Here is a 57,495-nt window from a genome sequence, read left to right as displayed (position 1 = left end):
GTCGTTCTCGGCTCGATCCTGGTGGGCTCGAATGTAATGAATTGCTAGAGCGAGCAGGGCTCGCCCTTCTCGGCTGAATGTTCCTGAACTTCCTCTCCTATCGCGGCGACATGGCGCAGGCTGACGATGGAGACCACCGCCAGCGCCAGGATGGCGATGCCACCCACCGTGGCGGTCACGTTCAACCCCGCGGTGAAGGCCTGCTGGGCTTCCAGCAATACGCCTGCAGGCAGGCTCTCGCCGGCCGAAACGGTGGCCCAAAGGCTCTCCTCCACGATGTCCGCCGCCTCGGCAATTTCACCCTCGGCTATCGTCGCGCTGACCTGAGCGCGATAGACGAAAGTGGCCAGGCTGCCCAGCAAGGCCACACCCAGCGCAACGCCCAGCTCTTGCACCATCTCCGACATGGCCGAGGCCGAACCGACCTTCTCCGACGGCGCCGCGCCTACCACCAGGTCCGTTCCCAACGCAGCGATGGTGCCCAGGCCGAGATAGACCAGCGAGAATCCGGCGATCGCCATGCCCACGCCGCTGGAATTCACGTCGACACTGGCCAGCAGCCAGTACCCAAGCGTCGAGAGCGTGAGCGCGGCGCCCACTACATAGCCAGGACGAATACGTCGCGCGATCAGCGGCGCAACGATGCCCGCCAGCACCATCATCAACGCCGGCGGCCCCATCCAGAGCCCAGCCGCCAACGGCGTGAGCCCTGCCACCAGCTGCAGATACTGGGTCACCAGCAGCATCACACCGGAAACGCCCACCAGACCAACCAGCAATACGATCAGAGCGGCACTGAACGTGCGGCTACCGAAAAGACGCATGTCGAGCAATGGATCGGCCAAGCGCTTTTGACGACGCACGAAGGCAAGCGCCATTACGCCTCCCAGCAGCAGCACCAGAAGCGAAACGGGCTCGAGCCCCGCCTTGGCGATCTCCTTCACGCCATACACGGCCGGCAGGGTAGCCGCCAGCGAGAGCAGCACGCTGGTGAAGTCCAGCGGGCCACTGCGCTTCGCACGATACTCCGGCAGCAGAATCGGTGCCGCAATCAGCAGCACGGTCACCACGGGCACCGCCACCAGAAAGGCGGAGCCCCACCAGAAGCGCTCCAATAACACGCCGCCCACCACTGGTCCCAGCGCCATGCCCAGAGCGAACATGGTGGCCCACACGCCGATGGCCAGGGCGCGCTGACGCACATCGCCGAACATGTTGCTGATCAGCGCCAGGGTCGACGGCATCAGAGTCGCACCGGCAACGCCAAGCAGCGCACGTGCGGCAATCAGCATCGCCGCGTTAGTGGAATAGGCCGCGATCACCGAGGTAATGCCGAAGCCCACGGCACCGATCATCAGCAGCCGGCGTCGGCCGATACGGTCGCCCAAGGTACCCATGGTGATCAAAAAGCCGGCGATCATGAAGCCGTAGGCATCCATGATCCACAGCGCCTGGGTGCTGCTCGGCTGCAGATCCGCCGCCAGGGCGGGCAAGGCCAGATAGAGAATCGTGACGTCGAGGCCGAGCAGTACCGTGGGCAGCGCCAGCACCGCCAGGCCGGCCCACTCCTTGATACCCGCCCGCTGCCGGGCGAGACGCGAGCCTGATACTTCATTGAGGGAAACCATGCCGTGCCTCCTTTCCATAGGGTTGGCATGGTAGTCTTGGCCTATCTTAATAGGGGTACAATATAGCCACTTATCCTATTACCAGCAGTAATTACATAGGTTAATGACATGGGCGGACGCAGCCTCGACCGACCCCGCAGCGAACTCACCGACTTCCTGGTTCATCATCGCAACAAGCTGACGCCGGCCGACGTCGGCCTGCCCAGCACCGGACGACGGCGCACCCCAGGGCTGCGTCGCGAAGAGGTGGCGACCCTCGCTGGCGTGGGACTGACCTGGTACACCTGGTTCGAACAGGGGCGCGACATCAACGTCTCGGAGAGCTTCCTGCTCAGCGTTTCAAAAGCCCTCAAGCTCGACGACGCCGAGTGTTGTCATCTGTTCCTGCTCGCCCACCGCCGGCCGCCGCCGGTGGAGGCCTACCAGTGGCAGGAAATTCCGCCCCTGGTGCAGTCACTGATGGACGATATTGCAAGGCCTGCCTATGTGATGAACCTGCGCTGGGACATCATCGCCTGGAATGCCGCCGCCGATGCCCTGCTCGGCTTCGGCGACAAGGAGCCCGGCGAGCGCAACATGATGCGCCTGCTGTTCGCCGACCCGGCGCTACGCAGGCGCCTTCCCGACTGGCGTCAGGACGCCCCTCGCCTGCTGGCCCAGTTCCGCTGCGACCTGGCGGCCGCCCCCGAGGACCCGGTCATGCAGGCGCTGATCGACACGCTCGCCAAGCTCTCGCCGGACTTTCGCCGCTGGTGGGAGCAACCCAATCATGTGGCGTACCGCTACGGCATCGGCACGCTTCTCGACGTCGACTCCAATCCGAGGGAGTACCAGCACGCCACGCTATTGGTCGATGAGCACCGGCATCTCAGAATGGTGGTTTATTTCTCTTCCTCATCCGGATAAACGACAAAGGCCAGTTTGTTGCCATCGCCATCGCGCACATAGGCCGCGTAGAAACCTTCAGCGTATTGCGGCCGATAACCTGGAGCGCCTTCATCACTGCCTCCATTGCTGATGGCTATCTCATAAAGCTTGTCGACCTTTTCAGGGGCCGCGAACTGGAACGCTGTCATGGTGCCATTGCCTACACTGGCTGCCTGGCCATCGAAGGGATATCCGACGAAGAAGCGAGGAAAGTCGAGATCGGTCTCCTTTCCGTAGGAAACGCAGGAATCGTCTTTCCAGCAGACATCCCAGCCCATTTCAGCGAAAAGTGGATCGTAGAATGTCAGCGCTTTCTCCAGGTCCCGGGTTCCGACCATGGTGTAAGCGATCATGCTGATATACCTCCTTTACCGACTCGTCATGTTTCTGAATGGCAGCGTAGCTCAGCCTGCTTTCTGCGCCACTGCCCCAGCGCCCAGCCTATGGCCGGCAGTACGAGCATCGCCGACGCCCAGGCACAGGCGGCAAAGCCGAAGTGGGTGAATATCGGCCGATAAAGCAGCGCACCGACGAAGACGCACAGATAGGAAATGGCGCTATACAGCCCCATGATGGCACCCCGCTGCGCAGGGTCGATCTCGGCAAGCTGGCGCATGAGCAGGTTCAAGCCGAGATGATTGGCCACGCCCCAGACAAGACAGAGCGCCAGCAGCATCAGCGGAAGCATGGCGGCACCCATCAGCCCCAGGTAGACGAGCATCAAGCCGGCAAAGGTCACACAGCCGGCCGTGCACGAAAGGGTGAAGCGGCTACGATCCTCGGGGCGCATTCGCGCCACGGTGGCGGTGCTGGACGGCCCCGCCACCGGCAAGCCTTTTCTGGCCTTCGTGCATGTCGACACCACCGGTGGCAGCAAGAGCCGTACCTTCAGGGCACTGTCCGAACTGCCCGAACTGGAGGAGATTCATTCGGTGGCCGGCGACACCTGCACCCTGCTCAAGGTGCGCTGCGCCAGCAGCCGGGCGCTAGAGGGTCTGCTCGCTCGGCTCTACGCCATGCCGGGCGTCAAGGCCACACGCAGCTACATGGTGCTCTCCACATACCTTGAGCGCACGCCCCAAGCGGGTATCACCGAGGCTCTGGAAGAGCCGCACATGGAAGTAGCTCAGCGATGAAACCCTTTCATTCATGCTGCAGCATGGCAGCATCCGCCAGTGCCGCCTCACGCTCGAGCAGCGTGCGCTTTCTCTCCACGCCCCAACGGTAGCCTGAAAGTGCCCCGTCACTGCGCACGACCCGGTGGCAGGGAATGGCAAGCGCAATGGTGTTGGAGGCACAGGCCCTGGCCACGGCGCGCACCGACTTGGGAGAGCCGATCCGCTGTGCCAACTCCGCATAGCTGATGGTAGTGCCGACGGGAATCTCGGTCAGTGCCTGCCAGACCCGCTGCTGGAAGGCGGTACCGCGAATATCCAGCGGCAGCGACAGTCCAATGCCAGGCGCCTCGACGAAGCCCACCACCTGAGCCACCCAAGCGTCGAAATCCTTTCCCCCCGGGACCAGGTTGGCATTGGCGAAACGACCCTGGAACTCCTGCAATAGCTGTTCCGGATCGCTCCCCAGAGAAATAGCGCAAATGCCCTTTTCGCTGGTCGCGACTAGAATGTTGCCCAGCGAAGACTCTCCCAGGGCGAAGTGAATTTCCATGCCCTTCCCTCCCGAACGGTAACGTTTCGGCGTCATGCCGAGCATGAGATTGGAACCCGCATAGAAGCGCCCGCTGGAATTGAAGCCCGCCTCATAGATCGCCTCGGTGACGGTTTCCCGCTGCGCCAGCGCCTGGCGAGCACGTTCCGCCCGGCAGGCGACCGCATATGCCTTGGGCGTCAGCCCCGTGACTGACTTGAAGACACGATGAAAATGGAAGCGGCTCAGCCCCGCGTCTTGCGCCAATATGTCGAGCGTGGGGAGTTCGTCGGATGCCTCGATCAGACGGCAGGCCCTGGCGACACTCTGGGCGTGTCGCTGGGCCAACGGTAGCTCCTGGGGGCGGCAGCGCTGGCACGGCCGGTAGCCGGCTCGCTCGGCTGTCGCCGCATCAGCATGGAACTCGGCGTTCTCGCGGCGAGGTCGGCGCGATGGGCAGGTGGGACGACAATAGATCCCGGTAGTACGCACCGCATAGACGAAAGCGTCGTCCGCCGCGGCATCGCGAGCCACTACCGCCGCCCATTTCGCCTCATCGGAATCGAAGGTGTCAAATGAATGGGTGGATGTCTCGTTCATGGCGGGCCTCCGCTGTGGGTTCGGCGTTCTCCGTGAGTTCAGGATGAGCCCTGAGCCCGCATGGCACACTCCGTCCCTTGCTTTCAAAGTGGACCCGCCTCGTCGCGGCATTTCGCAACATCCGCAGCATAGCATCGCACATAAGCCTAAATGGCTACCCCGTGAGACTGCTACTCTTTCCAAACGACTGGGGCAAGCTTGCGATGATGGCCGCTCCCTTCGACCACGGGTTCTGCTTCGTGATGTTCCTGAATCGGGGTTACGATGAGATCGCTAACTGAAGCACACAACGACAACACGGAATCCTTATGATCGTCGTCATCTTCGAAGTCATTCCCAAGTCCGGCCGTCGCGAGCAGTACCTGGACATAGCCGCAAGCCTGCGTCCATTGCTCGACGAGATCGATGGTTTCATCTCCATCGAGCGCTTCGAGAGCCTCACCCAGCCGGGCAAGATTCTCTCGCTCTCCTTCTGGCGCGATGAGGAGGCCGTCGCCCAATGGCGCCAGCTCGAACGCCACCGCAGCGCCCAGGCCCAGGGTCGTGAAGTAGTGTTCGACGACTATCGCCTGCGCGTGGCCACGGTGATGCGCGACTACGGGATGCACGAACGCGAGCAGGCGCCCGCCGATAGCCGCGAGCGTCATGATCAAGCTTTATAAGATGATGCGCTGGCGCCCCGGTAAGCCCTTACTTACCGGGATGCTCCTGTAGTCCAGACTTATGCCTCAGAAATACGGGCCATCGCCCGCCTCCGGCGTCTAGCCGTCCAAACTGGCCGTTAGAAAATGAGCATGCATGTTGAAATCGACTAGGGTGAATCGATGAAAAGAAGTAGCACCAACAACAATCCCTGGAGACCCACCATGCAGCTTTCCACCTACCTGATCTTCGACGGCAACTGCCGAGAAGCCTTCGAATTCTACCAGTGCTGCTTCGACGCCAAGCTCGAGGCCGTATCCACCTACGCGGAGATGCCCGCCAGCGAGGGTATGGAAATTCCCGAGGAAGCCAGCAACCTGGTCATGCATGCCCGACTGCGCATCGGTGACCAGCTGTTGATGGCCTCCGACAATGCCCCCTTCTGCCCGGCGCCCTATGAAGGCATCAAGGGTGCGAGCATTTCGGTTGGTGTCGACTCGGTACACGACGCCGAACGGCTCTTCAATGCCCTGGCCGACAACGGCACCGTGCAGATGCCGCTCGAAGAGACCTTCTGGGCGCATCGCTTCGGCATGCTGGTGGACCGATTCGGCGTCGCCTGGATGATCAACTACGACAAGGAGGAGCAGACCGCCGCCTAGCGCAGTACCGCTTCCCTCCTGAGCCGCTCGGCGAGCAGGTCGATGAAGACACGGGCCTTGGCAGCCGAGTGGCGCCCCTCCCGGTGCACGGCCACTCGACTGCCCTGACTTTTCCTCAAAGTGCCCATTTACTGTCCGTAGCACATAACACCGCGCTTCACCGCAGCGAAAGTAGCCAAGCGCCTTTGACGGCAATAAACGGAGTGTGACCTCTCACCTGGCGCGGGAAAGTGGCAGAAAGACAGCGCTTTTGGAGGGAATGAGCATGTTTCTGTACAGACTCGCGTCATGGCTGAAGCGAGGCCGCCGTGATGCTGCCAGCCATCGGGACTATTCCGCATTGAAAGAGTGCGATCCTCGCATGCTGCGCGACATCGGGCTATACCGCGAACATGGCCGCTTGCTGCCGCTTCATCCCGAGACAAGCTGGCACGACTGACGTTATGAGTGGCGCTCGATGATAGAACGGCAGGCGCTCTCTCGACGGAGAGTCCAACAACCCAATGATCCAGTCGCGCACGGCAGCGATGGCCCGCTCCTCGAGCCGCTGTTCAGTCCTGACGCTGCCTTCGACGCCGCGATAGACAAAAGCCAATCAGCGCTCCTCCAAGAGTCGCGGCCATGACTGCCTTGCGGCGCTTATCGGTTGAGCGGAAGCCGCCGTCGATGCGCCGCTCGCCACTCGCCGGTGCATACAGGTTACCCGAGGAGTTAGCCATCGGCCGGGCTCGCTTCAAGGCGAGGTTGACCAGGCTGGCATTGAGCCACTTGTAGCCTGGCATGCCGTAAGCAAGGCGCGCCAGCACGGCGGGCAAGCCCACGTAGGCACTCGGCTGAGGGTACCGAGCCAGGTTGACGATGGTACGAGCCGCACGTCGGGGATTATAGACGGGAGGCACAGGCTTGACGGCACGACCGGTGTAATTGCTGCCATCACGAAAGCCCGGGGTATCCATCACTGCGGGATAGACATTACAGACATGGATATCCGGCCAGTGCTTCAGCTCACCCTGCAGGCTTTCGGCGAAGGCACGCAGGCCGAACTTTGCCGCACTGTAGGAAGCGGCATAGGGCTGGGGCGCCCAGCCGCCCAGCCGCCCAGGGAAACATTATTGATCAGAATACCGCGGCCTCGTTGCTTGAAATGAGGCAGTACGGCATAGGCGCCATTAATCTGGCCGATAAGGTCTGTCTGGATAACTCGCTCATGGTCCTCAAGGGGGATTTCCTCAAAGGCCCCGAGCGCACCGACCCCCGCGTTGTTGACCCATACATCGATCTTGCCCGCTGCCTCTATCGCGCTTTGCGCTAGTCGCTGCATATCCTCAGGCTTGGTGACGTCGGCGACGATGAAGCGGGCCTGCCCCCCGAAGCGATGGCACTCCTCCGCGACATCATGCAACGCCGTCTTGTCCCGGGCGGCCAGGAACAGGGCCGCCCCCTGTCGAGCAAATTCGTGGGCCGTAGCACGGCCGATGCCGCTGGAAGCGCCGGTCACGACAACAACGTTCTCAAGCATCGCCAGTGGATACATAGAAGCCTCCTTTCCAATGGTTTCACGGCATCCTGGCCGCTTTCACCCTTAAAGGTAGACAAGTCCTGATAACAAACCCGGCATAGCCTGGGTGCCGGGCTGGAAATCACCGTCGCAGGCGACTTTGACGTCCTCGGCGCGAAGCCACTTCGTTCACTGCGCTTCGTGCATAGCTTGGGTAACCGCAGAGCGATCCGTCACCGGGTCAGCCTTGGCACCGGCCGCTTCGCGTCGCTCCGAGTAGCGATCCACCAGCGTCTCACTATGGGGTCGCATCAGCAGGGTGAAACGCACCAGCTCCTCCATCACATCGGCGATGCGGTCATAGAGCGGCGAGGGCCGCATACGGCCGGCCTCGTCGAACTCCTGATACGCCTTGGGCACGCTGGACTGGTTGGGGATGGTGAACATGCGCATCCAGCGCCCCAGCAGGCGCAGGGTATTCACCGCATTGAACGACTGCGAGCCGCCGCTGACCTGCATCACCGCCAGGGTACGCCCCTGGGTGGGTCGCACCGCCCCCATGCTCAGCGGCAGGTGGTCGATCTGGGTTTTCATCACGCCGGTGATCTGGCCGTGGCGCTCGGGGCTGCACCACACCTGCCCTTCCGACCAGATGGCCAGCTCGCGAAGTTCGCGCACGGCAGGGTGATCGTCGCCAGCCACCTGATCCGGCAGCGGCAGGTCGGAAGGATCGAAGATACGCGTCTCGGCGCCGAAGTGGCGCAGCAGCCGTGCCGCTTCCTCTACTGCCAGGCGCGAGAAGGAGCGCTCGCGCAGGGAACCGTAGAGCAGCAGGATACGCGGTGGATGGCCGAGCGGATCGGGCAGGCCCTGGCCGGGCCGCTGACGGGCGAAACGCTCATCGAGCGCCGGCAGGTAGTCGGGGTCAGACAGTGTGCGAAGCCTCATGTCGCCTCCTTCATGGCGTGGGTTTGCAGAACGAACAGCGCCACCAGGGCCGCGAGCCCCAGGGAGGATGAGAACAGCAGCGCCTGGGTCCCGAAGCGCTCGATCAGCAAGGCAAAGGCCAGCGGCGCCAGCGCCTGGCCGAAGCGTGCCGGCACCATCAACACGCCCTGGCGCAGGCCATAGCCGTGCGGGCCGAAGATCGCCAGCGGCAGCGTGCCCTTGGCAATGGTGAGAATGCCGTTGCCGGCGCCGTGCAGCAGCACAAACAGCGTGGCAAAGGGCGCTCCAAGCGTTATCACGCCGAGCGCCCCGAGCGGATGGGCGACCACGGCCAGCTTGGCCGAAAGCAGCGGATGGAAACGCTGCAGCAGCGAGAACTCGAGCAGCCTCGCCGCCACCTGGGCCGGCCCCACCAGTGCCGCGGCGGCGATGGCACCAGCAGGCGACAGGCCTGCGATCTGCAGCAGCCATGGCAGGTGCGCCGCCATGCTGGTGCTGACGAACCAGGTCACGGCGAAGACGAAGGCCAGCAGCGCCATGGGTAACCAGGTCGTCTCTCCTTCGGCCGCTGACGCCTCAGCGCGTGGAGCGGGCGGCTGGATGCCGAAGGGAACCAGCAGGCGGTTGAGCGGCAGGCCCAGCAGCAGGTGCACCGCCGCCCAGGTAAAGCAGGCGTTCTGCCAGCCGAACTCGGCGTTGAGCCAGCCGGTGATCGGCCAGCACACGGTGCTGGCGAAGCCCGCCAGCAGGGTAATACCGGTGATGGGGCCACGCGCCTCGCGACCATAGAGCCCCGCCAGGGTCGAGAAGGCCGATTCGTACAGCCCCATGCCCATGCCGACGCCGATCACCAGCCACCCCGCCCACAGCATCATGGGCCCGGCGGCCAGCCCCAACAGCACCAGACCCAGGGCGAAAACCAGGCTGGAAACCGTCAGTACGTCGCGCCCACCGAAACCGTCGATGCGCCGCCCCACCGCCGGCCCCAGCACCGCCGAGACCACAAGCGCCGAGGAGAACGCCGCGAATACCGTACCGGTCGTCAGGCCGAGGTCCCGTGCCATGGGCACGGCGAGTATCGCCGGCAGGTAGTAGGTAGAGCCCCAGGCCAGGGTCTGGGAGACACCCAGGGCGACGACCACCCGGGTGCGGCTGTTCACCTTATACCTCGATCAACGAGGTATTGAGGCCTGAAAAAACGCTCTGCGCTCATTCTTCCCTCACCCCTAATCCTCTCAACCAGACATCGCCCCACCGGCCATGCGGCGGCTCTCGAGGATGCAGTCCGTGGCCTCCAGCCAGGCCTCCACCGCCACCTGGAAGGCGTCCCGCCCTTTCTCCGTCAGCGCATAGACCTTGCGCGAGCGCCCCTGCACCACCTCGGCGGACGAACTCAGGTAGCCGCCCGCCTCGAACTCGTTGAGCATCGGGTAGACCGTGCCCTCCGATGGACTGCAGCAGCCCTTGGTGCTCTTCTCCACCGCCTGAACCACCTCGTAGCCGTGCATCGGCTTTCGGTGCAGCACGCTGAGCACGAAGAACTTCGACAGCGACATCTTGATCGTGCCGCGCCAGTACGAAGGCTCGCTGTAGTCGGGTATCCTGCGGCCGGTGGCCGGTTCGGTCTTTGCCTGGGTCATGGCTGCAATTTATACCTCGATGATCGAGGCGTCAATATTCTCGCATGACGCCGAACTCTCTGCTGTCGAATCCGCCCCCACCAGGACGACTATCTCGTGCAAAGACAGCAACAGGAGAACTCCTCATGTCAGCGCACGATGCAATATCCCGACCTGTTGTCTCCCACGACGATTGGCTCGCCGCCCGCAAGGAGCTACTGAGAAGGGAAAAGGAGCTCACCCGCCTGCGCGATGACCTGAGCGCCAAGCGCCGCGACTTGCCGTGGGTGAAAGTCGATAAGGAATATGTCTTCGATACGCCAGTAGGCCGCAAGACGCTCGCCGAACTGTTCGATGGACGCAGCCAGTTGATCGTCCACCATTTCATGTTCGGCCCCGGCTGGGGGGCGGGATGTATCGGCTGCTCCTTCACGGCCGACCACATCGAAGGTACGCGGGTGCATCTCGAGCATCATGACGTGAGCCTGGTTCGGGTCTCCCGCGCCCCGCTCGACGAGATCGAGGCTTACCGGCGGCGCATGGGCTGGCAGGTGACGTGGGTCTCCTCGCACGGCAGCGACTTCAACTACGACTACCAGGTCTCGTTCACTCCCGAAGCGATCACCCAAGGAAGGGTCACTTACAACTACGCCACGGCCAACGTCTCGATCGAGGACCTGTCGGGCCTCAGCATGTTCTACCGAAACACCGATGGAGAAATCTTCCACACTTATTCGACATACGGCCGCGGCGACGAACTCGTCGACAGCACCTACATGTTGCTCGACATGACGCCCAAGGGCCGCAACGAGACGGGGCCTCACCGCAACCTGACGGACTGGGTTAAACGCCATGACGAGTACGAATCGGCAAAATAGGATGGGCGATCCTCACCGACGCCTACGCCCTGCTCGGCAGGACACCCTACGTTCTCCAGAAGGATTTCGAGGACTCACCCAAGGGATGGCCGCAGCGTCCGATCTACGGTTGAGTACCGCGCAGGGAATCGCCGCTACCCATAGCGCCGCTGCGCGTAGTCGAGATAGCCGCCCGGGGTGAAGCCGGTAACGGCCTTGAAGTCGTGAATGAAATGCGACTGGTCGAAGTAGCCGGCAGCAAAGGCGGTATCGGTCAGCGAGGCGGCGACACCGCCCTGCTTGATCAGCTCACGGCTGCGGGCGACGCGCTGCAGCCGGGCGTAGCGCTTGGGCGAGAGCCCCACGTGGAGCTGGAACAGCCGCTCCAGGCGACGCTGGCCAAACGGCAGTTCGGTCACCAGCTCAGCGATGCTGCCCTGGCCATGACGGCGCTGAAGCCAACCAAGCGATGCCAACAGGGCCGGCACCTCCGGCGCCTCGTGCCGCCGTAGTCGCTCAAGCAGGTATCCCTCCAGCAGCGCGATGCGACTCGACAGGTCGGGCGTCTCATGCAGTTGCTCGTGCAGCGCTTCGAGTTCGAGCCGGCGCAAGGCGACGCCCGGCGTCAGCTCCCCATCGACCAGGGCTGAAAGCGCTTCGCCGACGAAGGGAAATACCATGCCTGGCAGGAATCGCACGCCGAGCAGGTCGAGTGTTTCCCTCACCGCCAGCCGCGCCGTGCGTTGCTTGGGGCCGTCGACCCAGCAGCCACCTCCCACCCGCTCGCCATCGCGCTCTAGCGCACTGCCGAAGTTGAACAGCAGTCCCGCAGCGCCATCCGGATGCAGCAGCTCCACTCCTGCCGGCTCGCCGCCCCTACCCCTGGCCTGCCAGTAACACTGCACGTAGGGACGCAGCGCTGCAACAGGCGCGAAATATTTCAGCGACAGCCCCGAGGCCGCCACCAGCGGAGCAGGGCGGAAATTTACAATACCGCCAAGGGCGGCCGGGTCAGGATGAGTGACGCGGTTCATGCAAGCCCCCTCATCTAGCTCTCCCCTAGGCCAGGGAGCGGACAATGGAGTAAAACGATTCTAGTTCTTCCCCTCTTCATTCACTTTACCGGAGTATTACGTGGACAAAACGCGAATGGTAGTCGTCGGCGGTGGCGCTGGCGGGCTGGAGCTGGTCACCCGCCTCGGTCGGCGCCTGGGACGACGCGGCAAGGCAGAGATCACGCTCATCGACCGCAATTCCACGCATATCTGGAAACCGCTGCTGCATGAGGTTGCCACCGGGGCGCTGGATTCCAGCATCGACGAGATCTCCTACCAGAGCCATGCCCAGCTCAATGGCTATCGCTTCCAGCGCGGCACGCTCGAGGGCGTGGATCGCGAGGCGCGTCACTTGCGCTTGGCCCCGGTGCTCGATGACCACGGCTAGGAAGTGCTGCCCTCGCGCACCCTGGAGTACGATCTGCTGTTATTGGCACTGGGCAGCGTGAGCAACGACTTCGGCACGCCCGGGGTCGCCGAGCACTGCCATTTTCTCGACAGTCCGGCCCAGGCCGAAGCCTTCCGCCACGACATGCTCAATACCTTCCTACGCTATAGCGACCCCGAACGTCGCCTGCACCCACGGCTCACCGTCGGCATCGTTGGCGCCGGTGCCACCGGCGTAGAGCTCTCGGCGGAACTCTACGATGCCTCACGCATGCTGCACAGCTATGGCTTCACCGAGATGAAGAGCAACTCCCTGGAGGTTCACCTGATCGAGGCGGCGCCGGACGTACTCCCGGCACTGCCCGAGCGAATTCGCAAGGCCGTGCGTACCGAGCTTGAACGCCTGGGCGTGCAGGTGCATACCGGCACCCGGGTGGTGTCCGTCGAGGAGGGTGCCATCGTTACCGCCGACGAGCAGCGCATCGAGACGGACCTCAACGTGTGGGCCGCGGGCATCAAGGCGCCCGAGGTGCTGCGCGACCTGGGCCTGACCCTGGACCGCAACCAGCGCATCAAGGTCGAGCCGACGCTGCAGAGCGTCGATGACCCCAATATCTTCGTCTTCGGCGACTGTGCCAGCTGCCCGCAGCCGGACGGCTCCATGGTGCCACCGCGGGCGCAGGCCGCCCACCAGCAGGCCCAGCGGCTCTACAAGAACCTGGTCGCCCGGCTCGAGAACGGCACGCTCAAGCCGTTCCGCTACCGCGACCGCGGCTCGCTCATCTCACTGGCCCACTTCGAGGCGATCGGCAGCCTGATGCGTGGCGCCTCGGCGCGCAGCCTGTTTATCGAGGGGCGACTGGCCAAGTTCTTCTACGCCTCGCTCTATCGCATGCACCAGCGCGCCATCCACGGCACGGCCAAGACCGCGCTAATTCTGCTCTCGGACGGGCTCAATCGCTTCATTCGCCCACGCATGAAGCTGCACTGATCCAGCAGGTCGAAAAACTACAATTCTGCCGCTAGCGGCCGGACTAGGGTGGGACTCCATTCATTTCTGGAGCCCCACCCATGCGCATGAATTATTTCTCCGCCAGTCCCGCCGGTCTCAAGGCCATGCTCGACCTGCAGAACCATGTTCACAAGACAGCGGAAGATGGCGAACTCGGCGATGGCCTGCTGGCGCTGGTCTATACCCGGGTTTCGCAGATCAACCGCTGCGCCCACTGCATCGACATGCACACCAAGGACGCACGCAAGGCCGGTGAAACCGAACAGCGGCTCTATGCCCTGAGCGCCTGGCGCGAAACGCCCTTCTACACCGAACGCGAGCGTATCGCCCTGGCCTGGGCCGAGGCCCATACCCTCATTGCCGGCCGCGGCATCGACGAGGCGCTGTTCAACGCTACCCGCGAGCACTTCTCGGAGAAGGGCCTGACCGACCTCACCCTCGCCATCTGCACCATCAATGCCTGGAACCGGCTGGCCATCGGCTTTGCCGCCGATGCCGGCAACTACCAACCCGCATGACGATTTGGTCACGAGTCACCCGACGCCATCGGCTCAGTACACCAGGCTCACAGCCTGCTCGCCATTCGGCTCGTCGGTAAACGTCCTCAATCGGCGCCATAACACTTAAAGGCACACCAAGCCAAGGCCGACCTCAGGTACCGAGTTGCTCGCCTTCAGATGACATCTCGGCGAGCGACTTGGCCCGCCGCAGCAACGCGGTCTCCTGCTCCGGTGCGAGCACCAGTCCGAACCGCTCGCGCAGTACCTGGGGCAGCGCGTCTGCATCGATCCGATGCAGTTCCGGCGCCTCACCCGGACGAAATACCTTCAACTCCAGGTCCGTTAACGCCAGGCGCATCTCTGCCCCGTTGTGCTGGGCCACGATGCGCCGCACGAACGGCGAGGCCGGATGATGGGAGACGAGATAGTTTTGCTCTTCAAAGTCGGCACGATAGTAAGGCTCGTCGCTGAACTGGTAGAGATTGAACCAGCCGTCATGGCGGCGGTGACGCAGCAGCCAGTACCCCAGCGGTGAGCGCTCCAAACGGTATTCCCAGCGGCCATGGCGTGCCTCGATACCCTCCTCGAGCGATATCGGCTCACGCGGCCCCACGTTGCCGACCCCGACATCGACCAGCCACTGCCCCCCCGCCACGGTCACGTTGAGGATCGTGTGCCCAAGGGGTGTCACCTTGTCCGCAGCATCGCCCATCAGTATTCGCGCACTGCGTCCCTCCACGACAAAGCCGAGTCGGTCTAGCACGGTGCCGAACAGGGTGTTCTGTTCGTGGCAGTAGCCACCGCGCCGCCGCCGCACCAGCTTGTCCTGCAGGCTCTCCAGGTCGAGGCGAATCTCGCCGCCGGTGGCGATCTCCAGATTTTCGAAGGGCACCGCCTCGAGATGCGCCCGCTGCAGATCGCGCAGCGCCTCCAACGTCGGCGCTAGCGAACCGCGATAGTCGATGCGCACCAGGTAGGCGTCGAGGTCGAGCGGCGATGTCTCCCACTGGGCCCTGTCGTGAAAATCGGATTGCAGAAGAGTAGTAGCTGTCATGTTCCAAGACTCCTTATGCCCGCGACACAACGTCGCTGATGGCGATGCCTGGCCAGCCCATTCAAGGCCGGCCGAATATCCGGAGCCTAATACCTCAAGTTAAGTTGATATCAATACCGCATAGACCTATCGCCCCCATAGCGGCCGTTAATGCCGCGCTCAATGACCGCCCAGGATCATCACTCCATTGCAGCACCGTTACCTGTGAGCGGCCCAATGCCATGTTTCGCTCGCGATAACTCACCCCACCAGGGCCTTGCGCAGTCCACCAAAGCGTCGCCGGTACTGGGCCGGCGTCAGGCCGACCTTGCGCCGGAATAGCCGGCCGAAGAAGGCACCATCTTCATAGCCCACCGCCTCTGCGATGGCATCCACGGGGGTCTTCTCTGCCTCCAGCATCTGCTTGGCCTCTTCCAGGCGCAGGGTATGCACGTATTCCATGGGCGTCAGGCCGGTGGCCTTCCTGAAGCGACGGTGGAAGCTGCGCTCGCTAAGCCCTGAAACCTCAATCAAGGACGCCACGGGCGAAGGTTCGTCGTAGTGTTCGGCGATCCACGTCAGTAGCCTAAGGCCGCACAGGCATAACGATGGACTGCCGCCGAATGTGGCAGAAAAGAACTATTGGAATGCTCAAAACTCAGTGGCCAAAAATACTTGACCACTACACTGCGACCCCCAGTCGCTGAGCACCGCATTCTCCAGCCCGCTGTCAGAGTTCCTTTGCCCAACTGGTCTTGCCCAGCTTGGCGATGCGGGTCACCTCGATTACCGGCACTGCCTGGGGGTCGCCCACCTCCAGGGGGGCGTAGTGAAGACAAAGATGCCCGCCGATTCGATGGTCGGTCCCCGGGCATAGAGGGGGGCCAGTCCACCGCGGAGCACCAGCACGGCCCTGGCCGTCTCCAGCACCTTGTCCTTGGCGGTTAGCGGCTGAGACAGTCGTGCCTGAGCGAGTCGTTCCAGCGCAGCGTCGAACTGCTCGGTTGCGGGATGTTCAAGGGCACTGAGCCAAGGGTGGACGGCCGCTGTAACGAGGAGGGGCCGTATGGCTTTCAGGTCGATTGGGGCCGGGCACTCCCCTTGCCGGTCGAGGCCAGCAGGGCTTCCTGCAATTGTATCCAGTGCTTGCTCAGGAGCAGGGCTGCTGCTAATCTGTGATAGATTTGTAGGACTTTTGTATAGCTATAGTATAATCTATTTCTGCCACACGGTAGTAACCATTGACAGGCGCAGGAGTTGTGGAAATGGCACTAGATAAAGTGACTTTCGGCAGTGATGATATTGAAAACTCGCTGGCAAAAATGGATGACAAGAAACTGGATTCCCTTGCATTTGGGGCCATCCAGCTCGATGCCTCCGGCAAGATCATGCAGTACAATGCCGCGGAAGGTAGCATCACCGGCCGTGATCCAAAAAGCGTCATCGGCAAGAACTTCTTTACCGATGTGGCACCTTGTACGCAGAGCAAGGAATTTCAGGGCCGCTTCAAGGAAGGGGTCAAGAATAATGATCTCAATACCATGTTTGAATATATTTTTGATTATAAAATGAAACCCACCAAGGTAAAGGTGCATATGAAAAAGGCGCTTACTGGCGATTCGTACTGGATATTTGTCAAGCGGCTATAACAAAATGAGGCTGACCTTGGTTGCTTTGTCATGACTAAGGTCGGCTGTTTGCGCTGTTAAAGTCTGCCTTTCTCAGGAATCCATCTATGACCCAATGGCTTACCCAGGCAGATTGCAAAGCGGTAATGCACTCCCTGTTTTGCGCTGAACTGGCCGCATATCGGGGCGAGGCAGTGCCTGGCTGGCAGGAGCTACAGGAGATAGATTCGCTCGAACGTTTGCATCTTGCTGCCTGCGTCAATGAGTTTTTCTGCTTGTATGAAACTGGTCTGGAAGACCGCCTGTTGATGACATACAGCTTTGATGACTGGGCGTCTTTCGTGGCGGAAACAATCACTGAAACGTCAGGGCTGACTTTCCGTACCTCAGGGAGTACCGGATCGCCCAGCGCTCATTTCCACCGCTGGGAACATATCGAGGCGGAGGCCAACGCACTGGCCCAGCATTTTGCATCGGTAATGTCGATGCAACGGGTCATCAGTTGGCTGCCGTTGCACCATCTTTACGGCTTCATGCTGGGCGTTGCGCTCCCCTGCGTGGCGGGAGTGCCGCGCAAGGCCGTGAGCGGTGTTGCCTTGCCAAGTTTATCATCTGGCGACGTCGTTGTTAGCGTTCCTCCACGCTGGGATTACCTGGCGCGATCAAACACGGGGTGGCCAGAACACGTCGCAGGCGTTTCATCCACGGCGCCGTTATCGCCAGAGACATCCGGCCGCTTGATCAAGCAAGGTCTGATGGGATTGCTCGATATATACGGCAGCACGGAAACCGGCGGTGTGGCGACCCGCTGGCAGCATGACATGCCCTATCAACTGCTGTGCCACTGGCAGCACCATGATAATCAGAGTATTAAACGAGTTGATGACAATATCATCATTCCGTTATTGGATAAGGCAGACTGGCACAGCGACACGACATTTACATTAAATGGTCGTCATGACGGCGTGGTTTCGATAGGCGGCGTGAATGTCAGCCTTTCCTATGTCAAACAGCGATTGCTGTCGTTGGCGAGCGTCGAGGAGTGCACCATTCGTACCACGGGCAATACCGCGCAGCAGCGCTTGAAGGCATTCATTGTGCCGGCTAGCGGTCAGGAGCCTGCAGCGGCGCAAGATATTGCGCAACTGATTGCCAGGTGGCCCGCTGCCGAGCGCCCCGTCAGCGTCACCTACGGTGATGCTTTGCCAACCAACACCATGGGCAAGCTCAGTGATTGGTAACAATCTATCGAGGAAGGTTCACCATGCATGACGGGCGGTTGACGCTGGATGAAATCGAGGCGATAGCGCTTGGAAACATGGCGCTTGCTTTGTCAGAGAGTGATAGACGTGCCGTCGAGAAGGCGCATGAATTTCTTTGCGACGCCATCGAGCGGCGCCAGCTCATCTATGGTGTCACGACGGGCTATGGTCCGTTGGCGACAACGCACGTCGACCCCATGCAGTCGGCGCTTTTGCAGAAGAACCTGGTTTACCACCTGTGCAGTGGTGTCGGCGAACCGCTGTCGCGACCTCATGTCCGTGCGATGATGGCTGCGCGAGCGATCAGCTTGGTGCGTGGTCATTCCGGCGCCAATCCGGCACTCGTCGAAAGGCTGCTCGCTTGGCTTCGAGCCGATTTGATTCCTGAGGTGCCGTCACGCGGCACCGTTGGTGCCAGCGGTGACTTGACCCCGCTGGCACATTTGGCCCGTGCTCTCAGCGGCGAGGGAAGAGTGAGCCTTAAGGGCGGGGAGTGGATGGAGAGTGCGATAGCACATCAGCAGTTGGGCTGGCAGCCACTTCTGTTGCAGGGCAAAGATGCCATTTCGCTGGTCAATGGCACGTCAACCACGGTGGGTATCGCCGCCTTGAATGCCACTGGCGCACAGCGGGCGATAAAGCTCAGTACGCTGCTGGTCTTGCTCTACACGGAGCTCCTCGAAGGGCACCGTGAGGCGTTTCACCCGGCGATCGGGGAGCTGCGTCCTCATCCGGGGCAACGGAAATTGCATCAGTGGTTATGGTCGCTTTCGGAAAGCAGTCAACTGCTTACCGCGTGGCAAGCAGCGTCAGTGCCGCTTCCTGAAATGGAAAATGGCATCGAACAGCACCGCCCGCTGCCCCAGGATGCCTACACGTTACGCTGCGCACCACAGGCCCTGGGGGCGGTGTGGGATGTGGTCGAGCAGCACGCACAGACGGTGCGGCTAGAGCTGAATGCGGTGACCGACAACCCGCTACTGTTTCCTGACAACGATACTGTCCTGCATGGCGGGAATTTTTTCGGCCAGCACCTGGCTTTTGCCAGTGACCATCTCAACAATGCGCTGATCCAGATGGCCCTGTATAGCGAACGACGCATCGCAAGGGTGACCGACCCGCTGAAAAGCAAGGGGCTTCCCGCCTTCATGCAGCCATGCGATACCGGTTTGCATAGTGGGTTCATGGGGGCCCAGGTGACTGCCACGGCGCTAGTGGCTGAGTTGCGTAGTCAGGCAATCCCGGCCTCGATCCAATCGATCCCGACCAATGCCGATAACCAGGATATTGTCCCGCTAGGTACGATCGCGGCAAGGCGCGCCAGTACCAGTATCGATTATCTCTATCAAATATTGGCGATTGAAGCGTTGGTGCTGGTACAGGGTGCCGAGCTGAAGGGGGCGCATTTGCTGAGTCAAGCGTCACAGGCTTTCTGTGCCTGGGTTCGCACCCATGCACCGACTCTTGAGCAGGATCGTCCGTTGGCAGAAGACATCGCCAGGCTTTCTCATGCGCTTTCCGACCCAGACGAGGTGGCTTCGTTGATGGCGTTGCTGGACCCTCAGGTCTGCTGACCCGCCCGGGCCGCTGCGCTACCCAACCTGGCAAAACGCTCCGGCTCCCGCTTATGCTGGGTGACAAGGACGGGCGAGGTATCGCCCCGTTGCTAAGAACAAGGTGGGAGCGTCATGCGGCTCAGGATACTTTCCGACCTGCATCTGGAACATTTCGACGAGGGGCGGGAGCTGCCGGAGGTGGCGTCCGACGCGGTTATCCTCGCCGGTGATATTCACCGCGAGGCAGAGGGCCTGGCATGGGCCGCGGCGCGCTTTGCCGACCAGCCGATTATCTATGTGCCGGGGAACCATGAGTTCTACGGCACCAGCATGCCCGTGCTGCGCCACACCCTCGCCCAGGAAGCCGAGCGACTGGGCATCCATCTGCTCGACAACCGTTCGCTGACGTTGAACGGGGTACGTTTCCACGGTACCACCCTATGGACGGACTTCGCTCTCTACGCCGATGAGCCGGACAACGATCCGGCGCTGACCGAGCAGAAAGCGCGTTGGCTGATGCCGGATTTCAGCATCATCGAACAGCCGGTTGGGGAGATCTTCAGTCCCCTGGAGAGCCAGCGGCTGCACGCCGAGGCCCTGGCCTGGCTCGAGGCGGAACTGGCCGTTCCCTTCGTCGGGCCGCGGGTGGTGATCAGCCATCATGCGCCACTGGCCGAATGCATCCCCCTGCGCTACCGGGGTGACGCCCTGTCGCCCGCCTTCGCCTCGCATCTACCGGGGTTGATGGGGTGCGCCGACCTGTGGATTCACGGCCATGTGCATGAGCCGGTGGACATGGCGCACGGCGGTACCCGGGTCGTTGCCAACCCCGGGGGCTACCCCGGTGAGTTCGAGCCGCCGCTGTTCGTGCCGGACCTGGTCATCGAGGTGTGAGCGGTGGCCAAATGTCTGGTCAAGTCCCGGGTGGGCAGCGTAGGCGAGGCCTATGCTGAGAGCATCACCGCTCGGGGTTTCGCCGAGGCTTCACTCCACACCATCTCGGCAGCTAGACTCACTTCGTCCTCAAGGAGTGTTCCATGAGCAATCTCGTCAATGAAGGCAGCCTCTCATCCTCCCTGGATTGCCCGCTGGTCGACGGAAAACGCCAGGTTCAGCATGTCTCGGCTCGCACCGCTGACGTAGGCGGTATTCCGGTCAATCGCGTGCTGCCCTCACGTCAGCGGCGCCTGGTGGGGGCCTGGTGCTTCCTCGATCATGCCGGGCCGGCGGTCTTCAAGAGCGACAGCGCTGGCCTGCGCGTCGGGCCGCACCCGCATATCGGCCTGCAGACCTTCACCTGGATGATCGAGGGAGAGGTGTTGCACCGCGACAGCCTGGGCAGCGAGCAGGTGATACGACCGGGGCAGGTCAACCTGATGACCGCGGGGCGCGGCATCAGCCATACCGAAGAGTCGGTGGCCGGCGCCAGCCACCTGCATGCTGCCCAGCTCTGGATTGCACTGCCCGAGGCGAGCCGTAATACCGAGCCTCGTTTCGATCACTATGCGGAGCTGCCCCGCTGGCAGGCGCACGGCGTCGAGCTGACCCTGCTTATCGGTGAATTCGACGGCCGCCGGGCGCCGCCCCTGACGTTCTCACCGCTGGTGGGGCTCGACCTCGAGGCTAGCCGGGCCGCAACGATCAGTCTGCCACTGCGAGATGACTTCGAGTACGCCGTACTGCCCCTGGACGGTGAGCTCGAGATCGGTGGAGAACGCTTTGTCGCCAATGAGCTGGCCTACCTGGGCCGCGGTCGCGATGAGGTGGAGTTGTCGATGAGCGCAGGCGGTCGTGCCATTCTGATCGGTGGTGAGCCGCTGGGGGAAGAAGTGCTGATCTGGTGGAATTTCGTCGGCCACAGCAAGGCGGAGATCGCCGAGGCCCAGCGCGACTGGGAGGCGGGCAGCGAGCGCTTTGGCAGCATTCCCCAATGGTCGGGTGAGCGGTTGATGCCGGCGCCATTGCCGTGGAAGGTCTAGTGGGAATGCCCGGCTAGAGCGCGATCGCGATCAACGGAAGGACTCCCATGCACAGCACCATCCTGACCATGAACCTTTCACTGCCCGGCTGTGCGTCCCTCAAGGAGAAGCGCCAGCGTATGGGCGGACTTCATGAGCGCTTTGGCCGCAACCCGGCTGTGGCGGTATGCGAGAGCGGCGAACGCGACCGGCTGGAAGCGAGCGAATGGACCTTCGTGGTGACCGGCATCTCGCAGCAGAAGGTGGATTCTCTATGCAGCGAGATCGAGGAGAAGCTGCAACGCACGGTTGATGGTCGCGTGCTCGACGTGTCCCGGCAGACCTTGTAACTGCCATCGCGTCGTCTTGCACTTGGATGAACCCCAGGCGGCAGACACGCCAGTGACAGGGCAACAAGGATCGGCATTGTGGCGATTGAAGCGGTAACTGCACGGAATTGAAGCAGGCTTGGGCGATAGTGAGTTCAAGTGGTGCGGAGAAGTTGCTGCAAAGCAGCGGGGCAAGGTATGGGTGGCTGTGCGATTCCAGTAAGCTGTTGTTTTTTATTTAATTATTCCAGTATTGGCATGTTTTTCGTATGTAAAAGAAAAGGCAGGCTGAGCACTTTGGGCCTGCAACCGGTTTCAACGTCGCCATCCGTGAAGGCGATATACAGAGTGAGCTGGCGTGCTCCACTTGGGCCCTCTCGGGGGCCTTTTTTTTGTCAGGACTATTTTCAAAAATGCTTGTTTCCGGACACCAGCTTCGATGTCGGTCAGTGGCAGGGCAATGAGACCTTAGTCGATGTGGCTGATAGGGAGGCTGCTAGCATCCATCATCTTTTTTTACTCACGATAGGAAACAATGGCAAACTAGCGCGAAGAAAGTGGGCTCTGGACTCCTCGGAAAGCCCCGATAATGTTGGCATCGCTTCTACGCTCCGTGGATGATTGGTGCCACGAAGCCTGGTACGCATGGACAAACCCGCTACGCCCGCCAGCCGTGCGGCACGAATAACGCTCTATTATGCACTCTTGGCCAGTGTATGGATTTTGGTGTCCGACTGGTGGCTCGGTGAGCGTGTGGCGGGAACATCTTGGCTCACTCAGGCCCAGTCCGCGAAAGGGTTGGGGTTTGTGGCCGTGACCAGCGTCGCACTGTTTTTCCTGTTGAGACGAGAATGGAAGGCCGACGCAGCGCTGTTGCAGCGCAATCAGCAGCAGCGAGCGGAGCTTCATGCGCTGAGCCAGTTTCGGGAAAGTGTTATCGAGAGTGCGCACGTCTGGATCAATGGTCTCGACCGTGAGGCACGGGTGACGTTGTGGAACGATGCCGCCGAACGTATCTCAGGATATCGCCGTGATGAGGTGTTGGGCAGTGACGGTATCTGGCAGTTGCTATATCCGGACCCTGACTATCGCAGCAGTATTGCCCGCGAAGTTCAGCAGATCCTCAGCGAGGGGGCTGAGGTCCAGGGCTTTGAGACCAGCATCCTCACCAAGAGTGGTGAGGAGAAAATCATCGCCTGGGACTCCAGGCAGCTTACCGATGAGCACGGCCATGTTTGTGGCTCGGTAGCCATCGGCCGTGATGTCACTGCCAGGCGTGCTGCCGAGCAGGCCCTGCAGAAGCGTGAACGGGAGCTGAGGACACTGATTGCCAACCTGCCGGGCATGGCCTATCGCTGCCTGAACGATGCCCAGTGGAGCATGCGGTTCGTATCCAGCGCCTGCCTGGAACTCACGGGATACCGGCCAGAGGAACTGGTGGCTAATCGGGGCGTTGCCTGGGCCAGCCTCATCCAGCCGGAATATCTTGCACGACTCCATGTCCAGGTCGATCAGGCCATTGAGCAGGGGGAGCCCTTCGCCGTTGAATATCAGCTTCGCAAGCGCAATGGCGACCTGGTGTGGTGCTGGGAGCAGGGGCGTGCGGTGACCATCGATGGTGAACAGTTTCTGGAAGGAATCATCATCGATATCACCGAACGCAAGCGGCTGGAGCAGGAGCTGGAGGAATTGGCGACGCAGGATGCCTTGACGGGATTGCCCAACCGGCGTGCGTTCAACCGCCGCCTGGAGGATGAACTCTCCCGTGCCACTCGCTATGACCGCTCGTTTAGTCTGCTATGGCTTGATTTGAACAATTTCAAAGATATCAATGACAACTATGGACACTTGGCTGGCGATGCGGTGCTGAGGCAGATCAGCCATCTCATAAAGGACAAGTTGCGCAAGATAGACTTTTTGGCTCGCTATGGTGGTGATGAGCTTACGGTGATTCTTCCCGAAATGTCGTTCGAGGCAGGCCAAGAGGCAGCGGAACGACTATGCGACCTAGTGGCATCGAGCCGGTTCGATGTGCTGAATGGTCATACCATTACTCTTACGCTCAGTATCGGAGTGGCGGCATTTCCCCAGCATGGCAAGAGCGCCATGGCGCTCTGCGACGCCGCTGACAGGGCGATGTATCAGACGAAGAAAAGAAATGCTGCAGCCAGGCGTCACAGCGGTGCCTAGCAAATCATAGGCACCTGGCAGGCAGCCATGTATTCAGCGTGTTAACCATCGTTCGTCTCATAAGTGTCAAGTGTATGTGGTGATAACGTTTTCCTGTTAAGTAGTAAGCGTGCCTGACAGGCAATCTCGTTATAGTCCTTCGACAGATTGTCAAAGAAATCCTGCGCCGACTTGTCCGACTTCAATCTCGCTTCAGACGCGTGACTCTGACTGCGCGCCTCGCCCTGAGCGGCGTGATACAGTGTCTTGACAAGATTACAGTTTCTGTCATTTTTCTGAATAGACATTCCCTTTTTCCTTTTTTGGCTTTCTCGGGACTGATTCAACGACGACGCAATTTTGGCGCTCCTGCTGCTGGTTTTTTGTACCTCGACAGCCACATGCCAGTAAGCGACCGGGCATCACCGCTTGTCAGTGATCAGGCAGTATGCTGCCAGTGGTGAGGCAGGAGTTCGTGGATCTGGCTGGCCTTCTGGGTCGGCAGCCGTTCCAGCACGTCTCGGAGATAGGCGTACGCTGAGTGGGGTGGTCGGCCAACAGCTGAGTCCCGATCCCGGTCTGGCCACGCTGCCCATCGCCATGATGATGCTGGGCACCGTGGTTTCGACCCTGCCAGCGTCCCTCTACATGAAGCGGGTGGGTCGTCGACATGGCTTCATCACCGGGGCCAGCCTGGGTGGCGTGGCCGGTGGCCTGCTGAGCTTCGGTGCCATTGCGCTGGGGTCCTTCTGGCTGTTTTGCGCCGGCAATCTCCTGTTGGGGCTCTACCAGGGCTTCGCCATGTACTACCGCTTCGCCGCTGCCGACGTGGCAAGTCCCGCCTTTCGCAGCCGGGCGATCTCCTTCGTCATGGCTGGCGGGGTTGCCGCCGCCTTCCTCGGCCCCTGGAACGCCAGCGCAGCCACCGGCCTGATCGCCAGCGTGCCCTCCGGTGGACCTTATCTGGTGATTGCCATCCTTGCGCTGCTGGCCATCGGCCTGCTGACTCAGCTGCGCGTACCGGCCAGCGGCGAGCCCCAGCCCGGCGAGAAATCTCGCCCCATGGCGGTCATCGCCACCCAGCCCAAATTCAGGGTAGCGGTACTGGCCGGCGCGGTGGGCTACGCCATCATGGTATTGGTGATGACTGCCACGCCGCTGGCGATGCGCGCCCGAGGTTTCGAGATGAGCCAGGTTGCCTTCATCATGCAGTGGCACGTGCTGGGCATGTTCGCGCCGTCCTTCGTGACCGGCAGCCTGATTGCCCGTTTCGGCGTGCAGCGTATCGTGCTCAGCGGGGCGACGCTGCTCATCGGCACGGTGCTGGTGGCTAACCTGGGTACCAGCCTGGCGCACTTCTGGGTGGCGCTGGTGCTGCTGGGGGTTGGCTGGAACTTTCTGTTCGTGGGTGGCAGCGCCATGCTCTCCACGGTTCATAGCGAGGCCGAGCGGGGCAAGGTACAGGGGGTCAACGACCTGATCATCTTCACGTTGGTGGCCATCGGCTCGCTGATGGCCGGGCAACTGCTGCACCACCTGGGGTGGGAAGCCCTGAATCTCGCCATGCTGCCGGCTATACTCCTGGTGGCCCTGGCCACCCTCTGGTTCGGCATGAAAGCCAAATCACAGCTGGCCAGCCAAGTCTCTGGGCCACCTGAGCCATAAGGAACCCTCCACCGTGCATGACGTCCTGTTGCATACCGATGGCTGCTGGCACCAGGCTACCATGACCTGGAGAAGCGGTGTCCAGGTCTCGAAAGGAACTTCACGTCATCCAGTTACCCAGTGAAAACAGGAAACAGCGTAGGCGATTATTGGTATTCCGCTTCCCTCCCTGGAAGCGGCTCGGCTCATTGGCTCTTGCTTCCAGCCGCCTTAAAAGGTCTCCCAATCCTCTTCCAGCTCGCGTGCGGGCTGCTGACGCTTGGACGCTGGCTTCACCGCCTGCTGCGAGGGGTTAGTGACCGCCGAGGGCAGGGCAAGCGCTGGCCGGTTCACCGCCGGGCCTGGACGCGCTTCGGTCAATTCGGCTTCTCCGAGAATGAATTCGGACATTAGCTCATCAAGGCGACGGGCATTGTCTCGCATGGTGGCGGCCAGGCCGGCGTTCTGATGCACCATGGAGGCATTCTGCTGCGTCATGGTATCCATCTCCGCCACAGCAGTGTTGACCTGCTCGATTCCCGACGTCTGCTCGCGGGCGCCGGCGGTGATTTCGCTGATCACGTCAGAGACCTGAATCACACTCTGGCGCAGCTCCTGCATGCGTTCTGCCGCACCCTTGACGATCTGGCTGCCTTCCTGGGTGTGTTTGACGGAAGTATCGATCAGTCCGCGAATGTCCTTGGCGGCGTCGGCTGAACGGCTGGCGAGGTTGCGGACTTCCTGGGCGACCACGGCAAAGCCCCTGCCGTGCTCGCCGGCACGAGCAGCTTCCACCGAGGCATTCAACGCCAGAATGTTGGTCTGGAAGGCGATCGAGTCGATCAGGCCGATGATGTCGCTGATCTTGTTGGCCGAGGCGTCGATGGATGCCATCTTGGCCTGCATCTCGGTCATGGCCTCATTGCCGCGCTCGGCAACCCCGGCGGCATTGGTGGCCAGCCCGTTGGCCTGCTCGGATGCCTGGGCGGTGTGCGAGACGGTGGAGTGAATCTCCTCCATGGATGCCGAGGTTTCCTGCAGGTTGGCGGCGGCCTGCTCGGTGCGCGAGGAGAGTTCCTGGGTGCCGTCGGCCATGTCGCTGGCACCGGCGAGGACGGTACGGGCGTTCCCGCGGACTTCCTGCAGGGTTCGCTGCATGCGCTCGACGAAGCCGTTGAACTGTACGGCGAGCTCGCCCACTTCATCCTGGCTGTGGGCCGTCAGCCGGCGGGTCAGGTCGCCCTTGCCCTGGGCGATATCGGCCATGGCCTGGGCGGTCTGCTTGATCGGCGCCAGTGCCTTGCGCGCCGAGAAACCGACGATGACAAGCAGCACCAGCAGGATCACTGCACCCACGATCAATAGGGAGAACAGCAGGTTCGTCGAGACAGCGGTGAAGACATTGCTGGGAATGGCCGCCGCAAGCGCCCAGCCACCAGTGCCTGGGATCGGGCTCCAGACCATGGTCACGTTGCCATCGAAGGGTGACACCACTTGGCCGATGCCGGCTTCACCGGAGAGCATGCGCTGGCCCAGTGCATTGACACCCTGGAAACCGGCCTGGTCGGCATCGGTGACGTTGAGGTTCATGCGCAGGTCTGGGTCGGGATGGGCCACGACCATGCCGCTGCTGTCGACCATGTAGCCGTAGCTACCTTCGCCCACGTCGATGGCGGAGGTGATCTCCGAGACGGCTTCCATGGACAGGGTGATGCCCAGCAGCCCGACGCGGCTTCCTGACTCGTCGAAGATCGTCTCGGCAATTATCGCGGTGGGCAGGCCGCTCACCAGGGAGAGCACCGGGTCGGCCAGCAGCCGGTCCGTGGTGCCATCGATAACCAGCTCCTGGAAGTAGCCGCGACCGGAAATGTCCGCCCTGGCGCCGCTATGGGTCACGGTATCGCCGCTGGCGTCGGCGAAGTAGAACGATTCGATGGTGGCATCGCCCGGATGACGGCTGGCCAGCCACTCCAGGTGCTCTTCCACGGGCACCGATTCGGCGAGTCGTTCGTCCTTGGCTAGCCCGGACAGCAGGGTCCGGTAACCCTCGATCCAGCGGCCGACTTCATTGGCCCGGGCTTCGACCTGTCGGGCACTGGTGTCTTCCAGCATCGGTGGAATGGCATTGTTCAACTGGGTGTTGACGATCAGGCCCAGCGCGATGAATGCCAGCAGTAACGGCAGGCCGATCGCGCCCAGCAGCTTCTGCGTGAGTGATAGACGAGTGAGTCGCTTCATTTTGTAGGGGCTCTCTATAGGACAGTGCTTTTATGCTGGTCTGCATGTGCATGGCAAAGCAGCGAAACGAAACAAACGGTCTTGCCATAGCGGCGCTTCAAGGCCACGAAATGCGTATGGCCTTGCTGTCTGAATTCTTTTTGTTTTTTTGGGATAAGCGGGCTGACCGAGGGCCTGGGCTGGCTGTTACGTCATTCCCTGGCACAAAGAGGTATCGGCGGAAGAGAGGGTTTCTTTAGCACATGCAGCAAAATCAGACTTGTCGCATGAAGTGGGCGGGATTGTGAGTCACTCAGGTGCCTGGGGTAGCTCCATGACCAGACAGGCGCCCTGGAGCTGGGGGGCATCCTCTACCCAGAGCCTGCCGCCCAGGTGGACGACAATGCCCCGGCTGATCGGCAGTCCCAGGCCGCTGCCCCTGGGGCGTCCCTTGGCCTTGCCGGCGCTGCTGCTCAGGCGTTTTATCTGGTGGAACTTCTCGAAGACTCGCTCGCGCTCCTCTTCGGCGATACCGGGGCCATTGTCCTCCACGCTGAGCCGATAGTGTTGCTCGTGTCGAGTCAGCAGGAGACGCACCTGTGGATCGTCGTCGTCGGCAAACTTGCCGGCGTTGTCGAGCAGGTTGATGATGACCTGCTCCAGGCGGTCCGGGTCGCCGATGACCGGAGCCTCGTCCACCTCGATGTCAACTTGAAGCGTCACCCCGCGATCCTCCTGCAGGCGATGGACGGCGTCGACGCTATGCCGGGTCAGCGACACCAGGTCCAGTTGCTGCGGCGTCAGGGTCAGCCTGCCGCTCTCCAGCCGTGCCAGGTCGAGTATCTCCTCGATCAGGCGGGAGAGCCGTTGGCTTTCGAGCACCACCACTTCGAGGAAGTGGGTGCGCTTGTCTTCCGGCAGGTCCTTGCCGTCGCGCAGGATTTCGGCAAAGGCGCGAATCGAGGTGAGCGGCGTCCGGAGTTCGTGACTGACCATGGCGACGAATTCGTCCTTCAATCGGTCGAGTTCGCGTAGTCGCTCGTTGGCGGCACGCAGCTCCTCGCCGATCTTGGCGAGTTCGTTGGACTTCTGTTCCAGTCGGCGGTTGTACTCGAGCGTCTGGGAGGTGGTGTCGAGAATGCTGAGGATCGACTCCAGGTCCAGGGCCTCGCCACGCACCACGGAATTGATCAGCACCCTTGCCGAGGCGCTGCCCAGTGCACCCGACAGGGCCTGTTCGGCGCGGGCGATCATCGCCGGGGGGGCCGGATCGGAGTTGTCCCGGCTGCTCTTCTGGTCGGCGAGTATCCGGGCGGTGGCGTTGGCCCCCAGGTAGCGGCTGAGCAGGCTCTGGAGCTCGCCGCGGGTTGTCTGGCCACGCCACAGGGAGGTGTGCTGCAGCCCCGGGTTCATGGCATTGGTGAACAGCGCCGCCTGGGTCTGCTCCAGCGGACTCTGTCGGGTAAACAGGGAAACGCCGACCAGAATCCCGACGTTGGCCAGCATGCTCCACAGCAGCGAGTGGCTGTAGATGTCCCAACCCTCGAGGCCGAACAGCGCATAGGGGCGCAGCCAGCCCAGCCCCCAGAGGCCTTGTTCGACAAAGCCGGGGTTCAGCCACCCTGACTGGGCAAAGCCCGGCAGCAGCAGGGTGTAGACCCAGATGAGAAAGCCGGCGATCAAGCCCAGGCTGGCGCCCAGCCGGGTTGCCCCCCGCCAGTACATGCCGATCAACAGGGCGGGGGCGAACTGGGCGGCGGCAGCGAAGGAGACCAGCCCAATGGTGACCAGGCTATAGGAGTCGCCGATCAGCGCATGGTAGAGGTAGCCCAGCAGCAGGATCAGCACGATGGCTACCCGGCGAATGCCCAGCAGCCAGCCGGCCAGCTCGCCCTGGGAGCTGAGCTGCAGGCGCTTGGAGCGCAGCAGCAGCGGCATCACCAGCTGGTTACTGACCATGGTGGAGAGGGCGATGGTCTCGACGATGACCATGCCGGTTGCCGCCGAGAGACCGCCGATGAAGACCAGCAGCGGTATGCCCTCCAGCCCTGCGGAGAGGGGCAGCGTCAGCACGAAGCTGTCCGGGTCGCTGTTGCCGACCGGCAGCAGCATGCCGGCCATGGCGATGGGAATCACGAACAGATTGATGGCGACCAGGTAGAGCGGGAAGAGCCAACTGGCGCGCCGGAGGTGGCGTTCGTCCACGTTCTCCACCACCAGCACCTGGAACTGCCGGGGCAGGGTGAGAAACGCCAGGAACGCCAGCACCAGGGTGCCGACCCAGCCGGTGGCACCGCCCGGCACCGCATCCAGACCCAGGGCGCCAACCAGTCGCGGGCTATCGGCCACCTGGCTGAACAGGTCCATCGGGCCGTTGAACATCACGAACACCACGAATACGCCAACGGTCAGGAAGGCGACCAGCTTGACCAGCGACTCGAAGGCGATCGCCGCCACCATGCCTTCGTGACGCTCGCTGGCATCGAGGTGGCGTGTGCCGAAGAGGATGATGAACACCGCCAGGACCAGGGCGACCCAGAAGGACTTGTCGACCCAGAAGCTCTCGTCCGCCAGCTGGAATTCGGCGGCTTCCGGATAGTTGACCAGTACGGCATGGCTCAGGGTGATGGCCTTGAGCTGCAGGGCGATATAGGGAGTGATGCCGATCAGGGCGATCAGGGCCACCAGGGCGCCGAGGCTCGAACTCTTGCCGTAGCGGGCACTGATGAAGTCGGCAATGGACGTGATGCGCTGGGTGCTGGCGATGCGCACCATCTTGCGAATCATGAAGGGGGCCATGAGCATGGCCAGGGTCGGCCCCAGGTAGATCAACAGGAAGCTGGGGCCAGACTCCGCGGCACGCCCCACGCTGCCGTAGAAGGTCCAGGCGGTGCAGTAGACCGCAATCGAGAGGGCGTAGACGGTGGGCGACCCGATCACCGAGCGGCCCTTTTCGGCACGCCGGTCGCCCCAGGCAGCAATGACGAACAGCAGCGCCAGGTAGCCGAAGGCCACCGTCAGCACTACCGGATCCGTTCTCATCGCGTCAGCTATCCTCTTGCCGGTGTTCCATCAGCCAGGCTGCCAGTCCAATCACGATCAGCCAGATGACGAAGAGATAGAGAGGCAGCCAGGACAGGCCCTGCGCGGCGGGACGGTCGAAGATCAGTACCAGAGGGGGGGAGAAAAAAAGCACGGCCAGGCAAATCAAGGCGATGAGCCGGGCATGAGTTCGGGCTTCACGCCTTGATTCGTTCATGTGCAGGCATCCTCCTTGTCGAAGGCGCTGGCCTGAAGGGCAAGCGCCTGCTCCAGGGTCTCGATGCCTCTCGCCTCGAGCCGCGGCAGCAGCGCCAGCCACAGCTCAGCCGTGACCCGGGCATCGCCCAGTGCGGTATGTCGCGTTCCGGGGGGAAACCTGAGGCTGTAACGGTCGGCAAGGGTGTCCAGGTCATGGCCGTCAAGACTCTCGTCCAGCGCACGCGATATGAGCAGGGTGTCCAGCACTGGCATATCCAGGGTGACACTGGCCCCCGGGGGCTGCAAGGCGAGCAGGTCGAAGGCGGCGTTGTGAGCCAGTACCACCGCGTCGCCGATATAGTTGCGAAAACGTGGCAGCAGGACGGGCAGAGGAGGCGCGCCGCTGACGTCACTATCGGTGAGGCCGTGGATGGCCGTGCTGGCCGGGGGAATCGGCTTGCCGGGGTCGACCCGAACGTCGAAGACGTCGCTGGCCAGCAGCCGGGCATTGACGATGCGGCAGGCGCCGATGCTGATGACCGTATCGCCGCGGCGCAGTTCCAGGCCCGTGGTTTCGGTATCGAAGGCCACGATCTCCAGGGCACGCAGGGGCCGGCGGGCGAGTTCGGCATCGGGCGGTGGCAGGTCGGCAATGCCGAAGTCGTGGAATTCCGGGCGGGGAGCCGCCAGCGTGCGGGGGGCGCCGACTCTTTCCACGGCGGGCAGCGGCAAGCGCAGCCTGGCGTACTTGCCGTCACTGTCGGCCAGGCTCCAGGCATCGCTGGCGTGCTGGCGCAGCAGGTCGCCGACACGGGGCGACAGCGGCAGGGCGGCCAGACGCTGATCGCTCCAGGTGGTCAGCTCGCGTTGGGAAAGCGGCTTTCCGGGCCAGATGAGGTCGAGATAGACACGCCGATTGCCGAGCAGCATCTCCCCTTCGAAGGAGGTGGTGCCGGCATGCTCCCGTAGTCGCTCCAGCAGCGACTCCAGAAGCACCAGCAGCGCGGGAGCGTCGCCCTTGAACCAGGCAGGCACGCCGGTGGCGCTTTCCAGCCATTGGGTGACCTCCTCGCGATAGTGCCCTGCTTCTGCGCGGGCACAAAGGTTACCCAGTACTGCGCCGGCCTCCACCGAGGCCAGCTGGTCCTTGTCCCCCAGCAGCACCAGGCGGGCATGGGGCGGCAGGGCGTCGAGCAGGGCCGCCATCATGTCGATATCCACCATCGAGGCTTCGTCCACCGCGACCATGTCCAGCGGCAGCGGGTTGAGCCGATGATAGCGGAAGTGGCGAGTATCCGGTCGGGCGCCCAGCAGGCGGTGCAGCGTCAAGACCTCGTGGGGAATGGCATCACGCACCTGCTCTGCGTGGGGCAGGTCCAGCCCTTCCAGGGCGTCGATCTGGTCGCGGATCGACTCGCTCAGGCGTGCGGCCGCCTTGCCGGTGGGCGCCGCCAGCCGAATAGCCAGCGGTGCGCCTCGGGTGGCGATGGCCTGCACCTGCAGCAGTGCCAGCAAGCGAATCACGGTAGTGGTCTTGCCGGTGCCGGGGCCGCCGGTGATCACCGTGAAGGGCGCGCGTGCCCCCAGCGCACAGGCGAGTTTCTGTGAACCGGCTTGTTCGGCAGAGTGGCTGGCCGGGGGAAACAGGACGTCCAGCACCGGACGCAGGGTAGCGGCGTCAACAACCTCGCCGAGCGCCAGCCGGGTATCGACGCCGTTCGCCACCTGCTGCTCATTACGCCAGTAGCGGCGCAAATAGAGGCGCTCCCCTTCCAGCACTAGCGGGCTGTTGCCCGGGCCGCTGCCGACCGCCGACCAGCCGCGCAAGGCTTGGCTCCAGCGAGCAGGCGCCAGCAGGCTCAGCAGGGCTTCCGGCGTCGGCGGTGCGTCGTCACCTGGCTCCACCGCTATCAGCGTGGTGGGCTGCTCATGGGCCTGTGTCAGATCCACAAGCAGGTGGCCCTGGCCGGCCTGATGACTGACCAGCATGGCTGCCAGCAGGCAGCTGGCATCTCCTTCGGGTGCCAACTGTGCCAGGCGGTGGGCCAGAGCAGCATCCAGGTCACGGATCCAGCCAAGCTCAGCCCAGGCAAACAGCAGCGCCAGCAGCGCTTCGCGATCCGCTAGGGCCTGTTCAGACGAGGGCCAGGCCGTGTTGGGGGAAGTCAGCGAGGTCTCGCTCATGCGGTTCCCTCCATGGTGAGCTGAGTATCACGCTCGGGCGTAGTGTCGTAGTGGCCGGCCAGGCAGCGGTCCATGGCTTCGACGAACGCCTTGGGAGGTTTGATCGGAGCTACGCCGCGAGAGGGCGCGCCGATGCCACGCAGAAACACCAGCATGGCACCGCCCACGTGGCGGTCGTAGTCGTAGTCGGGCAAGGTTTGGCGCAGGTGGCGGTGAAGCGCCACTAGGTAGAGCGCCAGCTGCATGTCGTAGCGCTTGTCGAGCATGGCCGCTTGCATGGCTGTCTCCTGATAGGCGTCATCATCCGCGCCCAGCCAGTTGGACTTCCAGTCGATGACATAGACCTTCCCTTCATGCTCGGCCAACAGATCAATGAACCCCTTGAGCAGGCCGTTGAGTTGCTGGTAGCCCAGCTTGGGGCGCGGCTCACCGGGGAAGAGATACTCCCGGGTCAGCTTGTCCATCGCCGGGGTGATGGCGCCCGCGGTGGCAAACCAGAAGTCGGGCTCAGCGCGGTAGCGCTCAAGCTTGGCCAGCACTGGCCCCTTCTGGCCCTCGGGGGCCAGCGGGATGGTCAGCCAGCGCTTGATGCCTTCTCCCAGTGCCGGCACATGCGCTTCCCAGCCGCGTCGACGGCAGCGCTGGAGCATGCGCGCCAGCAGCGCTTCGTCCTCAAGCACGCCTGCAAAGCCGTGGTTGGCCAGGGCTTCCAAGATGCCGTGGAGGAAGGTGCCGGGCCCGGGGCCGCGGGGGAAGGCGTGCAGCGTCTCGGCCGCCGGCGCCCGGGTGTCCCGGGGTGTAGCGGCCTGGCGAGTCTCGGCATGCTCTTCGCCAAGGATCTCGGCTTCGGGGGTCTCGGGGGCGGCCGCTCCTTTCTGCTGGAGTGCCGAGTAGCTGGCGATCCACCAGGGGGTAAAGGCGCGGTGACCGGGCCGGCGTGCTGACTTGCCGGGTGTTTCGGTAGTGACGGGCTGGTAGCGAGACAGCGCGCTTTCGCCGGGCTCCAGGGTGATGGCATCACAGTCGTCGCTGAGCTGCTGCCACTTCTCGCGCAGGCCCGCCAGATCCGGGAGGCTTTCTCCCCCGGCCAACAGATAGCCCAGCGCCGACTTGTGCAGGGTGGCCGTCTTGCTGTTGCCCACCTTGAGCGGCGCCAGTCCCACGAAGGTGGCGTGGCGGGCGCGGGTCAGCGCCACATAGATCAGACGCACCTCTTCCGAGAGGCGCTCGTCATCGGCCAGTTCAAAGCCTTCCTTGGCCATCTCCTTCTTGGGGGCCAGCTCCAGCATCGGCTGGTCATCCTGGTGATAGAGCGGTGTGCCGAACTTGCCAGTGACCTCCTTGTAGGTACATAGAAACGGCAGGCAGACCACCGGGTACTCCAGCCCCTTGGATTTGAAGATCGTGACCACCTGAATAAGGTCGGCGTCGCTCTCCAGCCGCAGGATCTGCTCATCATAGCCGGGCTCCTGCACATGCTCGGCGAGCAGGCGAATCAGCGCGTGGTCGCCGTCCAGGGTGTCGCTGGCCTGCTGGGCCCACTCGGCCAGATGCAGCAGGTTGGTGAGCCGACGCTGACCCAGGTCGCTGTCAAGCAGCCGCGCCGGAATCCGGTAGTCGTGCAGCAGCTGGCGCAGGGCGGGGAGGATGCCACGATGCTGCCAGCGCTGGCGATAGCCGATGAACTGCTCCTGAGCCTGTTCCCAGGCGGCCTCATCCCGCTGCAGCCGATCCAGCTCGGCGAGCGGAAGCCCAAGGGTGGCGGTCGCCAGTGCCGTGCGCAGGGTCGAGACAGACTCGGGGTTTGCCATGGCCTTCAGCCAGCGGAGCAGGTCGCGGGCCTCGGCGGTGCCGAAGACGCTGTCGCGGTCGGAGAGATAGACGCTGGTCAGGCCGCGCTCGCTGAGGGCGTCGCGAATGGCGCCCGCCTCCTTGCGATCGCGCACCAGAATGGCGATATCACCGGCCTTGAGCGGCGTGAACTCGCCCTTTTCCGAGGTGGCGAAACCGGCACCGTTCTCGCCGGCCTGATTGAGCCAGCCGGCAATGCGGTTGGCGCAGTGGCGCGACGCCACGCGCAGGTAGGCGTCCTTGTTCAGGCAGCCGCCGTCATCCTCGGCATTCTCCAGCAGCCAGCCCACCAGCGCCCTGGTCGGCTGGCCATCAAGGTGCAGGATCTCCTTGCGCCCATTGGCCCCGACCTTGTGGAAGGGCAAGGGATTACTCTCATTCTTTTTCTGGCCCGCCGGCAGCGCCGGGTCGGCAAAGCGGAAAGCGCCGCGCTCATGGGTCTTTTCCGCATGCAGGAACAGCTGGTTGACGGCCGCTACGGCCGCGTCGCTGGAACGGAAGTTGGTATCCAGGCTGTGGTGGTGGCCCAGGGTGGCCTGGCGCGCTGAGAGGTAGGTGTAGATATCGCCGCCGCGAAAGCCGTAGATGGCCTGCTTGGGGTCCCCGATCAGGATCAGTGCCGTGGGCCTGTGGGCGTCATCCTGGAGATCGAGGGCATCGCTGGCTGCCTCCGAGGCGGCCGGTGCGCCCACCCGGTAGATGCGCTCGAAGATGCGGTACTGGGCCGGGTCGGTATCCTGGAACTCGTCGATCATGGCGACCGGGAACTGCTCGCGGATGCGGCGAGCCAGGCCGTCACCGCCATCTCCGGTCAATGCCTCGGAAAGCCCGCGAATCATGTCGTTGAAGCCCATCTGGGCATTGGCCGCTAGCTGCTCGGCCAGGCGCCGGCTGACCCAGTCTTGGGCATCGGCCAGCACCTGGGGGAGCAGCTCGCGCTGGAGGGTGTCGTTGTCTTCATGGCTGAGGCGCCACGCTTCCAAGGCATCGAAAAACGCGTGCTCGGGAACTTCGGCGCCCTTCTTGACCTTGAAGCGCCCGCTGGCGAGTTTCTGCACGAATTTCGCCTGGTCGAGGGGAATGTTACCTCGTCCCCACTGGGTGAGTTCAGCGAGCCAGCCTTCGAAGGTGTCGTCGTCCTTGACGCCCCTGAACACCGTGCCATTCATGGCCTCGCGGAGCTTGCGGAGCGTCTCATGGATCTGCTCGGCATCGCCCCGATAGGCCTGTCGAGCCTCGGCCTCATGCTGGCGAGCCGCCTCGCGGCTCTGGCTGAAGCGCGCCAGCATGTCGCTGAAGTCGCCGGCTTCAAGCGGTTGCCCACAGAAGACCAGGGTGGCGTCCTCCCGCTGCAGCAGGTTGCGCAGTTTCTCTTGCAGCACCTGGGGGGAATCGAAGAGGCTGACCATGGCGGCGGCCAGCGGCTCGCTGAGCGGATAGACCCGTGTGCGCCAGTAGTCGGTCACGGCCTCGCGGGTGACTTCGGTCAGGTCCTTGATCAACTCCTGGCGGAACAGCTTGCCGCTGTCGAAGGCGTGCTCCTTGAGCATGCGCTGACACCAGCTGTGAATGGTCGAGATGGCCGCGTCATCCATCCATTCGGCCGCGAGTGTCAGGCGCCGGGCGCAGCTCGCCCAGGCATCCTGCACAAAGTCGTCGCGCAGGGCGGCCAGCAGTGGGTCGCGCTGGTCTAGGCCGTCATCCGGTGATGTGGCGCGAAACGCCTCGGCGGCCTGGACCAGGCGGGCGCGAATGCGGTCGCGCAGCTCTTGGCTGGCGGCTTCGGGAAATGTCACCACCAGAATGTCGGGCGGCACCAGCGGGGGGGGAAAGCCGTTGTCGAGGGCGCTGGCCGCGCTGTCCGGCTGGCCGTGGCCCAGCACCAGCCGCACGTAGAGCAGGGCGATGGTGAAGGTCTTGCCGGTGCCGGCACTGGCTTCGATCAGCTGGCTGCCGCGCAGGGGCAGCGTAAGCGGCAGCTGGCTCATGGTGTCTCCTCCTCTGAGGTCGAGGCGCAGGCGGCGCCCGCCTGTGCCGTGGTGACCCAGGTATGCAGGTCGGCATAGAGCGTGCGGCTGGCCTCGCCAAAACCGTCGGCACCGAGCAGCGCGTCCAGCGTAGGGAACTCACGCAGCACCAGAGGATGGCGCTTGGGGAAGTGCTCCCAGCTCTCCTCCCATTCCTTGCGCAGCTTCGGATGATGGTGGAGGTCGTCGGGCGGCCAGCTGGCATCGCCGGCGGCCGGGTACCAAGAAAGCGCTGCAAAGGCGAGCGTCGGGTGGGTCGGCGTCACGGCCTGCATGGCGTCGAGCCACTGGGCCATCAAGTCTTTCAGGCGCGCCTCGGCCCGCTCTGCCGTCATGCCCGGGATCTCCAGCGTGCCGCTGGGCGAGACCAGGTAGCTGGAGGCCTCGGGGTAGTGCAGCTGCAGGGCCAGATGAGCCGGCCAGTGGCGCAGGATATGGCGCCAGTTCAGGTCACTGCCCTGATGGATCTGGCTGGTCAGCAGCACGATCTGCACAACCTCCGCGTCGGGTTCGGGGCCGGTCCCGTGCAGTGCTGAGAGTGTATCCTCGAGCTGCAGGGTATCCACGCCTTCTCCGTCGCTGCTCTCTGCACGGCCCGGCAACATGATACCGCTATCGAAGGCAAGCCGCGGCGGGACTCTGAGGGGGAAGGGGTAGCGCTCCAGCAGCTCCCGGTAGGCCATCAGGGCATCGGGCAGTCGCTCCAGCAGCATCTCGCGGATGATGGGCCCGACCGGTGCCGGAGGGTAGTGGCCGGCGCGCTGCTGGCGCTCTACCTCCTGGCTGAATGCCTCGGTGAGGTCGAGCGTCGGCGAGTGGGCCAGGCGCTGGCCCAGCGGCTTCACCAGCGCCTCGCGTCGCTGCCACTTGCTCAGCCCGGCAAAGGAAAATGGCTCGTCGTCCTCGGTGAGGGTGTCGTCATCGCGCATCGAGGTGGAGAGCCGCTGCTGGAACAGCGCGCTGACTGGGTCGGCCAGTAGCCCGGTCAGGTTGGACAGCGAAATGGGGCCTTCGGGGTGCCAACGGGGAAGCGCCACCTGCTCGTCGGGTGCGTCTAGGCTCGCCCGGTCGCTACCATGCAGCCCCTGCCACTCATCCGCGTAGGTGAACAGCGGCGAGGTGGCCTGGAAGTAGGCGGCACCAAAGGGCTGCAGCGGATGCTCTGCGGTCATTGCCGCGAGCAGCGCCTGGGCCATCTTGTCGTGGTCGCCGGGGGTGCGTTCGGCGTGGGGTGGCTGATCGAGCAGGCGCCAGCCCTTGCCCAGGTGGTCGCGTAGCTGGCCGACCAGCACGCTGGGAGGCTGTTCGCTGTTGTCCTGGGGGCTCTTGCCGCACCAACTGATGATCAGTCGCTCCCGGGCCGAGAGCAGCGCCTCCAGGAACAGATAGCGGTCGTCGTCGCGGCGTGAGCGGTCGCCGGCGCGATAGTGGCCGCGCATGGCCATCAGGTCGAAATCCAGGGTCTCAGCGCGGCGCGGATAGGCGCCATCGCTCATCCCCAGCAGGACCACATGGCGGAAGGGAATGGCGCGCATCGGCATCAGGGTGGCAAAGGTGATCCGCCCCATCAAAAAACTCTGGGAGAGCTGCGGCTCGTCGATGCGGCCGAGCCAGCTTTCCCGCACCACGGCCAGCGGCAGGCTGACCGCCACTTCGGCGTCGGCGATTTCTTCCAGCCACGCCTCCAGGGCCATTTGAATCCGTCCCAGCAGCGCCTGCTCGGCGCTGGTGGTGGGCGTCAGCGTCTCCGCCAGCATGGCCGAGAGAGTCGACTCCCACTCCATGGCGGTTTTCGGCTCATTTAGGCGGTGGCGCCACTCGCCAAGGGTCAGGATCAACCGGTAGAGCGGGCCAACCAGCGCCGCGTCCAGGCCGGCGACTTCGTCATAGGGCACGATGTCGCCCCAGTCGTCGCCCTCTTCGCTGGCCTCGCCCACCGCATAGCCCAGCAGCATGCGCTCCAGCCCGAAGCGCCAGGTATGCAGCTCGTCATGCTCCGGCAGGCCGAGCTCGCTGCGCTGCGCGGCGTCCAGGCCCCAGCGCACGTTGGCCTCGCGAATCCAGCGCTGCAGCGTGGGCAGATCGCTCTCGGCAAGGCCGAAGCGCTCACGCAGCGGGGGGATGTCCAGCAGGTCGAGGATCTCGCTGGCGCGAAAGCGCATCTTCGGCAGCGACAGCAGGGTCTCCAGCGCGACCAGCATGGGCTCCCGGTGGCGCTGCTGCTGGTCGGCCACGTGGTAGGGGAGGTGGCGCCGCTCGCCGGGGGCGAACTGCCCGAATACCGCATCGATATAGGGGGCGTAGTCGTTGATGTCGGGCACCATGACCATGATGTCCCGGGGCTCCAGGGTGGCGTCCTCGGCAAAGGCGGCCAGCAGCTGGTCGTGGAGTACCTCCAGCTCACGTTGGGGGCTATGGCAGAGGTGAAACCGAATCGAGGCGTCTTGCGCCGGATCCAGTGCCGGCCAGGTGCCCTGGGTTTCATGCAGCGAGCGCAGGTTGAGAATATCGTCCTGAAGCTGGCCGAGCAGGGTGTCGCTGGGCGGCGGCAGAAAGAGGTCTACGGACCGGTCGAGCAGCGCGTTCATGGCGGCCACGTCGGTCTGGTCGTGCTCGCTGAGCAGCTGCAGGTAATCGCGCCCTTGCTTGCCCCAGGCGGCTAGCAGCGGGTGGGCATGCAAATGGAGCTGCTCGGGGGAGTGGTGAAGCTCGGCGGGCATGCCCTGGCGGCGCTGCTGGCGCACGTAGCGGCGCAGCACCTCCTGAGTCTCGATGATCTCGCCCCAGTAGAACTGGCAGGGGGTGAGCAGGCACAGCACCACCTCGCAGACGCCGGAGAGCGTCGCCAGCACCTCCAGGGTCTGCTGGGGCAGGGAGGTGATGCCGAAGATCACGATGCGTGGAGGAAGGTCAGCCGGGCGCTCGCCGAGCTGCTCGGCGGCGGCCATGAAGCGGCGGTGGACCGCGCCGCGGTGGCTATGGGCCTGCTCGTCGGTGAGCTCAGCGCTGATCATGCGCCACAGGGCGGGCTGCCAGCGCTGCTCGTCGGGTACCGGTATCGTCCGATTGCCCGGCAGCGTCAGCACATCCTCGCCCACCTCCCAGGCGTTGAGCCAGTCGGCGCGGTAGACCTGGTACTGGTCGAAGAGGTCGGCCAGACGCTCCGCCAGCTGGTAGTGCTTGCGCTTCTCGTCGTCATCGCGCAGGTAGCGTGCCAGGGGCGCAAAGAGTGGGTCGTCGAGTACATCCGGCAGCAGCGCCATCAGGCGCCAGCGAAGGCGGGTCTTGTCGAAGGGGGAGGTGGTGGGCACCTGGCCGGGCCCTTCCACCGCCTCGATCACGCTGCGATAGGCCTGCCACTGAAACCTAGCGGGAAGGGCAACCTCAGTTCCTAGGCAGATGCCATACCCCGGCTCTCCCTGACGCTCGGCGATAGAGGTCTTCAGCCACTGAGCGATGCCGTTGCTCTGGACCAGGAAGAGGGTGCGCGCCAGCGGGTGGAGCGGCCGGCGACCGAGCAACTGCAGGGTGAGGTCGCGAAGGTCCTCCATGCGGTTGCCCTGCAGCACGATAAGCCCTTGTGTGGTGGACGGGCTTTTCTCATTCATTTAACGTCTCTCCACGCTCGACAATGGACTTGGCAGCAGCGTAGATCTCGGTTCGCCAAGTGACTGGCTCAAGCACCTCCACGTTGGCGCCCATACCCATCAGCCACCACTGGGTTTGTTGATCGTCGGGAACCTCCGCTTCCAGGCAGTGCCAGCTGCTGCCGGGAAGGGGTGTCAGTTGCTGCACCTCGGAGAGCGGTGTTTCGCTGAGCAGCCAGGCCACCTGAGGGGCAATATGGGCAACCAGCTTGATGGGAGCCTTGCTCTGCAGATAGCCGAAAGCGCCTCTTGCAATGTAAGTGTCCAAGTCGAAATCATGGCACGGCCGCCAGGCCGCATCACTGAGACTGACCTGCTCGATGCGATGCATGGCGAACTGCCGAATATCGTCGTAGTCGTTCACCGTGGCGAGCAGGTAGGTCACGCTGTGGCGGCTGACCAGGCCCTGCGGGTGGAGGGTGAAGTGCTTTTCTTCTTCCGCGCTGCGTGAGAGATAGGTGACATCGATGGCGCGCTGCGCCAGAAGCGCGTCCGAGACTGTCTGCCAGGTCGCCTCGCGCAGCGGGGCAGGAACCAGCGCCTTACCGTTGGGAATGGCCCGTACCTTGCGTGCCCAGCGGCTCAGCCCATTCTGCTCCAGGTCGTCGAGTAATTGACGCGCATCACGAAACTGTGGGGAGAGCTGGCCGATTACCACCGATGGAAGCAGGCCCTTGAGATACTCTTCTGCCAATACAAGGGTAAGTGCACCTGGAACATCGAGGGCTGGCAGGTTGCAGTTAAAGTTGCGGTCAAAATACCAGCGGTAGGGCTTCTGGCTATCGTCGCAGCCGAGGGGAAAATGCAGTGCCAACTTGTCGCGCAGGTCACGTTGGAGAGAGCGCGCGTCGATGTTGAACCCTCGCTCGCTGAGCTTTTCCAGGAGTACCGGGGTGCTGACCCGACCTGGGCTGCGAGGAATCAACTGCAGCATGGTCAGGTAGCGGAATAGGGTATCGCGTATCTCGGACATTGGCGTTCCGTGTTGTGTCGCTGAGCTCGGTTAGGTGCAGCCTAAGGGAATTGTGGATGTAAATCATCTGTTACCGAGTAGCCATGCAGCGACTCTATCCGGTAAGCACGGTGTGCCGAGGAAGCGCTGCACGACAGCACGGATATGCTGCTGCCAGTGGCTGTCCAGCTCCGTGAGATCAGCGTGTAACGAGGTAACCCCTGCCTGCCATATCAGCTGGTCTGGACTTTGCTCCTCTGCTGGGCGTGGGTGACCGTCGAGCCAGGTATATACCTCTTCGCGCCGCCAGGTGGCCGCAACAGGAAACATCACGGTGTCCAGTGGGATGTCTCCTCCGAGTTGGAGTAACTGTGCGTTGATCGAGTGATCGCAAGCGAGATGCCAGCGGTGCGTGTCCTTACTGTAATGCGGTCGATAATCACCAGCAGCCGCATGCCAGACCAGATGCTCATGGACTCGGCGCCGCTGCGACTCGCTCAAGGAGGCGCTCCAGGTGGGGTTGATCATCAGGCGGCGACCGTCGGTCGTGGCCGTAGCGAGGCGGTCGTCATTAATTGCCACCACCTGCAGCGACTCGGCCAGGGCCGCTGTGACTGGCTTGGTGTCTAACCAATCATGATGATCCTGCTGCCAAGCACTTACCTGTGCGGCGTCCACATTGGATGAGGTCCAGCTTACTGAAGCACAGCTTGCGATATGACTCATGACGTTCCCTCGTAGTGAGACTTGCGTCATGGTCATCTGTCGATACGACAATTCGTGTCGTATCGCGTAGGCAGGACGATTCCAATCTCTCGGTAGGCTAATAAGGCTTCTTGCGACGCAATGTGTCGCATTGGCTCGGTAACCTCTTGCCTACTGGACCGTAAGCCGCCCTGCTCTTGAAAGAAGCATTTCGACAAATCTTTGGGAGGAAGTATTGAAAAAGCGAGAAATTCTGGCTCCCTGCCTTTCACAGATGCTATTCACGCATGACCCCATGCGCACTTGTTGTATCGAGAATGAGGCTTTTGAAGAGTACGCCAGAGTGGCCGCTACCTTGGCGGCTCACTTGGTCGACGGGGAGGGACCTTCTGAAGCTCTACGAGCCGCTCTGCGGGAATGGTTCGGAAGCGAACTGGTCGCCGAGGCTCAATTGACAGACCTAGATCAGGCCATATGTGCCATGGTCGGCAATCAAGCTTTATAAGCTTGCTATGGTATCGGCAAAAGGCGAGGGTAGAGCAAATTCGACTGATTTAATGGGAGAGTCGATGTACGATCTGATCGGTGATATTCATGGGCATGCCGATGCCCTTGAGCGCCTGTTGGCAGCGCTGGACTATCAGAAGAAGGATGGCCTCTGGTCGCACCCTGAGCGTCGGGTGATCTTCCTCGGTGACTTCATTGACCGTGGGCCCCAACAGGTCGAGACAGTGCGTATCGCCCAGGCCATGGTGGAAGCCGGCCAAGCCCTTGCGGTCATGGGCAATCACGAGTTCAATGCCGTGGCCTGGGCAACACCCGATCCGCAGCAGCCTGACCAGTACCTTCGCGTCCACAGCGACAAGAATTATGGGCAGCACCAAGCATATCTCGAGCAAGTGGGTGAGGGGAGCGAGCTCCACCGTCAGCATATTGACTGGTTCAAGACCCTCCCGCTTCACTTGGATCTCGAAGGGCTACGTGTGATCCATGCCTGCTGGCATCCGCCTTCGCTGCGAGTCCTGAACGATTACACGGATCAGCAGCAACGTATTCTTGAGGATGCTTGGCCGACGCTATGCCAGAAAGGCAAAAAGCCTTCTGATGCACTGGAAACAGCGATAAAGGGGCTTGAGCTACGATTGCCGTCAGGCTACGAGTTCTTCGACAAGGACGGTAACCCACACCAGCATATCCGTACCCGCTGGTGGGAATTGGAGCATCTCACATATCGTGATCTTGCCATGGTTCCCTCTGACCAAATCGAAGCAATTCCTCATACGCCGATACCCGAGCACATTTTGCCCGGTTACGCTGGTGACAAGCCGCTGTTCGTCGGCCACTACTGGATGACTGGTGAGCCGGAACCACTAAATCGGTACATTGCCTGCCTCGACTACAGCATTGCTGCTAGTGGTACCCAGCGAAGTGCTGAGGGGAAATTATGTGCTTATCGCTGGCGGGGTGAGGGCAAGCTAACCGCCGACAACATGGTCTGGGTAGAGGGAGAGTGAATCTGACATTAAGAGCCCAGTTTCGCGCTTGTCTACTCGGCGGTGTGGCAAGGAATACATAGGGTGTAGCAGGCAAATTCATGGCTCATGGTGGGAGCCTGGCATAGTTTGATAAGATAAAATTCATCAATTATGCCCCTGCCCATGAATATCCTTGATACTAGGTAATAGGGGCGTTTGAAGAAGTGTTTTTATCTCTCTTAGATGACCGGGCTCGTCCCAAAGGCTCTCGTGACCCCTTGGGTTTTGAGATGGTGTGGACCCACTTTGGTCGCCGTGTGGTAGGCAATTTAACCACTATCACCTCATCCTGGAAGATCTTTGCTGTCGGCCTCTTGGGCTTTCACTGGTCAAATCAGCTGTGCCGTGATTTAAATCCTGTCGATAGACAAAAGGTCTTGCAGCAGCATTTTCTTCGCTACGAGCAGTTAGCGGCCTATTTGCGCAGTAGCGCCAATGACCACGAGATCATGGGTATAACCCGAGTGCGTAAGCGCCTGGGTGATGATCGAAAGACCATCAGTATCGGGACCGACCAGAAAAGCCTGATCCTCAGCGATCAGGTTAGCTACGGCATCTGGGGTTTGTATTCCACCGCCCTGCGCGAGACTGGCCTGGTTCGTGGCGATTTGCGCGAGCTGACCGAGACAGGTTTAGAAATCGTCGGTCTGATAGAGAATAACCTGATTCGACAAGGTGAAGGTCTAGGTATGAACTGGTACTTCGACTTTCTGCGCGGCCAGCGAAAGGCTGTGGCCATCGCTGATCTGGAACGTGAAAACATGCGCTTCGTCCGAGCCATTAGTGCCGATAAAGTCAGGGATGCACTGATAGCAGCTCTGCTGCGCGGGTCAGGCAAACACCATTGCCAATTGGCGCTGTACGATACTTGCCGAGCGCTGGACCTATCCGTCCTGAAAGAGGCTGGGATGGGTACCCTGGTCGCCAAGCTTGGCCTGCAAACCAAATCCCCGGAGCTGCGCCAAGCCTTGGAAAATGTTAGCCAGATCGAGCGCCTGCTGGTCCTGGCCAATGCGCTGTTCAATTACTTGCGCCGCCAGGATGATGAGCCACTGGAAGCAATGGCGAGCGCTATTGATCTCATTTACCGCTTCGACCACTTGCCAGCGGGCCCGGACTTGACTGGGGTTCCATATGGCTCGGATCTGGAAGCATTACGGGTCCGCTTGCGTAGTGGCGACACCCTCGCCTCCTTGCGCTGTCTGCTGGACATGAACAAGAAGATCATGACTGGGCGCGGTGGGGCCGCCTGGGTGGAGGAAAGTTCTAGTGGCAGATTAAGGGTACGTGTCAAGGCCGAGACTGCTCATTTGCCACCAATCGAGGAACTGCAAACTCACTGGGATTACGACTACTTCCTGCGCTCCTACGCGCGCATTGCGGCTCAAGAGCGGCGTTAAGGATGGAGAGGAAGATGGAGCTGAGCACCATTTCAGAAGGCTTTCGGGATCAGATCGGGGAGAGTGAGCAGGTGGTTGCGGCTGTATTCACCACCTATCGCTTCGAGCCTGAATTCTTCGAACAGGAAATCATTCCGCTGATGCTCGAACAAGGGCTGGCTTTTTCCTCAGACCAGCGGATCAAGTCTATCCAAGTACGCGAGGCGTTGTCCGATGCCGGCCTGCCATTGGAAGTATTTTACGATCTTGATCTGTTTCGCCAGCAGGGTACGGTGTCACCGTCGATGGAATACCTGCATCACGGCATACGCGGCGAACGTAGAGCCTTTCACGCAAAGCTGGTGCTACTGCTGCTGGAAAACGTAGACAGTGGTGAGCAAAGCCTGTGCGTGGGCGCATCTTCGGCCAACCTGAGTATTGCCGGCTGGTGGGAGAACATTGAGTGTCAACACTGGGAGCGTGTCGTCAGCGGACGGCCAAATCTACGTTTCTTAAATCAGCTTCGTGCCGACGTCGACTGGCTATCAGCACGGAGCAGAGCACTTCCGGACGACCCGGCCAAGGCGCTACCGCTTATCCAGCGGTTTCTAAAGCGTTGCCGAAGTTCAAAAGGTGCGCGACCAATCTCCTACTATGGTCTGACGAGCCTCGCTCTGGCGCAAAAACATCGGCCTGCTTTCATGATGTTTATGCGCAATGCCTTGGCCGAACAGTCACGCTACTATAATAACTGGACCTTGGAAATCATCTCTCCGTATTTCGCCGAGAACCCCGACTTTGATGGTCACGTACACTTTTTGAACGATCTTGGCGTACAGGAGATACACATATTCTTGCCAGAAAACGACCAGGGAGAAGCACTGTGTAACCGAGAATACTACGAGCGGCTGGAGCAGGTTGATGGGATCTGCTGGGCTAGCTGGTCACCGGAAGTGAAAAAAAAGCTGGGTCTAAAAACCCCTGTGAATCGCAGCACTCACGCCAAGATCTACCACCTTTACAACGGTGTGCAGTCCTGGGTATTTGTGGGCTCGGTGAACTTCACACACCGCGCTACCAATGACAACCAAGAGGCTGGTTTTTTTACCAAACTGCCGGCCCCAACCAGCTTTTTGAAGCCAATCAGTTCGATGCCGGACAAATGGTGCCCGGAAGACCGGCTACCGGGGGGCGAAGAGGGTCAGGAAGACGGGGCCAGTAAACCCGTGCTGTTGCTGAGATATGATTGGAAGCAACGCCTGCTCACCGCCTCACTGGATGATCGGCAGTCAGAGCAAGAGCTGATCTGTGACATCCTGTCTCCGGAGGGTACGGTTCAGGTGGCCGATATCCGGGTGAGCACGGAAACTGTTTCAGTCGCATGCAAGCCTGAGACCATCGAAACCCTGCTCAAAAATAGCGGCTTCATTCGCGTTGCAGTTCAATGGCCGCTCAATGAAATCGCCATGCCCGCCTTCGAGGTTATGGTTCAGCAAATCAACTGGACCCACAAGCCGCTGGACCTACCACGCCTGTCGCCGCAGGAGATCATGCAGATCTATTCCGGTCTAAGCCAGATGCGGCGGAACCAGGTTATTGAGTTCCTCAAGCAGCGCCAGCTTCGCGAGATGGGCTTGTTGACCGAAAGCGTAGGAAGTCTGCCGCACGAAGAAAGCGGACGCCAGTTTTTCGCCGAATACGCCGAGCTGTTTCATGCCTTCAGGAATCTGCGCCGACGCATGGACGAGGCCTGGGAAGATGAGCGCCTGGGGCTGGTCGACTACTATCTCACCGGGCGCGGCATGGACAGTCTCCCCACCCTGTTGGAAAGCCTGTATGAGGAAGGCCGAGAACTGGAGCAGGTCACGGTCTATCTAGCTCTGCTTTGCCTGGTCCAGATTTACCAGCGCCAAGAATACCAGGGCAGGCCCCAGGTTGACCATTACCTCCAGGAATGCCTAGAGAAAGCGGCGATCATCGAGAATAACGACAAATTAAGCCTGATTGGCAACGATGCTGAGCGCAGCCGTCGTTTCTTCGAGTGGTATCGCGAGCAGTTCTTGCGCGAATATCGCCCTGAAACTAATGAGGATAATTATGCAGCCGATTGACCTAACCACTGCCGGTAAGCTTCTGGATTTCAGTGGTGGTGATCGCCAGCTCGAAACACTGGGAAAGCTCCAGTTGGAAGGCGCGGTGGCATTGCAAAATATGCTGGTTCATCCCGAGGTGGGGATGGGCTATTTAGCGGATGAGGTCGGTATGGGTAAGACCTATATTACCCTTGGTGTGGTCGCCTTGATGCGTTACTTTAATCCGGGCTACCGTGTTCTCTATATCTGTCCCAGCCGAAACGTGCAGGACAAGTGGTACGGTCGCGAGCACCCAAATTTCATCAAGAACAATGTCAAGACACATAACTTCAGAATACGCACACCCCAGGGCGAAGCAGGTACGCCGTCGATTTCTTGTGCCAATGTCGATGAGTTGATCCATGCAGCTACCACCGGATACTACGGTGATATCTTCGTACGCATGTCCAGTTTTAGCATAGCCATGGGGGACGATGAAGACGGTTTGAAGCGTCATTTAGACGAGCTGAGGGAGCATGTGCCAGATACAGTGCTTGGCCATGTGCGCCGTAAGAAGGAATGCATCAAGAAGGCTTATGCCAGAGCCCTTAACTACCTGCTGCCTACCTTTGACCTTGTAGTCATCGACGAGGCACACAACCTGAAGCACTCATTTGAAAGTAGTGCGAGAAATCAAGTGCTTTCACGTATTCTTGGTTCAAATCAGGAGGAGAGCGGGACCTATCGCAAGCGAGTGAAGGCGGCCCTACTGCTCTCTGCTACGCCATTCGATCTAAATCCGACGCACCTTTTCAACCAACTCAACCTAGTCGGCAAGGCGGAGCTACTGCCCGATGAGGAGCTCTGGCAGGATACAGCCCACCTGAAAGATGCAATGGCGCATTTCATGGTTAGACGTCTGAATGAGCTAGTTATTCATGAGCAGCGCCATACACGGAACATGTATCGAAGGGAATGGCGCAAGGGTGAGCGCGCCGAAATCGATTTCGAGTCGGACGAGCATAAGTTGATTACAGCACTAGTCCAGAAGCACATCGGCGATCTATTGAACAAAGAAGGTGGCAATCCCTCATTCCAGATGGGGCTGCTGGCCTCTTTCGAGAGCTATGCTCAGACCACCCGTTCAGGGCCCGTGGAGTTCGACGGGGAAAAAATACCTGGCAACCACAGCGATGCCAGAGATCGCCACCTGATTGCTGCCATCCGCGACAGTTACGTTGGCGAGGAAGGTTTTGGCCAGTCCCTACCGCACCCTAAAATGGACCAAGTCTCGCGGCAAGCAGCCGGGCTGGCATTGTCCCAAGGCCGCAAGCAGCTGATCTTCGTTCGCCGGGTCAAGAGCGTGACCGAGCTCAAGCAGAAGCTGGACGATGAGTACGATGCCTGGATGAGGCAGCATATCGCCAACGCTCTGGCTGGTCTGACCGATCAGTTGCGCTTTATGGCTCGCGTCTGGGAAGTTTATTACGAGGCACGAAAGCGCAGGGATGAAGATATCTCGGGCGGCGAGGCCTCGGCCGCCGATGGAGAAGAGGAAGAACGCCTGCCGCCCAAGAACGACACGATCTTCAACTGGTTCTTTCGCGGCGAAATGGCCAAGGAGCTGAGCCAGTCGCTTTCCGATCAGTCCAGCCGCTGGCCGACACCTGAGGCGGTGAAGAAGTCGCTGATCTCAAAGAATAACGCTAATATTTTGCTGTTTGAGTTCAACTGGGCCACTTGGGTGGCCGAGACCCTGTTCGGCATGAACTTGGTAGCTTTAATCGATCAACTGGGCGAGCAGCACGTGGATCAGGCACTGGCTGCGGTTGCCGCGGTACCGGAAGGCGACGACTTGTCTCAGTTCCTCGCCGTACAGCAGGCATTTCTGCAGGAAGTGGCCCGACAATATACAAAAATGCCCGGCCTTGCCGAACTATCGGCCTATCTCCAGCGCTTGGTACGTGCGGGGGGTTATCGGCCGGAAGGCATAGGTGAGCTTCGTCAGAAACTTTTATCACCTACTTTCTTCACCCATCTGCAAAAAAACAACCAAACCCGATATTTCTTTAGTTCCTCGGGTGACCTGGCCGAAGCCTTAAAGGGGGGTAAGAAGGATCTCTACGAGCATATCCATCGGGTCGAGATTCACCGTCAGCTTGTGGCCCAGTCGTTTCGCAGTGGTCATTCATTCATCGATTTATACTTGGCCCGCTTGCGTTTGGGGAAGGCCGAACTCAATGAAAGCCGGCGCCAGGAATGGCTGCGCACGCTATGCCGTATGCTAGATGATCAGCTTTTTCAGGTCGGCTTCAACTCTGCCAGAGAGCTGGTGCTTCTTAATGACAACCTGAACTTGGTAATCAAGAACAACCTGCCCGGTGTTTATTCCAAAACTCAGGATGAGCTACGGTTATGGCTAAACTATCAACTACCATCCAGCGCACCGATCATTGGCGCGAACGGAGAAACCTCCGCTAATCGCTCCGTCCAGGCGCGAAAATTCCGAATGCCGGGTTATCCGCTGCTGCTGGTATCGACCGACGTATTCCAAGAAGGTGAGGATCTACACACTTTTTGCGACAGCGTGATCCATTATGGCCTGTCCTCATCGCCAATTAGCATCGAGCAGAAAACTGGCCGCGTGGATCGTGTCGGGGCTCTTGCCCATCGTAGGCTGTTAGGTCTAAATCAAGGGCTAGCCGTTGGCGAGAATGACTTCATTCAGGTGTCTTTTCCATTCGTCAAGCAAAGTATCGAAGCAATTCAGGTTCGGGCTTTGTGTGAAAACTTGAACGTCTTTATGGGGTCTCTGCACGACATCGCGGGGTCCGGAAAGTCGATGGATGAGTTCGTAGATACTTCCAAAGAACTGTCTAACCGCAACGAAATTCCAGATCAGTTGCTGGAGCTATTGGAATCGCCCTATGCGCGGCCTGTCACAATTAAGGCGAATCAGCGACTCGTAAAAAGAATAGAGAAAGATACCAATCAGCGTGCTGAGGCCGTGCGACATATCGAGGCAATAATCGAATCCGCAGTGGGTGCTAGGTTGGACAGTCGGGTTCCGGTGTCGGTGAATATCCCCGGGATTGAACACCAGCGATTCAACATACGCCTGGATGCAGCCCGCTCCAGTGGTGAGATGATGCTGCGGGTGACAGCAGTGGACGCGGTCGAGTTGATTAACCTTGCCGAATCTACCACGCCATCGATTTTGGAGCGTCTCGCCACGCTATACCGAGACACCTTATACCGAACCTATGCGATCCGCGTGAAAGGTGGGTTCGAACTGTTTCGAGATGCGGAAATGCTTGTTGGAGGTTCAAATATCACTTGCGAGGACGACATCGCAGGCCTGTTCAGACGTTTCAGACACCCTGAAGAGCGCAGGCAAGAAAGAGTGCCGCTGAATGAGCTTTTACCAGCCATCAATGAGACCCAGGTGAATGCTTACCTCAGTGAACATTTTCACTGGGCCGGTGATTTGTCCATCAAGCGACGAGTGAAGTCATTGGATTTAATTTTTAAATTTGATGAAGATCGGCGTAGAAAGCATCGTATCCGTGTGAGCTATTGGGCTGGATACTGCTATTTTGAAGCTATGGTGGCTGGCTCGGATGCGGTCAAACATCTCTCACGTGACAAGTTGCTCCGGTGTACATTGCTCCGGAACCGCAACGTGGATCTGGTCGGCTTCCTGGTCCGTCCAGATGGGTGCCTCGTGGCTCGTGCTTTTCACCCAGCTCATAGTCTTGGATCCGAAGAGTTTATTTTCACTGCTTTTGTTTTGGCGATAGAGGCAGACAGGATGGAGTATCTCATTAGTTTTGATGATAAATATTAATGCTGACGTAATACTTTTTTGGCCTTACCTACAGCTGTGATGGACAGATACCGTTTGTGAAACTGCTCGGATGGTTGAGAAGTATTCTCTGTACCTGACGAATGTGTATTGCCACCTGTTGCTTTCATATTGCACTTCATGCGCCTGTCCCTGAGCACATCCTGTTTGGCTACCCAGTAGACAAGCCAATGTTAATTGGCCACTCCCGCGGCTCCGAGAAGGGTAAGCTGTGCGCCTACCGCTGGAGCGGTGAACACGTGCTGTCGAAAGACCGTATTGTGTGGGTGACAGAGAGAGCCCAAGGTAGCAACAAGCAGGTGCTCGTTGATGGGGGCATGTCTGGGGGCATGTCAAATAAACAAATTGAAGAATGTTTTTTAATTCCAGTTGGTTAAATGCATGTTTTCGAGTGAAGCTGGGCCCACCATGTTTTTCCTGTCTTCCTCTTTCCGCTGCTCCGAGCAAACTCACGGCTCCTGGCCGGTCAGCACCCGCAATGCGGCCTCGCTGGAGATCGCCTGGCCGGGTTCTTCTCCCCACAGCATGCCGATGGGCACGGCGTAGCAGCCAGGCACCTTCAGTTTCAGGCAGTGGCGTCCGGTATAGATCAGCATGCCTCCCCGGAAGTGCTTGCCGGCTTGGTCGGCGAGCCGGGCGAGGCCGGCGGCGTCCTTGGCTTGCACGCTCGCGGCACGCTTGACCTCCATGCCCCAGAGTTCCTGGCCGCGCTCGATGATCAGGTCGACCTCTACTTGATCCTTGTCTCTGTAGTGGGAGAAGCGCAGTTCGGGGTCGACCCAGGTGGCCTGGGCCATCAGTTGTTCCACCACGTGACTCTCCAGCAGGGCGCCGAAGCGCTCGGCCTGGGTCAACCACTGATCTGTCGCCAATCGGGTCAGGGCTGCGGCCAGGCCAGTGTCGATGAGGTGCAACTTGGGGCTCTTGATCAGCCGCTTAGCATGGTTCCGGTGCCAGGCGGGCAGCTGCCGTACCAGGAATAGCCGCTCCAGGATACCCAGGTACTTGGCGACCGTGCCGCGCTCCATTCCCAACTCCTTGCCAAGCGTACTGACGTTGAGCAGGCTGGCGGTCCGATAGGCCAGCAGCTCCACCAGGCGCAACATCCCGTCCTCGTCATGGATGGCGGCGATGTCCCTCACGTCACGTTGGACGATGGCGTTGAGGTACTGGCGGTACCACTGCCGTGCTCGGTGGGGAGGGCGACGGTTCGGCTCGGGGTAGCCGCCCTGGCAGATGATCTCCGCTGCAGGGGGGAGCGGCGTGGTGTCGGCCACCATCCTGGGGGAGAGATTCCCCTCCAGGAGGCTGGCCAGTAGGGAGAACTGGCTGATACGTTTTTCTTGTTCGGACAGAGGGTGTAGGTAGATCACCTCCATGCGACCGGCCAGGGAGTCCTGAGCCTTGGGCAGCAGCAGAAGGTTGGCGGAACCGGTGAGCAGGAAGCGGCCTGGCGAGCGGTCCCGGTCCACCACGGATTTGATAGCCAGCAGCAGCTCCGGGGCCCGCTGGACCTCGTCCAAGGTAACACGCTCCGGCAAGCCTTCGATGAAACCGAGCGGGTCCTGTTGGGCCGCCTCCAGCAGGGTGGGTTCATCTAGAGTGAAATAGGCCCGCTCGGGCTCGATGCGCTTGGCGAGAGTTGTCTTGCCGACTTGCCGGGGACCCAGCAGGCAGACCACCGGGGTATCGGCGAGCGATTCCACGACACGGTCACGAATCAGTCGGGGCAGGTAAGACGTGGCCATGTCTGATCTCCAGCATCGTCCAGTTGCTGGTTATTGTAGCGTCCAATTGCGGGTTGTGTCAGCGTCCAATTGCAGGTTATGTCGCCGTCCAATTGCAGGTTATGTCGCCGTCCAATTGCAGGTTAGTCCGTCGTCCAATTGCGGGTTGGCGGCTCGCCCAAGCTGCTACGCTACCATCCTCACAGCTCGCCACCCGGATGCGATCAGCTGTCGCCATTTCGATACTCAAGTGCCTGAAATTCTCAAAGAGTGTGGATCATTATCCGGTACATGAACCGTCTCCCTTCTGGTGATGTATAAGGTCTACAGCGAATCGGCAACCGGAGGATTCCCCATGGCACGCGAGTTCGATGCCGTGCTGCGCGGTTTCGACGACTTGCGCCCCGGCTAAGGCGTCGAGGTGGATACCGAAGACCGGGTGGTCGCCCGGTTGCCGAAGAAATCAAACTGGATGATTGATCACGATTAACCCTGTTGGGAGGGAAATGATATGCGAATGCTATCTATCGGGCTGTTGACCGGCGTGCTGGCTCTGGGACTCACTGGCTGCGGCACCACCACTGGCGAGCGAGCGCTGAGTGGCGCCGGCCTGGGGGCGGCCGCCGGCGCCGGCACCGCGGCCATGACCGGCGGCAACATGACCAAGGGGGCGGTGATCGGTGGCGGCCTAGGCGCTGCCGTCGGGGCGGCCACCAACCGCGATGACATCGACCTGGGACGCCGGCGTCGCTGATCCCTTGGAACAGGGGGCGGGGCAGGAGTGGTGAGAGGGTCAAACCAACTGGATCGGGCCGGGGTAGCGTGCCACTGTTGAGTCTGCCGTGAGCAGCAGGATGCCTTCGCTTTCCGCCTGGGCGATCAGCATGCGGTCGAAAGGGTCGCGGTGGATGGGGGGCAGGTGGTGCACGGCCAGAGCATGGCCGCTGGTAATGGGTAGTTCGATATAGCCGTTATCCGCTAGACCCCGGCGTAGCAAATAGGGGTCGACCCTGAAGTCCTCTCGGCCGAGGCCGGCCTTGATGGTGACTTCCCATATGCTTGCCGAACTGAACCAGAGTTCGTTGGATTCGTCGAGAAGCCGCGCATGTGCCGCTTCGGAGAGCTGTTCGGGCTGTGAGGCCGCCCACAGCAGCAGGTGGGTATCCAACAGCAGGATCATGTGGTGGGCTCGCCTCCGAACTCGTCGGCGATGGTGTCGCCTCCCATGGTGTCGAAGTCCTTGGGGATCTCGAAAGCGCCTTTCAGGAAGCCCAGGCGCTGACTCTGACCGCTTGCCGGGGCATCCATGGGCGTCAGCTTGGCGATGGGATGGCCTGCCTTGGCGATCACCACTGTTTCTCCCTGGGCGGCGCGAGCCAGCAGACGTGAGAGATGGGTCTTGGCTTCGTGGATATTCACGATATCCATGTTTGGCTCCTGAGGCTCATAAACTAAACTAAATTGGTCTAGTTTAGTTTGTCTGTCCAGAATCCGCCAACTTCCGTTCTGCCCCTTCCGCATGGTTGGTCGACATGTTGTGCGACGAGCAGACCAGTTAGCCGAGGCACTTGGCCACGGCGAAGATCAGTCCCGAGGCCTTCTCGAGGCCAGGAAAGTCGCATAGACCGGTGTCTACGAATACAGGGTAAGATCAGCTCCCACCTAACGCCACTCCAGATCCACCGCGATCGGGTCGTGGTCCGAGGAGCGGAAGGGGTCGGGGCTGAAGTGGGGCGTTGCGTTGTCCGGTCCGTCGTAGCCGAGGAAAGGCGGCTCGTCGGCATTGATGGGCCACGGCCGCACCTCTGTCACTGCCGCGGCCAGTTCGGGGCTGGCCAGGGCATGATCCAGGTAGCCCGACTCACCGCGGAACACATAGCTATAGCGGAGCTCCGGCGGCAGCTTTCGGGCCATCAGATTGACCAGTCCTGCGTGGGTCAGGGTGCGGATCGGGTCCTCGGCGCCGTAGGCGTTGAGGTCGCCGATCAGCAGCAGGCGCTCGTGCCCCTCGGCGGCAGCGAGGCGGCCCAGGAAGCCGTTCATGGCCTGTGCCTGCTCCACCCGGCGCTGGTTCCAGCAGCCCTGGCCCCGGTCGATATCGCCCCGGGGCGGGCAGCCGGTCTTGGACTTGAAGTGGGCGGTGACGACGCCGAAGGCGGGGCCGCCGTCCAGGCTGCGGAAGAAGGCCGCCAGCGGTGGGCGGTGATGGGTGGGGTCGTCGTCGGCATAGAGCTCGCTCACGGCTTCTACCCGGTCCGGCCGGTAGATCAGGGCGAGCTTGATGGCATCGCTGCCACGATTGGCATCCCCACCGACCGCTCGATAGCGGACTCCGGTCCGCTCGCTCAGCTGTTCGACCAGGTCGGCCAGGGCGCGTGGCTCGTTCTCGACCTCCACCAGGGCCAGGATGTCGGCCTGCAGGCCCCCAACCGCTGCGGCGAGCTTGGCTCGCTGGCGTTCCAGCTCTTCGGCGTTGGCGGCGCCGCGCTGGCCGAGTGTGGTGAAGTAGTTCTCGACGTTGAAGGTCGCCACCCGCAGCCGCTCTCCCGGCTCAGGCAGCGGACCCGGGCGCGGGTTGGCGTCTTCGAAGTATGGCTCCAGGGTCGGGTGCAGGCGGTAGGCGTCGAAGGCGTAGGTGAGTATCCCGGTCAGCCCCTCGACGCTGCTGCCGACGCGGCGGGTGCCATCCGCATCCAGATAGGGAATGGGGGTCGGAAAGGCGCGGTAGCTGCCGTCGTCCAGCACGAGGCTATCCCGCTGCTGGGTCTCGCCGGGGGTATTGGTGGGGCGGAACAGGCGTTCGGCGGCAAGCGCAAGGCTGCCGTAGCGGGCGAGCTCGTAGTTGCCGGTGACGGTCAGGGCCTGCGGAAACGCCAGCAGCAGACCCTCCTTCCGTGACAGCTGCTCCTCGCTGAGCGGCCAGTTCACCGTCAACGGCTCGGGCAGTTGGTCGCGGGCGCAGGGCTCGATCCGCTCGACCCGCTGCAGCTGGATCTGGCCGCGGTACTCGCCGGTGCTGGCGTGGAGCTGCAGGTGCGTGCCGGGAGCGATAAGCGCCGCGTCGCTTGGCGTTGCGCTGGGCATATAGACGAACAGGCCGACAGGGCCATGCTCGGTCGCCTGTTGCAGATAGAAACCGTCCAGCCGTTCGCGGCCGAGGAACTCCCCGGTCACCACGCCATCGGCGATCACCTCGTGGCCGGAAGGCAGGGCCGGATGCTCGCCATGGCCCTTGATGGCGGCCAGGTCGGTGCTGGACGGCTCGGGGCAGCTGGCTGCGGCCGGTGCGGCCCCCAGCAGCAGGGCGAGCAGCAGGGGTAGTGGCCCTATGCATCGGGCCACGGCATGGCGGCGGCGCTTGTCGGTGGCAGGGGGCTGGTCAGTGTCGGTCATGGTGCTCTCCATGGCGAAGGCGGACAGATGGCGCGCGACTCGGGCTAGTCCAACGGCCGGAAACTCTCACGATCCCGCTAGGACGCCAGGCCCGCCAGCATCACCACCACACCATAGGCCGTTACCCCGGCTGCGACCGGCCAGCCCAGTGTACGCTTGTGCCACCAGACAGCCAGGGTTGCCAAGACGCCGATGAGGGTGGCCAGCCAGGAGAGGGCGCCAGGCGCTACCGGCATCAGCGAGACCCCGAAGACGGCGGCAATCATCAACGGGCCTAGCAGGCTCAGCCACTGGGGCATCGCCTCCAGGCTGTCGCCGTTGGCTTGCCGTTCCAGGCGACGCTGCATCCACACCAGAGGCAGTAATCGCATCAGCAGGGTACCCAGTGCCGAAGCGAGGACGGCGACCCAGAGGGCGCTACTCATTGCGTTCTCCTTTCCCTGTGGTGATGAACTTCACGCTATAGAAGCACAGCGCGCCGCAGACGGCGGCAAGCGGAATCGCCACGTTGGTGAGTCCGCTCATGGTCAGCAGCAGGGCGATGCCGATGGTGATGGCCAGGGCCAGGCTCCAGCGCCGCGAGGTGAAGCGGGGCGCTATCAGTACCAGGAAGAGGGCGGGCAGGGCGAAGGGCAGGATCTCACCCATCAGGGCCCAGCGGGCGACAAGTTCGCCGCCGGCCACCGCGCCCAGCGCCGTGCCACCGATCCAGCTCAACCAGGCCAGCAGGGCGGCGCCGGTGAACCAGCCGAGGCGCTGGGAGGCCGGCAGCTGGGGCAGGCGTGCGTGGGCCACGGCGAAGACCTGGTCGGTAAGGCCGTGCATCAGCCAGGGCCACCATCGGCTGGACGTCAGCCAGGGGGCCAGGTTGGGGGCGTAGACCACGTGGCGCACGTTGATCAGCAGGGTCATGGCCACCACCAGCCACAGCGGCGCCCCGGCGGCGACCATGCCGACGAACAGGAACTGGGAGGCGCCGGCATAGATCAGCGTCGAGATGAGCACGGCTTCCCAGGCACTGAAGCCAGCCTGGGTGGCAATCAGCCCGAAGGAGATGGCCACCGGCACATAGCCGCCGAGCAGCGGAATGGCCTCGCGCATGCCCGTCAACCAGGCGCGGGACGGCGAAGACGAGGCTTG

General features: G+C 61.7%; 47 protein-coding genes and 2 pseudogenes (1 of these 49 only partly in view). 21 read left to right on the top strand and 28 right to left on the bottom strand.

Annotated elements, in window-relative coordinates:
• Window positions 1-44: 44 nt before the first annotated feature.
• Window positions 45-1,628, bottom strand: coding sequence for an MFS transporter (locus LOKO_RS07460; protein WP_066447137.1), 1,584 nt, complete (start codon window positions 1,626-1,628; stop codon window positions 45-47).
• Window positions 1,629-1,736: 108 nt separating this feature from the next.
• Between LOKO_RS07460 and LOKO_RS07455 the strand changes: the two genes are divergently transcribed.
• Window positions 1,737-2,534: a helix-turn-helix transcriptional regulator gene (locus LOKO_RS07455; protein ID WP_066447134.1), complete on the top strand. Its 798-nt coding sequence runs from the start codon at window positions 1,737-1,739 to the stop codon at window positions 2,532-2,534.
• On the opposite strand, the gene LOKO_RS07450 is transcribed toward LOKO_RS07455, so the two are convergent.
• Both LOKO_RS07450 and LOKO_RS07445 read right to left on the bottom strand, forming a co-directional pair.
• Window positions 2,510-2,908, bottom strand: a complete 399-nt coding sequence (locus LOKO_RS07450; RefSeq protein WP_066447132.1) for a VOC family protein — start codon at window positions 2,906-2,908, stop codon at window positions 2,510-2,512. The two genes, LOKO_RS07455 and LOKO_RS07450, sit on opposite strands and share 25 nt — an antisense overlap.
• Window positions 2,909-2,934: 26 nt before the next feature.
• Window positions 2,935-3,294, bottom strand: coding sequence for an MFS transporter (locus LOKO_RS07445; RefSeq protein WP_201025369.1), 360 nt, complete (start codon window positions 3,292-3,294; stop codon window positions 2,935-2,937).
• Window positions 3,295-3,316: 22 nt separating this feature from the next.
• Here LOKO_RS07445 and LOKO_RS07440 point away from each other — a divergent pair, with 22 nt between their 5' ends.
• Window positions 3,317-3,691: an Lrp/AsnC family transcriptional regulator gene (locus LOKO_RS07440; RefSeq protein ID WP_235588966.1), complete on the top strand. Its 375-nt coding sequence runs from the start codon at window positions 3,317-3,319 to the stop codon at window positions 3,689-3,691.
• A 7-nt stretch (window positions 3,692-3,698) separates the two neighbouring features.
• On the opposite strand, the gene ada is transcribed toward LOKO_RS07440, so the two are convergent.
• The gene (gene ada, locus LOKO_RS07435) at window positions 3,699-4,802 is read right to left on the bottom strand and encodes a bifunctional DNA-binding transcriptional regulator/O6-methylguanine-DNA methyltransferase Ada (protein WP_066447123.1); all 1,104 of its coding nucleotides are present in this window, start codon (window positions 4,800-4,802) and stop codon (window positions 3,699-3,701) included.
• 308 nt (window positions 4,803-5,110) lie between these two features.
• On the opposite strand from ada, the gene LOKO_RS07425 reads away from it, so the two are divergent.
• Together LOKO_RS07425 and LOKO_RS07420 are read left to right on the top strand one after the other, a co-directional pair.
• Window positions 5,111-5,464 (top strand): antibiotic biosynthesis monooxygenase family protein, encoded by a 354-nt coding sequence (locus LOKO_RS07425; protein ID WP_066447118.1) that lies wholly within the window; start codon window positions 5,111-5,113, stop codon window positions 5,462-5,464.
• 204 nt (window positions 5,465-5,668) lie between these two features.
• Window positions 5,669-6,106 (top strand): VOC family protein, encoded by a 438-nt coding sequence (locus tag LOKO_RS07420; protein WP_066447115.1) that lies wholly within the window; start codon window positions 5,669-5,671, stop codon window positions 6,104-6,106.
• On the opposite strand, the gene LOKO_RS20395 is transcribed toward LOKO_RS07420, so the two are convergent.
• Window positions 6,103-6,234 carry a hypothetical protein gene (locus tag LOKO_RS20395; protein WP_256379997.1) on the bottom strand — a complete coding sequence of 44 codons (132 nt, stop codon included), beginning with the start codon at window positions 6,232-6,234 and terminating at the stop codon, window positions 6,103-6,105. The two genes, LOKO_RS07420 and LOKO_RS20395, sit on opposite strands and share 4 nt — an antisense overlap.
• Window positions 6,235-6,371: 137 nt before the next feature.
• Here LOKO_RS20395 and LOKO_RS19310 point away from each other — a divergent pair, with 137 nt between their 5' ends.
• Window positions 6,372-6,545: a DUF1127 domain-containing protein gene (locus tag LOKO_RS19310; RefSeq protein WP_158509933.1), complete on the top strand. Its 174-nt coding sequence runs from the start codon at window positions 6,372-6,374 to the stop codon at window positions 6,543-6,545.
• Window positions 6,546-6,657: 112 nt separating this feature from the next.
• Here LOKO_RS19310 and LOKO_RS20135 read toward each other — a convergent pair whose 3' ends face one another.
• The 5 genes from LOKO_RS20135 to LOKO_RS07400 form a co-directional block, all read right to left on the bottom strand.
• Window positions 6,658-7,143 carry a hypothetical protein gene (locus LOKO_RS20135; RefSeq protein WP_250636936.1) on the bottom strand — a complete coding sequence of 162 codons (486 nt, stop codon included), beginning with the start codon at window positions 7,141-7,143 and terminating at the stop codon, window positions 6,658-6,660.
• Window positions 7,107-7,640: an SDR family NAD(P)-dependent oxidoreductase gene (locus LOKO_RS20130; RefSeq protein ID WP_235588964.1), complete on the bottom strand. Its 534-nt coding sequence runs from the start codon at window positions 7,638-7,640 to the stop codon at window positions 7,107-7,109. Before LOKO_RS20130 ends, LOKO_RS20135 begins: the two co-directional genes overlap by 37 nt.
• 153 nt (window positions 7,641-7,793) lie before the next feature.
• Window positions 7,794-8,552, bottom strand: a complete 759-nt coding sequence (gene arsH / locus LOKO_RS07410) for an arsenical resistance protein ArsH (RefSeq protein ID WP_066447109.1) — start codon at window positions 8,550-8,552, stop codon at window positions 7,794-7,796.
• Window positions 8,549-9,712 (bottom strand): MFS transporter, encoded by a 1,164-nt coding sequence (locus LOKO_RS07405; protein WP_066447108.1) that lies wholly within the window; start codon window positions 9,710-9,712, stop codon window positions 8,549-8,551. Before LOKO_RS07405 ends, arsH begins: the two co-directional genes overlap by 4 nt.
• Before the next feature lie 75 nt (window positions 9,713-9,787).
• Complete coding sequence (locus LOKO_RS07400) at window positions 9,788-10,192, bottom strand: PadR family transcriptional regulator (protein WP_083517486.1); 405 nt, start codon at window positions 10,190-10,192, stop codon at window positions 9,788-9,790.
• 125 nt (window positions 10,193-10,317) lie between these two features.
• Here LOKO_RS07400 and LOKO_RS07395 point away from each other — a divergent pair, with 125 nt between their 5' ends.
• Complete coding sequence (locus LOKO_RS07395) at window positions 10,318-11,049, top strand: DUF899 domain-containing protein (protein WP_066447106.1); 732 nt, start codon at window positions 10,318-10,320, stop codon at window positions 11,047-11,049.
• A gap of 134 nt (window positions 11,050-11,183) precedes the next feature.
• Here LOKO_RS07395 and LOKO_RS07390 read toward each other — a convergent pair whose 3' ends face one another.
• Window positions 11,184-12,062, bottom strand: a complete 879-nt coding sequence (locus tag LOKO_RS07390) for a helix-turn-helix transcriptional regulator (protein ID WP_066447097.1) — start codon at window positions 12,060-12,062, stop codon at window positions 11,184-11,186.
• Window positions 12,063-12,177: 115 nt separating this feature from the next.
• Between LOKO_RS07390 and LOKO_RS07385 the strand changes: the two are divergent.
• Window positions 12,178-13,461: pseudogene (locus tag LOKO_RS07385) on the top strand (NAD(P)/FAD-dependent oxidoreductase).
• Between the two features lie 80 nt (window positions 13,462-13,541).
• Window positions 13,542-14,000 carry a carboxymuconolactone decarboxylase family protein gene (locus tag LOKO_RS07380; RefSeq protein WP_066447093.1) on the top strand — a complete coding sequence of 153 codons (459 nt, stop codon included), beginning with the start codon at window positions 13,542-13,544 and terminating at the stop codon, window positions 13,998-14,000.
• 133 nt (window positions 14,001-14,133) lie between these two features.
• Here LOKO_RS07380 and LOKO_RS07375 read toward each other — a convergent pair whose 3' ends face one another.
• Together LOKO_RS07375 and LOKO_RS18725 are read right to left on the bottom strand one after the other, a co-directional pair.
• Window positions 14,134-15,036 (bottom strand): arylamine N-acetyltransferase family protein, encoded by a 903-nt coding sequence (locus LOKO_RS07375; RefSeq protein WP_066447091.1) that lies wholly within the window; start codon window positions 15,034-15,036, stop codon window positions 14,134-14,136.
• A gap of 240 nt (window positions 15,037-15,276) precedes the next feature.
• The gene (locus LOKO_RS18725; protein ID WP_417935396.1) at window positions 15,277-15,588 is read right to left on the bottom strand and encodes a helix-turn-helix domain-containing protein; all 312 of its coding nucleotides are present in this window, start codon (window positions 15,586-15,588) and stop codon (window positions 15,277-15,279) included.
• Window positions 15,589-16,280: 692 nt separating this feature from the next.
• Here LOKO_RS18725 and pyp point away from each other — a divergent pair.
• The 7 genes from pyp to LOKO_RS07335 all read left to right on the top strand — a co-directional run bounded on the left by pyp (window position 16,281) and on the right by LOKO_RS07335 (window position 23,938).
• On the top strand, window positions 16,281-16,664 hold the full coding sequence (pyp, locus tag LOKO_RS07365) for a photoactive yellow protein (RefSeq protein WP_066447085.1): 384 nt from the start codon (window positions 16,281-16,283) through the stop codon (window positions 16,662-16,664).
• A gap of 86 nt (window positions 16,665-16,750) precedes the next feature.
• The gene (locus LOKO_RS07360) at window positions 16,751-17,884 is read left to right on the top strand and encodes an AMP-binding protein (protein WP_066447083.1); all 1,134 of its coding nucleotides are present in this window, start codon (window positions 16,751-16,753) and stop codon (window positions 17,882-17,884) included.
• 23 nt (window positions 17,885-17,907) lie between these two features.
• Entirely contained in the window at window positions 17,908-19,479 is a 1,572-nt protein-coding gene (locus LOKO_RS07355; protein WP_066447081.1) for an HAL/PAL/TAL family ammonia-lyase, read from the top strand.
• Window positions 19,480-19,593: 114 nt separating this feature from the next.
• Window positions 19,594-20,355, top strand: a complete 762-nt coding sequence (locus LOKO_RS07350; RefSeq protein WP_066447078.1) for a metallophosphoesterase family protein — start codon at window positions 19,594-19,596, stop codon at window positions 20,353-20,355.
• Between the two features lie 143 nt (window positions 20,356-20,498).
• Window positions 20,499-21,440: a pirin family protein gene (locus LOKO_RS07345; RefSeq protein ID WP_066447076.1), complete on the top strand. Its 942-nt coding sequence runs from the start codon at window positions 20,499-20,501 to the stop codon at window positions 21,438-21,440.
• A 47-nt stretch (window positions 21,441-21,487) separates the two neighbouring features.
• Entirely contained in the window at window positions 21,488-21,769 is a 282-nt protein-coding gene (locus tag LOKO_RS07340) for a DUF503 domain-containing protein (protein ID WP_066447073.1), read from the top strand.
• Between the two features lie 792 nt (window positions 21,770-22,561).
• A complete protein-coding gene (locus tag LOKO_RS07335; protein ID WP_201025368.1) occupies window positions 22,562-23,938 on the top strand; it encodes a sensor domain-containing diguanylate cyclase in 1,377 nt (458 codons plus the stop codon).
• 418 nt (window positions 23,939-24,356) lie between these two features.
• Here the strand turns inward: LOKO_RS07335 and LOKO_RS20605 are convergent.
• A pseudogene (locus LOKO_RS20605) lies at window positions 24,357-24,461 on the bottom strand (transposase domain-containing protein); the annotation flags it as partial.
• A gap of 2 nt (window positions 24,462-24,463) precedes the next feature.
• Between LOKO_RS20605 and LOKO_RS07325 the strand changes: the two are divergent.
• The gene (locus LOKO_RS07325; protein WP_235588962.1) at window positions 24,464-25,582 is read left to right on the top strand and encodes an MFS transporter; all 1,119 of its coding nucleotides are present in this window, start codon (window positions 24,464-24,466) and stop codon (window positions 25,580-25,582) included.
• Between the two features lie 210 nt (window positions 25,583-25,792).
• Here LOKO_RS07325 and LOKO_RS07320 read toward each other — a convergent pair whose 3' ends face one another.
• The 8 genes from LOKO_RS07320 to LOKO_RS07285 form a co-directional block, all read right to left on the bottom strand.
• Complete coding sequence (locus LOKO_RS07320; RefSeq protein ID WP_066447065.1) at window positions 25,793-27,799, bottom strand: methyl-accepting chemotaxis protein; 2,007 nt, start codon at window positions 27,797-27,799, stop codon at window positions 25,793-25,795.
• A gap of 288 nt (window positions 27,800-28,087) precedes the next feature.
• Window positions 28,088-30,820 carry a sensor histidine kinase gene (locus LOKO_RS07315; RefSeq protein WP_066447063.1) on the bottom strand — a complete coding sequence of 911 codons (2,733 nt, stop codon included), beginning with the start codon at window positions 30,818-30,820 and terminating at the stop codon, window positions 28,088-28,090.
• Window positions 30,821-30,824: 4 nt separating this feature from the next.
• Window positions 30,825-31,037, bottom strand: a complete 213-nt coding sequence (locus LOKO_RS07310; RefSeq protein WP_066447061.1) for a hypothetical protein — start codon at window positions 31,035-31,037, stop codon at window positions 30,825-30,827.
• Window positions 31,034-33,202 carry an AAA family ATPase gene (locus tag LOKO_RS18720; RefSeq protein WP_083517485.1) on the bottom strand — a complete coding sequence of 723 codons (2,169 nt, stop codon included), beginning with the start codon at window positions 33,200-33,202 and terminating at the stop codon, window positions 31,034-31,036. The genes LOKO_RS07310 and LOKO_RS18720 overlap by 4 nt, the downstream gene beginning before the upstream one ends.
• On the bottom strand, window positions 33,199-37,041 hold the full coding sequence (gene recB / locus LOKO_RS07300) for an exodeoxyribonuclease V subunit beta (protein WP_066447058.1): 3,843 nt from the start codon (window positions 37,039-37,041) through the stop codon (window positions 33,199-33,201). Before recB ends, LOKO_RS18720 begins: the two co-directional genes overlap by 4 nt.
• Window positions 37,038-40,688, bottom strand: a complete 3,651-nt coding sequence (gene recC, locus LOKO_RS07295) for an exodeoxyribonuclease V subunit gamma (protein ID WP_066447055.1) — start codon at window positions 40,686-40,688, stop codon at window positions 37,038-37,040. Before recC ends, recB begins: the two co-directional genes overlap by 4 nt.
• Window positions 40,681-41,700: a helix-turn-helix transcriptional regulator gene (locus tag LOKO_RS07290; RefSeq protein WP_066447051.1), complete on the bottom strand. Its 1,020-nt coding sequence runs from the start codon at window positions 41,698-41,700 to the stop codon at window positions 40,681-40,683. The genes recC and LOKO_RS07290 overlap by 8 nt, the downstream gene beginning before the upstream one ends.
• 63 nt (window positions 41,701-41,763) lie before the next feature.
• Window positions 41,764-42,405, bottom strand: coding sequence for a DUF2201 family putative metallopeptidase (locus LOKO_RS07285; RefSeq protein WP_066447043.1), 642 nt, complete (start codon window positions 42,403-42,405; stop codon window positions 41,764-41,766).
• Between the two features lie 548 nt (window positions 42,406-42,953).
• Here LOKO_RS07285 and LOKO_RS07275 point away from each other — a divergent pair.
• The 4 genes from LOKO_RS07275 (at window position 42,954) to LOKO_RS07260 (ending at window position 51,217) form a co-directional block, all read left to right on the top strand.
• Window positions 42,954-43,898 (top strand): metallophosphoesterase, encoded by a 945-nt coding sequence (locus LOKO_RS07275; RefSeq protein ID WP_066447032.1) that lies wholly within the window; start codon window positions 42,954-42,956, stop codon window positions 43,896-43,898.
• A 251-nt stretch (window positions 43,899-44,149) separates the two neighbouring features.
• Window positions 44,150-45,319, top strand: a complete 1,170-nt coding sequence (locus LOKO_RS07270) for a hypothetical protein (RefSeq protein ID WP_083517483.1) — start codon at window positions 44,150-44,152, stop codon at window positions 45,317-45,319.
• 14 nt (window positions 45,320-45,333) lie between these two features.
• Window positions 45,334-47,409, top strand: coding sequence for a phospholipase D family protein (locus LOKO_RS07265; protein ID WP_066447021.1), 2,076 nt, complete (start codon window positions 45,334-45,336; stop codon window positions 47,407-47,409).
• Window positions 47,396-51,217: a helicase-related protein gene (locus LOKO_RS07260; protein WP_066447017.1), complete on the top strand. Its 3,822-nt coding sequence runs from the start codon at window positions 47,396-47,398 to the stop codon at window positions 51,215-51,217. The genes LOKO_RS07265 and LOKO_RS07260 overlap by 14 nt, the downstream gene beginning before the upstream one ends.
• Window positions 51,218-51,684: 467 nt before the next feature.
• Here the strand turns inward: LOKO_RS07260 and LOKO_RS07255 are convergent, their stop codons facing one another.
• Window positions 51,685-52,983: an ATP-binding protein gene (locus LOKO_RS07255; protein ID WP_066447014.1), complete on the bottom strand. Its 1,299-nt coding sequence runs from the start codon at window positions 52,981-52,983 to the stop codon at window positions 51,685-51,687.
• Between the two features lie 496 nt (window positions 52,984-53,479).
• Between LOKO_RS07255 and LOKO_RS07250 the strand changes: the two genes are divergently transcribed.
• On the top strand, window positions 53,480-53,716 hold the full coding sequence (locus tag LOKO_RS07250) for a hypothetical protein (protein WP_410505377.1): 237 nt from the start codon (window positions 53,480-53,482) through the stop codon (window positions 53,714-53,716).
• A 39-nt stretch (window positions 53,717-53,755) separates the two neighbouring features.
• Here the strand turns inward: LOKO_RS07250 and LOKO_RS07245 are convergent, their stop codons facing one another.
• The 5 genes from LOKO_RS07245 to LOKO_RS07225 all read right to left on the bottom strand — a co-directional run.
• A complete protein-coding gene (locus tag LOKO_RS07245) occupies window positions 53,756-54,142 on the bottom strand; it encodes a type II toxin-antitoxin system VapC family toxin (protein WP_066447009.1) in 387 nt (128 codons plus the stop codon).
• On the bottom strand, window positions 54,139-54,390 hold the full coding sequence (locus LOKO_RS07240; protein WP_066447006.1) for a type II toxin-antitoxin system Phd/YefM family antitoxin: 252 nt from the start codon (window positions 54,388-54,390) through the stop codon (window positions 54,139-54,141). Before LOKO_RS07240 ends, LOKO_RS07245 begins: the two co-directional genes overlap by 4 nt.
• 234 nt (window positions 54,391-54,624) lie before the next feature.
• Window positions 54,625-56,355: an ExeM/NucH family extracellular endonuclease gene (locus LOKO_RS07235; RefSeq protein WP_066447004.1), complete on the bottom strand. Its 1,731-nt coding sequence runs from the start codon at window positions 56,353-56,355 to the stop codon at window positions 54,625-54,627.
• Window positions 56,356-56,432: 77 nt separating this feature from the next.
• The gene (locus LOKO_RS07230) at window positions 56,433-56,780 is read right to left on the bottom strand and encodes an AzlD domain-containing protein (protein ID WP_066447002.1); all 348 of its coding nucleotides are present in this window, start codon (window positions 56,778-56,780) and stop codon (window positions 56,433-56,435) included.
• Window positions 56,773-57,495: the 3' portion of an AzlC family ABC transporter permease gene (locus LOKO_RS07225; RefSeq protein ID WP_066447000.1), read on the bottom strand. Its footprint extends 9 nt past the window's final position; only the last 723 of its 732 coding nucleotides appear in the window; its start codon lies off the right edge, out of view; the stop codon is at window positions 56,773-56,775. Before LOKO_RS07225 ends, LOKO_RS07230 begins: the two co-directional genes overlap by 8 nt.

This window comes from Halomonas chromatireducens, from assembly GCF_001545155.1.
Taxonomy (GTDB): Bacteria; Pseudomonadota; Gammaproteobacteria; order Pseudomonadales; family Halomonadaceae; genus Halomonas; species Halomonas chromatireducens.
The sequence above is the reverse complement of the archived record's forward strand: the minus strand, read 5'-3'. Positions and strand labels throughout refer to the sequence as shown.

What these genes read in the sequence shown, in the direction of transcription:
- LOKO_RS07460 (WP_066447137.1), bottom strand. Translation starts at nt 1,628, where the DNA reads ATGGTTTCCCTCAATGAAGTATCAGGCTCGCGTCTCGCCCGGCAGCGG.
- LOKO_RS07455 (WP_066447134.1), top strand. Translation starts at nt 1,737, where the DNA reads ATGGGCGGACGCAGCCTCGACCGACCCCGCAGCGAACTCACCGACTTC.
- LOKO_RS07450 (WP_066447132.1), bottom strand. Translation starts at nt 2,908, where the DNA reads ATGATCGCTTACACCATGGTCGGAACCCGGGACCTGGAGAAAGCGCTG.
- ada (WP_066447123.1), bottom strand. Translation starts at nt 4,802, where the DNA reads ATGAACGAGACATCCACCCATTCATTTGACACCTTCGATTCCGATGAG.
- LOKO_RS07425 (WP_066447118.1), top strand. Translation starts at nt 5,111, where the DNA reads ATGATCGTCGTCATCTTCGAAGTCATTCCCAAGTCCGGCCGTCGCGAG.
- LOKO_RS07420 (WP_066447115.1), top strand. Translation starts at nt 5,669, where the DNA reads ATGCAGCTTTCCACCTACCTGATCTTCGACGGCAACTGCCGAGAAGCC.
- LOKO_RS20395 (WP_256379997.1), bottom strand. Translation starts at nt 6,234, where the DNA reads ATGGGCACTTTGAGGAAAAGTCAGGGCAGTCGAGTGGCCGTGCACCGG.
- LOKO_RS19310 (WP_158509933.1), top strand. Translation starts at nt 6,372, where the DNA reads ATGTTTCTGTACAGACTCGCGTCATGGCTGAAGCGAGGCCGCCGTGAT.
- LOKO_RS20130 (WP_235588964.1), bottom strand. Translation starts at nt 7,640, where the DNA reads ATGTATCCACTGGCGATGCTTGAGAACGTTGTTGTCGTGACCGGCGCT.
- arsH (WP_066447109.1), bottom strand. Translation starts at nt 8,552, where the DNA reads ATGAGGCTTCGCACACTGTCTGACCCCGACTACCTGCCGGCGCTCGAT.
- LOKO_RS07400 (WP_083517486.1), bottom strand. Translation starts at nt 10,192, where the DNA reads ATGACCCAGGCAAAGACCGAACCGGCCACCGGCCGCAGGATACCCGAC.
- LOKO_RS07395 (WP_066447106.1), top strand. Translation starts at nt 10,318, where the DNA reads ATGTCAGCGCACGATGCAATATCCCGACCTGTTGTCTCCCACGACGAT.
- LOKO_RS07390 (WP_066447097.1), bottom strand. Translation starts at nt 12,062, where the DNA reads ATGAACCGCGTCACTCATCCTGACCCGGCCGCCCTTGGCGGTATTGTA.
- LOKO_RS07380 (WP_066447093.1), top strand. Translation starts at nt 13,542, where the DNA reads ATGCGCATGAATTATTTCTCCGCCAGTCCCGCCGGTCTCAAGGCCATG.
- LOKO_RS07375 (WP_066447091.1), bottom strand. Translation starts at nt 15,036, where the DNA reads ATGACAGCTACTACTCTTCTGCAATCCGATTTTCACGACAGGGCCCAG.
- pyp (WP_066447085.1), top strand. Translation starts at nt 16,281, where the DNA reads ATGGCACTAGATAAAGTGACTTTCGGCAGTGATGATATTGAAAACTCG.
- LOKO_RS07360 (WP_066447083.1), top strand. Translation starts at nt 16,751, where the DNA reads ATGACCCAATGGCTTACCCAGGCAGATTGCAAAGCGGTAATGCACTCC.
- LOKO_RS07355 (WP_066447081.1), top strand. Translation starts at nt 17,908, where the DNA reads ATGCATGACGGGCGGTTGACGCTGGATGAAATCGAGGCGATAGCGCTT.
- LOKO_RS07350 (WP_066447078.1), top strand. Translation starts at nt 19,594, where the DNA reads ATGCGGCTCAGGATACTTTCCGACCTGCATCTGGAACATTTCGACGAG.
- LOKO_RS07345 (WP_066447076.1), top strand. Translation starts at nt 20,499, where the DNA reads ATGAGCAATCTCGTCAATGAAGGCAGCCTCTCATCCTCCCTGGATTGC.
- LOKO_RS07340 (WP_066447073.1), top strand. Translation starts at nt 21,488, where the DNA reads ATGCACAGCACCATCCTGACCATGAACCTTTCACTGCCCGGCTGTGCG.
- LOKO_RS07320 (WP_066447065.1), bottom strand. Translation starts at nt 27,799, where the DNA reads ATGAAGCGACTCACTCGTCTATCACTCACGCAGAAGCTGCTGGGCGCG.
- LOKO_RS07315 (WP_066447063.1), bottom strand. Translation starts at nt 30,820, where the DNA reads ATGAGAACGGATCCGGTAGTGCTGACGGTGGCCTTCGGCTACCTGGCG.
- LOKO_RS07310 (WP_066447061.1), bottom strand. Translation starts at nt 31,037, where the DNA reads ATGAACGAATCAAGGCGTGAAGCCCGAACTCATGCCCGGCTCATCGCC.
- LOKO_RS18720 (WP_083517485.1), bottom strand. Translation starts at nt 33,202, where the DNA reads ATGAGCGAGACCTCGCTGACTTCCCCCAACACGGCCTGGCCCTCGTCT.
- recB (WP_066447058.1), bottom strand. Translation starts at nt 37,041, where the DNA reads ATGAGCCAGCTGCCGCTTACGCTGCCCCTGCGCGGCAGCCAGCTGATC.
- recC (WP_066447055.1), bottom strand. Translation starts at nt 40,688, where the DNA reads ATGAATGAGAAAAGCCCGTCCACCACACAAGGGCTTATCGTGCTGCAG.
- LOKO_RS07290 (WP_066447051.1), bottom strand. Translation starts at nt 41,700, where the DNA reads ATGTCCGAGATACGCGATACCCTATTCCGCTACCTGACCATGCTGCAG.
- LOKO_RS07285 (WP_066447043.1), bottom strand. Translation starts at nt 42,405, where the DNA reads ATGAGTCATATCGCAAGCTGTGCTTCAGTAAGCTGGACCTCATCCAAT.
- LOKO_RS07275 (WP_066447032.1), top strand. Translation starts at nt 42,954, where the DNA reads ATGTACGATCTGATCGGTGATATTCATGGGCATGCCGATGCCCTTGAG.
- LOKO_RS07270 (WP_083517483.1), top strand. Translation starts at nt 44,150, where the DNA reads ATGGTGTGGACCCACTTTGGTCGCCGTGTGGTAGGCAATTTAACCACT.
- LOKO_RS07265 (WP_066447021.1), top strand. Translation starts at nt 45,334, where the DNA reads ATGGAGCTGAGCACCATTTCAGAAGGCTTTCGGGATCAGATCGGGGAG.
- LOKO_RS07260 (WP_066447017.1), top strand. Translation starts at nt 47,396, where the DNA reads ATGCAGCCGATTGACCTAACCACTGCCGGTAAGCTTCTGGATTTCAGT.
- LOKO_RS07255 (WP_066447014.1), bottom strand. Translation starts at nt 52,983, where the DNA reads ATGGCCACGTCTTACCTGCCCCGACTGATTCGTGACCGTGTCGTGGAA.
- LOKO_RS07250 (WP_410505377.1), top strand. Translation starts at nt 53,480, where the DNA reads ATGCTATCTATCGGGCTGTTGACCGGCGTGCTGGCTCTGGGACTCACT.
- LOKO_RS07245 (WP_066447009.1), bottom strand. Translation starts at nt 54,142, where the DNA reads ATGATCCTGCTGTTGGATACCCACCTGCTGCTGTGGGCGGCCTCACAG.
- LOKO_RS07240 (WP_066447006.1), bottom strand. Translation starts at nt 54,390, where the DNA reads ATGGATATCGTGAATATCCACGAAGCCAAGACCCATCTCTCACGTCTG.
- LOKO_RS07235 (WP_066447004.1), bottom strand. Translation starts at nt 56,355, where the DNA reads ATGACCGACACTGACCAGCCCCCTGCCACCGACAAGCGCCGCCGCCAT.
- LOKO_RS07230 (WP_066447002.1), bottom strand. Translation starts at nt 56,780, where the DNA reads ATGAGTAGCGCCCTCTGGGTCGCCGTCCTCGCTTCGGCACTGGGTACC.